Source organism: Burkholderia sp. APQ4-4ca, assembly GCF_057837105.1.
The window spans coordinates 1-41,897 of the sequence record NZ_JBYQCG010000242.1 but is presented as its reverse complement, the minus strand read 5'-3'; the positions used below and the strand labels follow the sequence as shown (position 1 = coordinate 41,897).

Sequence of the window (41,897 nt, the reverse complement as noted above, 5' to 3'; positions counted from 1 at the left end):
ATCTCGCCGGCTCGGTGACGGACCCCGTCGAATACGCGTGCGAACTGAAGTTCGACGGCCTCGCGATTTCGCTGCGCTACGAGCAAGGCGTGTTCGTGCAGGCCGCGACGCGCGGCGACGGGACGACGGGCGAGGACGTGACCGAGAACGTGCGCACGATCCGTTCGATTCCGCTGAAGCTGAAGGGCAAGCACGTGCCGGCGGTGCTCGACGTGCGCGGCGAGGTGCTGATGTTCAAGCGCGATTTCGCACGCCTGAACGAACGCCAGCGCGCGGCCGAGCAGCGCGAATTCGCGAACCCGCGCAACGCGGCGGCCGGCAGCCTGCGCCAGCTCGACTCGAAGATCACCGCGCAGCGGCCGCTGTCGTTCTTCGCGTACGGGATCGGCGTGCTCGACGGGATGCCGATGCCCGACACGCACAGCGCGCTGCTCGACTGGTACGAGGCGTTCGGCCTGCCCGTGAACCGCGAGCGTGCGGTCGTGCACGGCGCCGAAGGGCTGCTCGAGTTCTTCCGCAAGGTCGGCGAGAAGCGCGAGTCGCTGCCGTACGACATCGACGGCGTCGTCTACAAGGTCAACCGGCGTGACGAGCAGGAGCGCCTCGGCTTCGTGTCGCGTGCGCCGCGCTTCGCGCTCGCGCACAAGTTCCCCGCGCAGGAAGCGCTGACGAAGCTCGTCGCGATCGAGGTTCAGGTCGGCCGCACGGGCGCGATCACGCCGGTCGCGCGTCTCGAGCCGGTCTTCGTCGGCGGTGCGACCGTGACCAATGCGACGCTGCACAACGAGGACGAAGTGCGCCGCAAGGACATCCGGATCGGCGACACCGTGATCGTGCGCCGTGCCGGCGACGTGATTCCGGAAGTCGTCGGCGCGCTGCTCGACCGGCGCCCGGCGGACGCGGCCGAATTCGTGATGCCGACCGAATGCCCGGTGTGCGGCTCGAAGATCGAGCGCCTGCCGGACGAGGCGATCGCGCGCTGCACGGGCGGGCTGTTCTGCCCGGCGCAGCGCAAGCAGGCGCTGTGGCATTTCGCGCAGCGCCGCGCGCTCGACATCGACGGCCTCGGCGAGAAGATCATCGACCAGCTCGTCGAGCTGAATCTCGTGCGTACGCCGGCCGACCTGTTCAATCTCGGTTTCGCGACGCTCGCCGAGCTCGACCGGTTCGCCGAGAAGTCCGCGCAGAATCTGCTCGATTCGCTCGAGAAGGCGAAGCACACGACGCTCGCGCGTTTCATCTACGGGCTCGGCATCCGCCATGTCGGCGAATCGACCGCGAAGGATCTCGCGAAGCATTTCGGCTCGCTGACGCCGATCATGGATGCGTCGATCGAGGAACTGCTCGAAGTCAACGACGTCGGGCCGATCGTCGCCGAGTCGATTCACCAGTTCTTCGCGGAAGAGCACAACCGCACGGTGATCGAGCAGTTGCGCGCGCCCGGCAAGGTCACGTGGCCGGAAGGGCCGCCCGCGCCGAAGGCGCCGCAGGGCGTGCTGGCCGGCAAGACGATCGTGCTGACGGGCACGCTGCCGAATCTCACGCGCGACGCGGCGAAGGAGATGCTCGAAGCGGCCGGCGCCAAGGTGGCCGGTTCGGTATCGAAGAAGACGGATTACGTGGTCGCGGGCGCCGAAGCCGGCAGCAAGCTCGCGAAGGCCGAGGAACTCGGCATCCCCGTGCTGGACGAAGACGGCCTGCACCAACTCCTGGAGGGCAATACGCCATGATTCGCGAGATCCTGAAGATGGGCGATCCGCGCCTGCTCGAAATCGCCGAGCCGGTCGAGCGGTTCGATACACCCGAGCTGCACGAGATCGTCGCGGACATGTTCGAGACGATGCATCACGCGAACGGCGCCGGCTTGGCCGCGCCGCAGATCGGCATCGGGCTGCAGATCATCATCTTCGGCTTCGGCAACAACAACCGCTACCCGGATGCGCCGCCGGTGCCCGAGACCGTGCTGATCAACCCGAAGGTCGAGTACCTGCCGCCGGACATCGAAGAGGGCTGGGAAGGCTGCCTGTCGGTGCCGGGCATGCGCGGCGTCGTCAGCCGCTACGCGAAGGTGCGCTACAGCGGCTTCGACCAGTTCGGCCAGAAGATCGATCGCGTCGCCGAGGGGTTCCACGCACGCGTGGTCCAGCACGAATACGATCACCTGATCGGCAAGCTGTATCCGATGCGGATCACCGACTTCACGCGCTTCGGGTTCACCGAGGTGCTGTTCCCGGGGCTCGACCCGGCCGACGACGACTGATCGGCCGCCCTCGCGGGGAAAAGAAAAAGCCCGCTTGAAGCGGGCTCTTTTCATTGCGTGGCGTACGTGGTGCGCTTGCGGTCAGAACGTCTCGTCGGCGGACAGATAGCGCCATTGGCCCTGCGGCAGCGCGCCGAGCATCACGCGGCCCATCCGCACGCGCTTCAGGCCGATTACGTCGAGGCCGACCAGTTCGCACATGCGCCGGATCTGGCGCTTCTTGCCTTCGCGCAGCACGAAGCGCAACTGCTCGCCGTTCTGCCAGCTCACCAGCGCCGGCTTCAGCGCGACGCCGTCGAGCTCGAGGCCGTGGCGCAGCTTCGCGAGCGATTCCGCCGGGAAGTGCTGGTCGATGTCGATCAGGCGTTCGCCGAAGCGCACGCGCACCAGGTATTCCTTGTCGATGTCCGACTGTTCGCCGATCAGCTGCTTCGCGATCACGCCGTTTTGCGTGAGCACGAGCAGGCCGGTGGAGTCGATGTCGAGACGGCCGGCCGGTGCGAGCGCATGCAGGTGCTGCGGGGAGAAGCGCACCGGCGAATGATCGCCGCTCCAGCGGTTCGCGCGCGTGATCAGCACGGCCGCCGGCTCGTAGCCGTCTTCCGCTTGACCCGACACGTAGCCGACCGGCTTGTGCAGCAAGATCGTCACCTGCGCGGCCTGAGCGGCGCTCGCGCGCTCGTCGATCTCGATCTTCTGGTCGGCGCGCACCTTGGTGCCGAGCGTGTCGATGCGTTCGCCGTCGACGAGCACCCAGCCCTTTTCGATCCATTCGTCGGCTTCGCGGCGCGAGCACATGCCGAGTTCGGACATTCGCTTCGACAGGCGCATCAGGCCCGTTTCGTCGCCGTAGTCGACGTCGGCTGCTGCGCGCTTGACGGGTTGCGCGGTCTTCACCGTACCGAACGAACGGCGCTCGCCGTCGCGTGCGGGGCGGGCCGGGCGATCGCCGAAGCTGCGCTTCGCGCCTTCGCCAGAGGGCTTGTCGCGGTAGGACGGGCGCTTGCTGTCGTCGCCACCTGCTGCGCGGCGCGGACGTGCATCGTCATCGTTGCGACGAGCAGGGCGGTCGGACGACGTGCGGCGGTCGCCGAAGCTGCGTTTCGCACCTTCGCCGGCGGGCTTGTCGCGGTAGGACGGGCGCTTGCTGTCGTCACCGGCTGCTGCGCGGCGCGGACGGGCATCGTCATCGTTGCGGCGCGGTGGGCGATCCGACGACGGACGGCGATCGCCGAAGCTGCGCTTCCCGCCTTCGCCGGCGGGCTTGTCGCGGTAGGACGGGCGCTTGCTGTCATCGCCACCTGCTGCGCGGCGCGGAGGGGCATCGTCATCGCTGCGGCGCGGTGGGCGATCCGACGACGGACGGCGGTCGCCGAAGCTGCGCTTCGGGCCTTCGCCGGCGGGCTTGTCGCGGTAGGACGGGCGCTTGCTGTCGTCACCTGCTGCGCGACGCGGCCGTGCATCGTCATCGCTGCGTCGCGGCGGCCGATCCGACGACGTGCGTCGATCGCCGAAACTGCGCTTCGCACCTTCGCCGGCTGCATTGTCGCGATACGGGGCGCGCGTGCCGCGTTCGGCGCTACCGTCACGCGGCGCGCGCTTGGCCGGTGCGCGATCCGCGCCCGGGCGTTCTGCGCCGGCGGCGCCGCGCGGCTTGAACGAGCGCTCGCCGGTGGCGGCGGCCGCCGGCGCCTTCTTCGGACGGGCGGGCTTGTCCCCCGGGGGCGGCGCGGCGGGACGCACCGCCTTGCGGGCGACGAGGCTGCCGGAGCGGACAGGGGCGCGGGTCGGCGACGCCGGCTTCGGATTCTTGACGGTTAATTTGGTGCGCATAAACGCTGGGATTCATTCAGACTGCGATCGCACGCAGCAATTCGGTTTCGAGCTGGATCTGCAGGCGGTTGTCGGACAGGCCGGCGCCCGCGAGCAGGAAGATGTCTTCGACGCGCTCGCCGAGCGTATTGATCCGCGCCGCATGGACGCCGATCCGATGTTCGGCGAGTACGCGCGCGATCGAATAGAGAAGGCCCGGCCGGTCGTTGGCCGACACGGACAGGATGTAGTACTGACCGCGCTCGTCGGCCCGCAAGTCGACGCGCGGCGTGATCGGAAACGTCCGGGACAGCCTCGACAGGCGGCCCTTCGACGGCTCCGGCAGCGTGGCGGTTTCGGCGAGCCGCGTCGCGAGCTGCTGCTCGACGAGATTCGCGATGTCGCGGTAGCGCACGTCGCGTTCGGTCTGCGTGACGATGAAGTTGTCGAGTGCATAGCCGTGCCGCGTCGTGCTGACGCGCGCATCGAGCACCGACAGCCCGTTGCGGTCGAAATACGCGCAGATGCCCGCGAACAGATCGGGGCGGTCCTTCACGTACACGAGCACTTGCAGCGCGTCGCCGATCGGCGACGGCCGCGCGCGGACGATCGCGGTTTCGGCGTTCACGTGCCGGTACAGCACGCGTGTCTGCCACGCGATGTCGGCCGCGTCGTGACGCAGGAAGAAGCCGACGTCGAGCTGATCCCACAACGCGCGGTGCGCATCGTCGGGCACGGTTTCCAGGCGCAGCAGCGCGAGCGCCTGCTCCTGCCGCGACTTCAGTTCCGAATGCGCGTCGGGATTCGCGCCGCCGAGCACCGCGAGCGTGATGCGGTAGAGATCCTCGAGCAGCTTGCCCTTCCACGTGTTCCACACCTTCGGGCTGGTGCCGCGGATATCGGCGACGGTCAGCAGGTAGAGCGCGGTCAGGTACCGTTCGTTACCGACGACTTCGGCGAAACGCTTGATGACTTCGGGGTCGCTCGTATCCTGCTTCTGCGCGACCTGGCTCATCGTCAGGTGATGCTGAACGAGCCATACGATCAGCGCGGCGTCCTCGGCGGCGATCCCGTGCTCGCGGCAGAAGCGCCGCGCGTCGGCCATCCCGAGCGTCGAGTGATCGCCGCCGCGGCCCTTCGCGATGTCGTGGAACAGCGCCGCGACATACAGCACCCACGGGCGCTCGAAATTGCCGATCAGCTGGCTGCAGAACGGATACTCGTGCGCATGCTCGGCCACCGCGAAGCGGCGGATATTGCGCAACACCATCAGGATGTGCTGATCGACCGTATACACGTGGTACAGGTCGTGCTGCATCTGGCCGACGATGCGGCGGAAGTTCAGCAGGTAGCGGCCGAGCACGCTCGTCTGGTTCATCAGCCGGAACGCGTGCGTGATGCCTTCGGGCTGCTGCAGGATCCGCATGAACGTGGCGCGGTTCTGCGGATCGCGGCGCCACGCGTTGTTCATGATTTCGCGCGAGTTGTACAGCGCACGCAGCGTCCGGGCGGACAGGCCCTTCACGCCGCGCGTCGTTTCGTACAGCAGGAACGCTTCGAGGATCGCGTCGGGATGGCGCTCGAACACGCCGTCGTCGACGATCTCGAGCATCCCCTGTTTCTCGACGAAGCGATCGGCCGACAGCACGCGCGTGATGCCGCTCGTCGCGGGGAAGAGCTGCGCCTCGATGTTCTGGATCAGGATCGTCGCGAGCTGCGTGACGGCTTTCGCGGCCCAGTAGTAGCGGCGCATCAGCTGTTCGCTCGCGCGCTTGGCCTGCGTGGGCTGGTAGCCGAAGCTCTCGGCGGCCTGCGTCTGCAGGTCGAACACGAGCATGTCCTGGCGGCGCCCGGCGATCACGTGCAGCCGCGCGCGCAGCGTCTTCAGGAAGCCTTCGTTGCGGCGCAGCTCGCGCGCTTCGCGGTCGGTGATGAGGCCGCGCGTGTCGAGTTCGCGCCAGCTGCTGCCGAAGCCGGCCGCGCGCGCGATCCACAGGATCGTCTGCAGGTCGCGCAGCCCGCCGGGGCTTTCCTTCACGTTCGGTTCGAGGCTGTACGGCGTGTCCTGGCACTTCGCGTGGCGCTGGCGCATCTCGAGCACCTTCGCGGTGAAGAACGCGCGGGCGTCGAGCGCTTCGTGGTAGCGCACGGTGAAGCGCTCGAACAGCGCGGTGCTGCCGACGATGCGGCGCGCTTCCAGCAGTGAGGTCTGCACCGTGACGTCCTGCGACGCCTCCTCGATGCACTGCGCGACCGTCCGCACGCTGCTGCCGATCTCGAGGCCGAGGTCCCACGCCATGCCAATGAAGCGCTCGATGCGCGCGTCGAGCGCCGCGTCGTGCGCATCGGGCAGCAGCACGAGGATGTCGACGTCCGAATAGGGCGCGAGCTCGCCGCGCCCGTAGCCGCCGACGGCGACGAGCGCGAGCGTCGCGGGCAGCCCGCAATCGTCCCACACGCGCTTCAACGCGTCGTCGGTGAGTTTCGACAGCGCGTGCATCAGCGGCGCGACGTTCGCCGCGCGGCGAAAGCGCTCGAGCATCGCCGTCTTGGCGGCCTTGAATTCGGCGCGCCGGGACAGCGCTTCGGGCGAGGGGGCAGCGTGAGCGCTCATGGGCGACCGTTCGGGGGCGGGGTGGGGCGGGCTGGCGCGGCGGCGCTCAGACGGCGGCGGCCGGCTGCGCGAACACGGGGCGCGCCGGCGTGCCGGCCGACACGGTCAGCACTTCGTAGCCGGTTTCGGTGACGAGCACCGTGTGCTCCCACTGCGCGGACAGGCTGCGGTCGCGCGTCTTGACCGTCCACTGGTCGGGCATCGTGCGGATGTCGCGCTTGCCGGCATTGATCATTGGCTCGATCGTGAAGATCATCCCGGCCTTCAGTTCGATGCCGGTGCCCGGGCGGCCGTAGTGGACGACCTGCGGATCCTCGTGGAACACCGTGCCGATGCCGTGGCCGCAGTATTCGCGCACGACGCTGTAGCCCTGCGCTTCCGCGTGCTTCTGGATCGCGTAGCCGATGTCGCCGAGGTGCGCGCCGGGCTTGACCTGGTCGATGCCGAGCCACATGCATTCGTAGGTGGTCTGCACGAGGCGCTTCGCGAGGATCGAACCCTCGCCGACGATGAACATCCGGCTGGTGTCGCCGAAATAGCCGTTCTTGATCACGGTGATGTCGATGTTCAGCGCGTCGCCGTTCTTGATCACCTTCTCGCCGGGAATGCCGTGGCAGATCACGTCGTTGACCGAAATGCAGGTGGCCTTCGGGTACGGCGGATAGCCGGGCGGCTGATAGTTCAGCGGCGCGGGGATCGTGCCTTGCTCGTTGAGCATGAACTCGTGGCAGAGGCGGTCCAGTTCGGCGGTCGTGACGCCGGCGACGACGTGCGGCGTGATGAAGTCGAGCACTTCGCTCGCGAGACGGCAGGCGACGCGCATCTGGGCGATATCGTGTTCGTTTTTGAGCGTAATAGCCATCGAGGTATGCCTGGAATGCGGTGAATTGACGGATTATCGCACCTTATGGCGGGCGTCGCAGCCCCTGCGGGCCGCGCGGATGCGGGTTTTCGAGGATTGTCCGGCCCGCTGCCGCGCGGCAAGCGGAAGTGCCGCGCGACTTGAGAGCCGACAAATCCGCGTGCTATACTCTTTGGCTAAGTCGACATCCAAATTTGCCGTCGTGCCCCATTTTGGGGTGGCATCGCGGTGAAAGGCTTACGGCACGGGCGTTTTGCACGTGCCGAATCGCAAGCCGGCGCAACCAGGGTGCCGTCCGTGCGGAATTCCCGCCTTTCGGGGCAGGTTCGCGCGGCGGTACGGCAGCCGGCTTAAGACCCAACCCTCGTGGAGAATTTACATGGCAGTCACGATGCGCCAAATGCTGGAAGCAGGTGTCCACTTCGGTCACCAGACGCGCTTCTGGAACCCGAAGATGGCTCCGTTCATTTTCGGTCACCGCAACAAGATTCACATCATCAACCTCGAAAAGACGCTGCCGATGTTCACGGACGCACAGAAGTACGTGCGCCAGCTGGCAGCGAACCGCGGCACGATCCTGTTCGTCGGCACGAAGCGCCAGTCGCGTGACACGATCGCCCAGGAAGCGCAACGTGCGGGCATGCCGTACGTCAACGCACGCTGGCTCGGCGGCATGATGACCAACTTCAAGACGCTGAAGGTATCGATCAAGCGCCTGAAGGACATGGAAGCGGCCGTCGAAGCGGGTGAAACCGAGAAGATGAGCAAGAAGGAAGCGCTGCTGTTCGAACGCGAAATCGCCAAGCTGCAGAAGTCGATCGGCGGCGTGAAGGACATGGGCGGCATTCCGGACGCGATCTTCGTCATCGACGTCGGCTACCACAAGATCGCCGTCACGGAAGCGAACAAGCTGGGCGTGCCGGTCATCGCCGTGGTCGACACGAACCACTCGCCGGAAGGTGTGGATTACGTGATCCCGGGTAACGACGACTCGAGCAAGGCAGTCGCGCTGTACGCCGAAGGCGTGGCCGACGCGATCCTCGAAGGCCGTGCGAACGCGGTCAACGAAGTGGTCCAGGCCGCACGCGGCGACGACGAATACGTCGAGGAAAACGCGTAACTGGCCCCGAGCCGGCGCAAAAAGGGGGCTCTCAACAGGCCCCCTTTTTTTAAGCTTGTGCGCCGGACCTGATCGCGCCGAATCGGCGCGGGTCCGGAAACGAATCTCGGCCGTTCGCGTCCAAGCGGGCGGCGTTGTGAATACAGACTCAAGGAGCGAATGATGGCGGCAATTACCGCAAGCATGGTGGCAGAACTGCGCGCGAAGACCGACGCACCGATGATGGAATGCAAGAAGGCGCTGACGGAAGCCGACGGCGATCTGGCCAAGGCTGAAGAACTGCTGCGCGTCAAGCTCGGCAACAAGGCGAGCAAGGCCGCATCGCGCGTGACGGCGGAAGGCGTCGTCGCATCGTTCGTCGGCGGCAACGCAGGCGCGCTGGTCGAGCTGAACTGCGAAACCGACTTCGTCGCGAAGAACGACGACTTCCTCGCGTTCTCGAAGACGGTCGCGGAACTCGTCGCGACGCAGAACCCGGCCGACGTGGCCGCGCTGTCGGCGCTGCCGCTCGAAGGCTCGACCGTCGACGCAGTGCGTCTGGCGCTGATCGGCAAGATCGGCGAGAACGTGTCGATCCGCCGTTTCGTCCGTTTCGAAACCGCGAACAAGATCGCGACGTACCTGCACGGCGCGCGTATCGGCGTGATCGTCGAGTACACGGGCGCGGAAGAGCAGGTCGGCAAGGACGTCGCGATGCACATCGCCGCGATGAAGCCGGTCGCGCTGTCGTCGGCCGACGTGCCGGCGGAACTGATCGAGACGGAACGCCGCGTGGCCGAGCAGAAGGCTGCCGAATCGGGCAAGCCGGCTGAAATCGTCGCGAAGATGGTCGACGGCAGCGTCCAGAAGTACCTGAAGGAAGTGTCGCTGCTGAACCAGACGTTCGTGAAGAACGACAAGCAGACGATCGAGCAGATGCTGAAGGCAGCGAATGCGGCAGTGCAGAAGTTCGCGCTGTTCGTCGTCGGCGAAGGCATCGAGAAGCGCCAGGACGACTTCGCCGCCGAAGTGGCCGCGCAAGTCGCAGCAGCCAAGCAGCAGTAAGCAGTCGGCAGTATCCGCGGCGGGCGTCCGTTCCGCCGCGGCCGGCGGCGCCGCCGGCCGGCCGGGAACCCCGGTCCGGTCGTCGGCGCTTGCCCGAATCAGTATTTCGCCCCTACAGTTCGTGGTTGTCATCCTCTCGTCGCTCGGAAGCCCCTATGTCCAATGCCTATAAACGCGTCCTCCTCAAACTCTCCGGCGAAGCGCTGATGGGCGACGATGCCTTCGGCATCAATCGCGCGACGATCGAACGGATGGTGGCCGATATCGCCGAAGTCGTGCGTCTCGGGACGCAGCTTGCGGTCGTGATCGGTGGCGGTAATATTTTCCGCGGCGTCGCGGGCGGCGCGGCCGGCATGGACCGCGCCACGGCCGACTACATGGGGATGCTCGCGACGATGATGAACGCGCTGGCGCTGCAGGACGCGATGCGCCACGCCGGCATCGAGGCGCGCGTGCAGTCCGCGCTGCGCATGGACCAGGTCGTCGAGCCGTACATCCGGCCCCGTGCGATCCGTCAGCTCGAGGAAGGCCGTGTCGTGATCTTCGCGGCCGGCACCGGCAACCCGTTCTTCACGACGGATACGGCCGCCGCGCTGCGCGGCTCGGAAGTGGGCGCGGAAGTCGTGCTGAAGGCGACCAAGGTCGATGGCGTATATTCTGCCGATCCGAAGAAGGATCCGTCGGCCACGCGCTACACGACGATCAGCTTCGACGAGGCGATCAGCCGCAACCTGCAGGTGATGGACGCAACGGCGTTTGCGCTGTGCCGCGACCAGAAGCTGCCGATTCGCGTGTTTTCGATCAACAAGCCGGGCGCGCTCAAGCGCATCGTGCTGGGCGAGGACGAAGGTACGCTCGTCCACGTGTAAACTCCCGCGGATGCGGGCGAACGGCGCGGGTTGCCGGCCGCGGCGCGCGACATGCGCCGGGCGGGGCTCGCGTTCTTTGAAGGTTTGAAGGTTCGGAGGTTGAAATGAGTGTCGCTGATGTGAAGAAGGGCGTCGAGCAAAAGATGCAGCGCTCGATCGAAGCGTTCAAGAACGATCTGGCCAAGATCCGTACAGGCCGTGCACACACCGGTCTGCTCGATCACGTGCAGGTCGACTACTACGGCTCGATGGTGCCGATCTCGCAGGTCGCGAACCTGACGCTCGTCGACGCGCGCACGATCGGCGTGCAGCCGTGGGAAAAGAACATGGTCGCGAAGGTCGAGAAGGCCATTCGCGAAGCCGATCTGGGCCTGAACCCGGCGACGGCCGGCGACCTGATCCGCGTGCCGATGCCCGCGCTGACGGAAGAGCGCCGCCGCGAGCTGACCAAGGTCGTGAAGAGCGAAGGCGAAACGGCCAAGGTCGCGATTCGCAACCTGCGCCGCGACGCGAACGAAGCGCTCAAGAAGCTCGTGAAGGACAAGGAAATCTCGGAAGACGACGAGCGCCGCGCGAGCGACGACGTGCAGAAGCTGACCGACAAGCACGTTGCCGAAATCGACAAGCTCGTGCAGACCAAGGAAGCCGAGATCATGACGGTCTGACGACCGTCCTCGCGCGCCGCCTTCTTCCCGCAACTGTCTCAACGGCCATGACCTATACCAGCTCTACCGTTCGCGTGCCTGACGTCGGCGTCGTGCCGCGTCACATCGCGATCATCATGGACGGCAACGGCCGTTGGGCGACCGAACGCCGCTTGCCGCGCGTCGCGGGGCACACCCGCGGCGTCGATGCCGTGCGGGCGGTGGTCGAAGGCTGTGCGCGCGCCGGCGTCGAATACCTGACGCTGTTCGCGTTCAGTTCGGAAAACTGGCGCCGGCCGAACGACGAAGTGTCGTTCCTGATGCGGCTGTTCATCACCGCGCTCGAGCGCGAAGTGGGCAAGCTGCACGCGAACGGGATCCGCCTGCGCGTCGTCGGCGATCTCGACCGCTTCGAGCCGCGCATCCGCGAGCTGATTCGCCGCGCCGAAACCAAGACGGCGCGCAATACCCGTCTGACGCTCACCATCGCGGCCAACTACGGCGGCCGGTGGGACATCCTGCAGGCGACGAAGAAACTCGTCGAGCAGGCGGTGCGCGAAGGTCGCGAGGTCGAAGTGACCGAGGACGCCTTCGCGCCGCACCTGGCGATGGCCTACGCGCCGGAACCCGATCTCTTCATCCGCACCGGCGGCGAGCAGCGCGTCAGCAACTTCCTGCTGTGGCAGCTCGCGTACGCCGAATTCTATTTCACCGACAAGTACTGGCCGGATTTCGACGGCGCGGCACTGGCCGACGCCCTGGCGTCGTATACCGAGCGCGAGCGCCGTTTCGGGCGCACGAGTGCGCAGCTCGAACCGCAATCGCAGAACGCTGACTCCCTTTCATGCTGAAAACCCGTGTGATCACGGCGATCGTGATGCTGGCGGTGCTGTTGCCGGTGACGCTGTTCGCGCCGCTCGCCGGATTCGGCGCGCTGATCGGCGTCGTCCTTGTGTTCGCCGCGTGGGAGTGGGCGCGCCTGTTGAAGCTCGGCGGCGCCGCTCCGATCGTCTATGCGGGCGTCGCGGCGCTCGCGCTCGCGGCCACCGCGCCGCTCGGCGTCGATGCGGCTTCGTCCCGTCCCCTTTTTATGGCGGCCGGCGTGTTCTGGCTGCTGGTCGGCCCATTCGCGCTGCGGCGCAAGCCCACGCTGGCGGGCGGCGTCTGGCGGCCGTTCCTGCTGGCCGCCGGCCTCGTCGTGTTCGCCGCCTGCTGGCACGCGCTCGTCGCCGCCCGCGCGCAGGGCGTGCCGTTCGTGCTGTCGCTGCTTCTGGTCGTCTGGCTGGCCGATATCGGCGCATACTTCGCGGGCAAGGCCTTCGGAAAGCGTAAACTGGCCATCACGATCAGCCCCGGCAAGAGCTGGGAAGGCGCGATCGGCGGCTGGTTCGCGGTGATGGTCGTCGGCGGTGTCGCGATGGCCGTGCACGTATTCGAACCGACCCTGTTTTCTGCATTCGCCGCGCGCTACGGGATGCCCGGCGCGTGGGCCGCGCTGACGCTGCTGGTCGCGTACAGCGTGATTGGCGACCTGTTCGAGTCGCTGCTGAAGCGGCAGGCGGGCGTAAAGGATTCGAGCGGATTGCTGCCGGGCCACGGCGGCGTGCTCGATCGTGTCGACGCGCTGCTGCCGGTGCTGCCGCTCGCGATGCTGCTGCTTGGTTAAACCATTATTTCTGTTATGCAAAAACGTCTGACATTGCTCGGTTCCACGGGCTCGATCGGAGACAGCACGCTCGACGTGGTCGCGCGCCATCCCGAGCGCTTCTCCGTCTACGCGCTCACCGCGCACCGCAACGGCGACAAGCTCGTCGAGCAGTGTCTGCGCTTCGCGCCTGAAGTGGCGGTGGTCGGCGATGCCGCGACGGCCGCGCAGGTCGACGCGAAACTGCGCGCGGCGGGCAGCAAGACGGTCGTGCTGCACGGGCCGCAGGCGCTCGTCGACGTGTCGAAGAGCGACGGCTGCGACACGGTGGTCGCGGCGATCGTCGGCGCGGCCGGCCTTGCGCCGAGCCTGGCGGCTGCACGCGCCGGCAAGCGGATCCTGCTCGCGAACAAGGAAGCGCTCGTGATGTCGGGCGCGATCTTCATGGACGCCGTGCGCGACCATGGCGCGATCCTGCTGCCGGTCGACAGCGAACACAACGCGATCTTCCAGTGCATGCCGCGCGACGCGGCCGAGCACGGCGGGATCTCGAAGATCATCCTGACCGCGTCGGGCGGCCCGTTCCGCACGCGTGAACCTGCCACGCTCGTCGACGTGACGCCGGACGAGGCGTGCAAGCATCCGAACTGGGTGATGGGCCGCAAGATCTCGGTCGATTCCGCGACGATGATGAACAAGGGCCTCGAAGTGATCGAGGCGCACTGGATCTTCGGGCTGCCGGGCGACCGGATCGACGTCCTGATCCATCCGCAGAGCGTGATTCATTCGCTCGTGTCGTACCGTGACGGCTCGGTGCTCGCGCAGCTCGGCAACCCCGACATGCGCACGCCGATCGCACACGCACTCGCGTTCCCCGAGCGCGTCGACGCCGGCGTCGACCCGCTCGATCTCGCGCAGATCGCCCAGCTGTCGTTCGAGAAGCCCGATTACGCGCGCTTCCCGTGCCTCGCGCTCGCGCTGAAGGCGCTCGAGGAAGGCGGTATCGCGAGCGCCGCATTGAACGCGGCGAACGAAGTGGCGGTCGAAGCCTTTCTCGAGCGCCGGATCGGCTTCATGGCGATCGCGGCGACGGTCGACGCGGTGCTCGACGCGCTGCCGAACCGCGCGCCCGACGGGCTCGACGACGTCCTTGCGGCCGATGCCGAGGCTCGCCGCCTCGCCGCCGCGATCATTGCGAAAGCGCCTGCGCCCCGCGTGGAGCGTACGGTCTGAATGGGGTGCTCATGAACGTGCTGGTCGAACTGGTCGCGTTTGCGGTGGCGATCGGGGTACTGGTCGTCGTGCATGAGTACGGACACTATCGCGTCGCGCGCTGGTGCGGCGTGAAGGTGCTGCGTTTCTCGATCGGCTTCGGCCAGCCCGTCGCACGCTGGGTCAGCCGCAAGACGGGCACCGAGTGGACGCTGTCCGCGCTGCCGCTCGGCGGCTACGTGAAGATGCTCGACGAGCGCGATCCAGGCCCCGGCGGCATTCCGGCCGACGAGCTCGGCCAGGCATTCAACCGCCAGTCGGTCTACAAGCGCATCGCGATCGTCGCGGCCGGCCCGATTGCGAACTTCCTGCTGGCAATCGCACTGTTTTCCTTCGTATTCGCCACTGGCGTGACCGAGCCGGCCGCGATCGTCGCGTCGCCGGCCGCCGGCACGGCGGCGGCCCGGGCGGGTTTCGACGGCAGCGAGACGGTGGTGTCGATCCGAAACGCGCAGGGCGGCGAGTCCGAGCCGGTGCGGTCGTGGTCGGACCTGCGCTGGAAGCTGCTGGCGGCCGCGTTCGACCATCGCGAGGTCGTGCTCGGCGCGCGCGACGGCAATGCGACGTTCGATTTTCGCGTCGATCTCCGCAACGTTCCCGACAGCCAACTCGACGACGACTTCATGGCCCATCTGGGCTTCGAGGCCGGCGGCGGCACGTTGTCGGTCGCGTCGGTGCAGCCGGGCAGCGCGGCGGAGCAGGCCGGCCTGAAGGTCGGCGACAAGCTGGTCGCGCTCGACGGCAAGCCGATCGGCGGCGCGTCGCGCTTCATCGACGCGGTGAAGCACCATGCGGGCCAGCCGCTCGAGTTGCGGATCGAGCGCAACGGCGCCGCGCAGACGGTGCCGATCGTGCCGCAGAGGCAGCGCGACGACGAATCGGGGCAACAGGTCGGCCGGATCGGCGCGGCGCTGTCGATGCACGCGCCGTCGGTGGACGTGCGCTACGGGCCGATCGAGAGCCTGCGGCTCGGCGCGCACCGCACGTGGGACATTTCCGTGTATTCGCTGAAGATGTTCGGGCGGATGATCACGGGCAACGCGTCGCTGAAGAACCTGTCCGGCCCGGTGACGATCGCCGACTACGCAGGCAAGAGCGCGCGGCTCGGTCCGTCGGCGTTCCTGTCGTTCCTCGCCCTTGTCAGCATTAGCCTTGGCGTCCTGAACTTGTTGCCGATTCCCGTTTTGGACGGGGGGCATCTGTTATATTATGCGGTTGAAGCCGCGACCGGGAAAGCCGTCTCGGAGCGCTGGCAGCTGATTCTGCAAAGAGCCGGGTTGATCTGCATCGTCGCGTTGTCGGCGATCGCGCTGTTCAACGATCTGGCTCGGTTAATCCATTTCTGAAGCGTCAGGCGGCGGCCGCTGGTCAGCCGCCTGATTTGATGCAGCTAAATATTGGGGATGCATGTTGTTCAAACCTCATCGCTTTGTACCTAAGACAGTTGCAGCGGCCGCGCTCGCCGCGCACGGCCTCGCGGCGCATGCAGCGGCACCGTTCGTGGTGCAAGACATCAAGATCGAGGGGCTGCAGCGCGTCGAAGCGGGTTCGGTGTTCGCCTATCTGCCGATCAAGCAGGGCGATACCTTCACGGACGACAAGGCATCCGAAGCAATCCGCGCGTTGTACGCGACGGGCTTTTTCAACGACGTGCGCATCGCCACGCAGGGCAACGTCGTCATCGTGCAGGTGCAGGAGCGTCCGGCCATCGCGTCGATCGACTTCACCGGCACGAAGGAATTCGACAAGGACAACCTGACGAAGGCGCTGCGCGCGGTCGGCTTGGCCGATGGCCGCTACTACGACAAGGCGCTCGTCGACAAGGCGGAGCAGGAGCTCAAGCGCCAGTACCTGACGCGCGGCTTCTATGCGGCCGAGGTCAAGACGACGATCACGCCGGTCGACGCGAACCGCGTGTCGATCCTGTTCGCGGTGGCCGAAGGCCCGAGCGCGAAGATCCGCCAGATCAACTTCATCGGCAACAAGGCGTTCAGCACCAGCACGCTGCGCGACGAGATGCAGCTGTCGACGCCGAACTGGTTCTCCTGGTACACGAAGAACGACCTGTACTCGAAGGAAAAGCTCACGGGCGACCTCGAGGCCGTGCGCTCGTACTACCTGAACCGCGGCTACCTCGAGTTCAACATCGAGTCGACCCAGGTGTCGATCTCGCCGGACAAGAAGGACATGTACCTGACGGTCACGCTGCACGAAGGCGAACCGTACACGGTGTCGGGCATCAAGCTGTCGGGCAACCTGCTCGATCGCGAGGCCGAGCTCAACAAGCTGATCAAGATCAAGCCGGGCGACCGCTTCTCGGCGGAAAAGCTGCAGCAGACCACCAAGTCGATCGTCGACAAGCTCGGCGAATACGGCTACGCATTCGCGACCGTCAACGCGCAGCCGGACATCGACCAGGCGAACCACAAGGTTAACCTGAACCTCGTCGTCGATCCGAGCCGCCGCGTGTACGTGCGCCGCATCAACGTGGTCGGCAACACGCGCACGCGCGACGAAGTGGTGCGCCGCGAAATGCGCCAGCTCGAAAGCTCGTGGTTCGACTCGAACCGCCTCGCGCTGTCGAAGGACCGCGTGAACCGCCTCGGCTACTTCACCAACGTCGACGTGACGACGGTGCCGGTGGAAGGCACGAACGACCAGGTCGACGTGAACGTGAAGGTCGACGAAAAGCCGACCGGCGCGATCACGCTGGGCGCCGGCTTCTCGTCGACGGACAAGGTCGTGCTGTCGGCCGGCGTGTCGCAGGACAACGTGTTCGGTTCGGGCACGAGCCTGTCGGTGAACGTCAACACCGCGAAGAGCTACCGCACGCTGACCGTCACGCAGGTCGACCCGTACTTCACGGTCGACGGCATCAAGCGGATCACCGACGTCTTCTATCGCACGTACCAGCCGCTCTACTATTCGACGAGCTCGAGCTTCCGGATCATCAGCGCGGGCGGCAACCTGAAGTTCGGCATTCCGTTCTCGGAAGTCGACACCGTCTACTTCGGCGCGGGCTTCGAGCAGAACCGCCTCGACGTCGATTCGAACACGCCGCAGAGCTACCAGGATTACGTGAACGAGTTCGGCCGCGTGTCGAACACGGTGCCGCTGACGGTCGCATGGTCGCGCGACGCGCGTGACAGCGCGCTGATTCCGAGCCGCGGCTACTTCACGCAGGCGAACATGGAGTACGGCGTGCCGGTCGGCAAGATCCAGTACTACAAGGCCGACCTGCAGGCGCAGTACTACTATTCGTTCTCGCGCGGCTTCATCCTGGGCCTGAACCTGCAAGGCGGCTACGGTAACGGTATCGGCAACCCGTACCCGATCTTCAAGAACTACTACGCGGGCGGTATCGGCTCGGTGCGAGGCTACGAGCCGAGCTCGCTGGGCCCGCGCGACACGAAGACGAACGACCCGATCGGCGGTTCGAAGATGCTGGTCGGCAACATCGAGCTGACGTTCCCGCTGCCGGGCACCGGCTACGACCGCACGCTGCGCGTGTTCACGTTCCTCGACGGCGGTAACGTGTGGGGCAACGCGCCGGGCGGCACGAGTACGGGCGCCAACGGCCTGCGCTACGGCTACGGCGTGGGTCTCGCGTGGATCTCGCCGATCGGCCCGCTGAAGCTGAGCCTCGGCTTCCCGCTGCAGAAGCACGAAGGCGACCAGTACCAGAAATTCCAGTTCCAGATCGGGACGGCGTTCTGACCGAACGCATGACAACAGCAACGAGAGGGTAATTTTGCTAACCGGTAAGTTTTCGAAACGAGTGATGTGCGCGCTAACCGTTGCGCTGGCCTTGGGCGCGGCAACGGTGCACGCACAGGACGTCGCCCGCATCGCGGCGGTCAATTCGGATCGGATCCTGCGCGAGTCGGCACCCGCGAAGGCGGCGCAGACGAAGCTCGAAGCCGAGTTCGCGAAGCGTGACAAGGATCTGCAGGACCTGGCGGCACGCCTGAAGTCGATGTCCGATTCGCTGGACAAGAACGGCACGTCGCTGTCGGCGGCCGATCGCGCGCAAAAGCAGCGCGATCTCGCGCAGCTCGACACCGACTTCCAGCGCAAGCAGCGCGAGTTCCGCGAAGACCTGAACCAGCGTCGCAACGAAGAGCTGGCAGCCGTGCTGGAAAAGGCGAACAAGGTCATCAAGCAGATCGCCGAGCAGCAGAATTACGACCTGATCGTGCAGGAAGCCGTGTACGTCAGCCCGCGCATCGACATCACCGACAAGGTGCTCAAGGCGCTCGCGTCCGGCTCGACGAACTGAACGGAGCAGACGACGAATGGCATTGACGCTTGAGGCACTCGTAACGCGGTTCGGCGGCGAGATCGCCGGCGATGCACAGTGCACGGTCGGCGGCCTCGCGCCGCTCGACCAGGCAGGCCCTCAGCAACTCGCGTTTCTCGCGAACCCGAAGTACCTGTCGCAGGTCGAGACGACCCGCGCCGGCGCGGTGCTGATCGCGCCGAAGGATCTGGAAAAGCTGGGCGCGGCCGCGAAAGGTCGCAATTTCATCGTGACGCCGAATCCGTACGCGTACTTCGCGCGCGTCGCGCAGATGTTCATCGATCTCGCCACGCCGCCGCGCGCGGCCGGCGTGCATCCGAGCGCGACGATCGATCCGGCCGCGCAGGTCGCCGCGACCGCGGTGATCGGCCCGCACGTGACGATCGAGGCCGGCGCGGTGATCGAAGACGGCGTGCAGCTCGACCCGAACGTATTCGTCGGCCGCGGCACGACGATCGGCGCCGGCTCGCATTTCTATCCGAACGCATCGGTGTACCACGGCTGCAAGATCGGCCCGCGCGCGATCGTCCATTCGGGCGCCGTGATCGGCTCCGACGGCTTCGGCTTCGCACCGGATTTCGTCGGCGACGGCGACGCGCGCACCGGCAGCTGGGTCAAGATCCCGCAGGTCGGCGGCGTGACGATCGGCCCGGACGTCGAAATCGGCGCGAACACGACGATCGACCGCGGCGCGATGGCGGATACCGTCATCGAGGAGTGCGTGAAGATCGACAACCAGGTGCAGATCGGTCACAACTGCCGGATCGGCGCGTACACGGTGATCGCCGGCAGCGCCGGCATCGCGGGCAGCACGACGATCGGCCGCCATTGCATGATCGGCGGCGCGGCAGGGATCGCCGGCCACGTGACGCTCGGCGACTATGTGATCATCACCGCGAAGTCGGGCGTATCGAAGTCGCTGCCGAAGGCCGGCATCTATACCAGCGCGTTCCCGGCCGTCGACCACGGCGAATGGAACAAGAGCGCCGCGCTCGTGCGCAATCTCGACAAGCTGCGCGAGCGCATCAAGGCGCTCGAAGCCGCGCTCGCCGCCCAGGGCGGCGCGGGCGCCTGAGCCCATCATGCGAGACCACGAACCGGGCACGGCCAGCGCAACCGGCCCGGTTTGCCAGACTGGGCCGCGCGGCGGCCCGCTTCAGCCTTTGCATCACCACCGCGCAGCCTCTGCGTGAGACGAACCATCATGAGCACTGAAAAAATCAATCTCGACATCCACAAGATCCTCACGCTGCTGCCGCATCGCTACCCGATTCTGCTCGTCGACCGCGTGCTCGAACTCGAACCGCACAAAGGGATCAAAGCGCTGAAGAACGTGTCGATCAACGAGCCGTTCTTCCAGGGGCACTTCCCGAAGCGGCCGGTGATGCCGGGCGTGCTGATTCTCGAGGCGCTCGCGCAGGCCGCGGCGCTGCTGACGTTCGCGGAAGAGCAGCCGAAGGATCCGGAGAACACGCTGTATTACTTCGTCGGGATCGACGGCGCGCGCTTCAAGCGTGTGGTCGAACCGGGCGACCAGCTGATCCTGAACGTGACGTTCGAGCGCTACATCCGCGGCATCTGGAAGTTCAAGGCGGTGGCCGAAGTGGACGGCAAGGTGGCGGCGGAAGCCGAGCTGATGTGCACGGTCAAGACGGCCGACGCGGCGCCCTGAGCGACGCGGCACGCATGGGTAACATCACGCGAACAACGCGACACATCATATCGAGAGGCAACGGCGCATGACCAGGATTCATCCTACCGCGATCGTCGAGCCGGGCGCGCAGATCGACGAATCGGTCGAGATCGGCCCGTACGCGATCGTCGGCCCGCACGTCACGATCGGCGCGCGCACGACGATCGGCTCGCACAGCGTGATCGAAGGCCATACGACGCTCGGCGAGGACAATCGCATCGGCCATTACGCATCGGTCGGCGGCCGTCCGCAGGACATGAAGTACAAGGACGAGCCGACGAAGCTCGTGATCGGCAACCGCAACACGATCCGCGAATTCACGACGATCCACACGGGCACCGTGCAGGACGTCGGCGTGACGACGCTCGGCGACGACAACTGGATCATGGCCTACGTGCACATCGGCCACGACTGCCGCGTCGGCAACAACGTGATCCTGTCGAGCAACGCGCAGATGGCCGGCCACGTCGAGATCGGCGATTTCGCGATCGTCGGCGGCATGTCGGGCGTGCACCAGTTCGTGCGCATCGGCGCGCATTCGATGCTGGGCGGCGCGTCGGCGCTCGTGCAGGACATCCCGCCGTTCGTGATCGCTGCCGGCAACAAGGCCGAACCGCACGGGATCAACGTCGAAGGGCTGCGCCGGCGCGGCTTCTCGCCCGACGCGATCTCCGCGCTGCGCAGCGCGTACCGCCTGCTGTACAAGAACGGCCTGTCGCTGGAGGAAGCGAAGGTGCAGTTGCGCGAGCTCGCGGAAGCGGGCGGCGACGGCGACGCACCGGTGAAGGCGCTCGTCGAGTTCATCGACGCGTCGCAACGCGGCATCATCCGCTAAGCGATGCCGCTCACCACCCATCAGCTCCGGCTCGCGATGGTGGCCGGCGAGCCGTCGGGCGACCTGCTCGCGGCGTCGCTGCTCGGCGGGCTGCGCGAGCGGCTGCCCGAAGCGGCCCAGTATTACGGGATCGGCGGGCCGCGCATGATCGCGCAGGGCTTCGACTCGCACTGGCAGATGGACAAGCTGACCGTGCGCGGCTATGTCGAGGCGCTGGGCCAGATTCCCGAGATCCTGCGGATTCGCGGCGAACTGAAGCGCCAGCTGCTCGCCGAGCGGCCGGACGCGTTCATCGGCGTCGACGCGCCCGATTTCAACTTCAGCGTCGAACAGGCGGCGCGCGACGCGGGCATCCCGTCGATCCACTTCGTGTGCCCGTCGATTTGGGCATGGCGCGGCGGCCGGATCAAGAAGATCGCGAAATCCGTCGATCACATGCTGTGCCTGTTCCCGTTCGAGCCGGCGATCCTCGACAAGGCCGGCGTCGCATCGACGTACGTCGGTCATCCGCTGGCCGACGACATTCCGCTCGAACCCGACACGCATGGCGCGCGCATCGCACTGGGCCTGCCGGCCGACGGCCCCGTGATCGCAGTGCTGCCGGGCAGCCGGCGCTCGGAGATCGCGCTGATCGGCCCGACGTTCTTCGCGGCGATGGCGCTGATGCAGCAACGCGAACCCGGCGTGCGGTTCGTGATGCCGGCCGCGACGCCCGCGCTGCGCGAACTGCTGCAGCCGCTCGTCGATGCCCATCCGCAACTCGCGTTGACGATCACCGACGGCCGTTCGCAGGTCGCGATGACGGCCGCCGACGCGATCCTCGTGAAGAGCGGCACCGTCACGCTGGAAGCCGCGCTGCTGAAGAAGCCGATGGTGATCTCGTACAAGGTGCCCTGGCTGACCGGGCAGATCATGCGCCGGCAGGGCTACCTGCCGTACGTCGGCCTGCCGAACATCCTGGCGGGGCGCTTCGTCGTGCCCGAGCTGCTGCAGCATTTCGCGACGCCCGAGGCGCTCGCCGATGCGACGCTCACGCAGCTGCGCGACGACGCGAACCGCCGCACGCTGACCGAAGTGTTTACCGAAATGCATCTCTCGCTGCGGCAGAACACGGCCGCGAAGGCGGCCGAGGCCGTCGTGCGCGTGCTCGAACAACGCAAGGGGCGCGCATGACCGCAGTTCGTGCACCGCGCCGCCGCGCGCCGGGCGACGTGCAGGGCGGTTTCGACTTCAGCCGCCCGGACGAGATCGTCTGCGGCGTCGACGAGGCCGGCCGCGGCCCGCTTGCGGGGCCGGTCGTGGCAGCGGCGGTGATCCTCGATCCGGCGCAGCCGATCGACGGGCTCGACGATTCGAAAGTGCTGTCCGCGAAGAAGCGCGACATGCTGTACGAGCTGATCGTCGCGCGTTCGCACGCGTATTGCGTCGCGTCGGCGAGCGTCGACGAGATCGATACGCTGAACATCCTGCACGCGACGATGCTCGCGATGAAGCGGGCCGTCGAAGGCCTGTCGGTGCTGCCGACGCTCGCGCAGATCGACGGCAACCGCTGCCCGACGCTGAGCGTGCGCGCCGAGGCGATCGTCAGCGGCGACGCGCTCGTGCCGAGCATCTCCGCCGCGTCGATCCTCGCGAAGGTCACGCGCGACCGGATGCTGGTCGACCTGCACGAACGCTTCCCGGTGTACGGTTTCAACGTACATGCGGGCTACGGCACCGCGAAACACCTCGCCGCATTGCGCGAACACGGCCCGTGCGAAGCGCACCGGCGCTCGTTCGCGCCGGTTCGTGCGGCGCTTGACCTGATTCGATGAAAAGCATCACTTCCCGCGACAACCCGCTGTACAAGCGCCTGAAGGCGCTCGCGGGTTCGACGCCCCATCAGCGCCGCAGCGGCCAGGCGCTGCTCGAAGGTTTCCATCTCGCGAGCGCGTACCTCGAGACGGGCGCGACGCCCGAGCTGTGCGTGACGACCGAAGGCGCGCTCGGCCACGCGGAAGCGCAGGAGATCGTCGCGCGGATCGACGCACAGCGGATCGCCACGCTGCCGGACGCGTTGTTCGGGCAGTTGTCGAACGTCGTCAGCGGCGTCGGCTTCCTGCTGCTGGTCGACCGGCCGGCGCAACCGCTGCCGGAGCGCGTGACGCATACGTCGGTCGTGCTCGACGGCGTGCAGGATGCCGGCAACGTCGGCTCGATCCTGCGCAGCGCGGCGGCGGCCGGCGTGCGTCACGTATTCTGCGCGCCGGGGACGGCCTATGCGTGGTCGTCGAAGGTGCTGCGTTCGGGCATGGGCGCGCATTTCCTGTTGTCGATCCATGAGGACGTCGAAGCGGCGGCGCTGGCCGAACGCCTCGACGTACCGGTCGCGCTGACCGACTCGCACGGCGCGCAGGCGCTCTACGACTGCGACCTGTCGCGGCCCGTCGCGTGGGTGTTCGGCAACGAAGGCGCCGGCGTGTCGGCATTCTGGCGCGATGCGGCCACGCATCGGGTGACGATTCCGCAGCCGGGCGGGATGGAGTCGCTGAACGTGGCGGCCGCCGCCGCGGTGTGCCTGTTCGAACAGGTGCGTCAGCAGCGGCCGGCGTGACGCCGCACGCGCGCATGCGCCGCAAAAACGAGAAAAGGCCGCGTTCGACGCGGCCTTTTTTGCTTGGGGCGGCGGCCAGACGGTCGCGCTGGCGCGCCGACGCTCAGTACGACTGCCGGTCGAGGCGGATTTCCTGCAGGATCGTCGTCGCGATTTCCTCGATCGACTTGTGCGTCGACGACAGCCACTTGATCCCTTCGCGGCGCATCATCGCCTCGGCCTCGTTGATCTCGTAGCGGCAGTTCTCCGGCGCCGCGTACTTGCTGCCCGGCCGGCGCTCGTTGCGGATCTCCGACAGGCGCTGCGGGTCGATCGAGAGCCCAAACAGCTTGTCGCTGTACGGCGACAGCGCCGACGGCAGCTTGCCGCGTTCGAAGTCTTCCGGAATCAGCGGATAGTTGGCCGCCTTCACGCCGTACTGCATCGCGAGGTACAGGCTCGTCGGCGTCTTGCCGCTGCGCGACACGCCGACGAGGATCACGTCGGCCTCCGACAGGTTGCGGTTCGACTGGCCGTCGTCGTGCGCGAGCGAGAAGTTGATCGCCTCGATCCGCGTCTTGTATTCCTCGGTGTCCGCATTCTGGTGGCCGCGGCCCATCGCGTGGCTCGACTTGAGCTCCAGTTCCTGCTCGAGCGGTTCGACGAAGCGCTGGAACATGTCGAGCACGAGCGCGTTCGAGCGCTTGACGATGTCGTTCGACTCGCTGTCGACAAGCGTCGTGAACACGATCGCACGGCGGCCGTCGTGCACGGCGGCTTCGTTGATCTTCTCGACGGTCGCATAGGCCTTGTCGAGCGAGTCGACGAACGGCACGCGCACGAGGCGGAATTTCTGGTCGAACTGGGAGAGGATCGAGTGCGCGAAGGTTTCGGCAGTGATCCCGGTGCCGTCGGAGACGATGAATACGGTAGGCAGCATGAATCTGGACGTCGAGCGTGAAGGGCAGTTGCGCGGGCGGCTGGAGGCGAGCCTCCAGACCCAGTGACAAGGTCGCGCCACATCCGGCAGCCGGCACGGTAGAATAGCGGCAACCTGTTGGATAAGCAATTGCGGGGGGCAGGGCGCGCACGGCGCCCGCGACTTGGCCGCGAGATTCAAGAACTCCCGGCAAGTCTGGCGATTTGTCTGCAAATATCGCCCTTCTGCCGGGATTTTTGTAAATCGGGTCGGAAGATTTTCGCCGCTGCGAATGTTTATCTAACAGGTTGCGCAAGACGCGCCGCGCCTTTTTGCAAGCGCCCGCATTCGAGCCCACTTGCGCGATCGAGCATTTTTTTCACACTTAGGGGCTTGTATGACTAACGCAGCAAACGTCGCAAAGGACCAGGCGTATGTAATTCCGTTCGAGCAGTTGCGGATGACCGATGTGGAGATCGTGGGCGGCAAGAATGCGTCGCTCGGCGAGATGATCAGCCAGCTTTCCGAAGCAGGCGTTCGCGTGCCCACCGGTTTCGCCACGACCGCGCTCGCATTCCGCGATTTCCTCAAGCACAACGACCTCACCGATCGCATCGCCAAGCGTCTCGAGTCCCTCGACATCGACGACGTGAAGGCGCTCGCCGAAGCCGGTGCCGAAATCCGCAAGTGGATCGTCGACGCACCGCTGCAGCCGCGCCTCGAGCAGGAAATCCGTGCGCAGTTCGAAGTGCTGAAGAACGGCTCGCCGAGTGAACTGTCGTTCGCCGTGCGCTCGTCCGCGACCGCGGAAGACCTGCCCGACGCATCGTTCGCCGGCCAGCAGGAGTCGTATCTGAACGTCGTCGGCATCGACGACGTGCTCGACCGCATGAAGCACGTGTTCGCGTCGCTGTACAACGACCGCGCGATCTCGTACCGCGTGCACAAGGGCTTCACGCACGCGGAAGTCGCGCTGTCGGCCGGTGTGCAGCGCATGGTCCGCTCGGACGTCGGCGCCGCCGGCGTGATGTTCACGATCGATACCGAATCCGGCTTCAAGGACGCCGTGTTCATCACGTCGAGCTACGGCCTGGGCGAAACCGTCGTGCAGGGCGCGGTGAACCCGGACGAGTTCTACGTGTTCAAGACGACGCTCGCACAGGACAAGTACCCGATCATCCGCCGCTCGATCGGCTCGAAGCTGATCAAGATGGAATTCACGCAGCCGGGCGAGCCGGGCCGCGTGAAGACGGTCGACGTGCCGCACGAGCAGCGCAACCGTTACTCGATCACCGATGAAGACGTGATCGAGCTGGCGAAGTACGCGGTCATCATCGAGAAGCACTACCAGCGTCCGATGGACATCGAGTGGGGCAAGGACGGCCGCGACGGCAAGATCTTCATCCTGCAGGCGCGTCCGGAAACGGTGAAGAGCCAGGCGAGCGGCAAGGCCGAGCAGCGCTTCAAGCTGAAGGGGCAGTCGCAGGTGCTCGCGACGGGGCGTGCGATCGGCCAGAAGATCGGCGCCGGCCCCGTGCGCGTGATCCAGGATCCGTCGGAAATGGAACGCGTGCAGCCGGGCGACGTGCTGGTGGCCGACATGACCGACCCGAACTGGGAGCCGGTGATGAAGCGTGCGGCGGCGATCGTCACGAACCGGGGCGGGCGCACCTGCCACGCGGCGATCATCGCGCGTGAGCTGGGCGTGCCGGCCGTCGTGGGCTGCGGCGATGCAACGGACGTGCTGAAGGACGGCGCGCTCGTCACCGTGTCGTGCGCGGAAGGCGACGAAGGCAAGATCTACGACGGCCTGCTCGAGACGGAAGTCACGGAAGTGCAGCGCGGCGAACTGCCGGAAATCCCGGTCAAGATCATGATGAACGTCGGCAACCCGCAGCTCGCGTTCGACTTCTCGCAACTGCCGAACGGCGGCGTGGGTCTCGCGCGTCTCGAGTTCATCATCAACAACAACATCGGCGTTCACCCGAAGGCGATTCTCGAGTACCCGAACATCGACCAGGACCTGAAGAAGGCGGTCGAGAGCGTCGCGCGCGGTCACGCGTCGCCGCGTCAGTTCTACGTCGACAAGCTGACGGAAGGCGTCGCGACGATCGCGGCGGCGTTCTATCCGAAGCCCGTGATCGTGCGTCTGTCCGACTTCAAGTCGAACGAGTACAAGAAGCTGATCGGCGGTTCGCGTTACGAGCCGGACGAGGAAAACCCGATGCTGGGCTTCCGTGGCGCATCGCGCTACATCGCCGAGGACTTCGCGCAGGCGTTCGAGATGGAATGCCGGGCACTGAAGCGCGTGCGTGACGAGATGGGCCTGACCAACGTCGAGATCATGGTGCCGTTCGTGCGGACCGTGAAGCAGGCGGAGCGCGTCGTCGGCCTGCTCGAGAAGTTCGGCCTGAAGCGCGGCGAAAACGGCCTGCGCCTCGTGATGATGTGCGAAGTCCCGACCAACGCGATCCTCGCCGAAGAGTTCCTGGAACACTTCGACGGTTTCTCGATCGGCTCGAACGACCTCACGCAGCTCACGCTCGGCCTCGACCGCGATTCGGGCATGGAACTGCTGGCCGTCGACTTCGACGAGCGCGACCCGGCCGTCAAGTTCCTGCTCAAGCGTGCGATCGATACCTGCCGCAAGATGGGCAAGTACGTCGGTATCTGCGGCCAGGGCCCGTCCGATCACCCGGACTTCGCGCAATGGCTGACGGACGAAGGCATCGTGTCGATCTCGCTGAACCCCGACACGATCATCGATACGTGGCAGGCGCTCGCCAACCGCAAGTAACGGTCGGTCATGCAGCTTCGGCGAAAGCGCGGTCCGCCGCGCTTTCGTTGAAGGCAAAATGCAAGGTTCGTGCTATAAACACCCCGGTAAGCACCGGGGTGTTTTTTTTCGTCGGTACGCGCGGCGATCTCCAGCGTGCCGACCGCTTCGCACAGTTGCGCACGCAGCGAATATAGTGAGCATCGGGGACGTTTTTCTGGAGACCACAATGATGTCGGGGCATCTGTTCTGGTGGGTCGGGGTGGGCATGCTGGTCGTCGCGGAGTTGCTGACGGGCACGTTCTATCTGCTGATGATCGCGCTCGGCTTTCTCGCGGGCGGGGTGTTGCAACTGGCCGGTTTCGCGCCGCACGTGCAGTTCGGCGCGGCGGCCGCGGTCGCGATCGTCGCGATGATCGTGCTGCGCCGTTCGGGGCTCGGCCGCAAGCAGAAGCGCGACACGTCGACGAATCCCGACGTCAATCTCGATATCGGCTCGACCGTCACGGTCGACGCGTGGCGTGACGGCCGCGCGCGCGTGCAGTATCGCGGGGCCGACTGGGACGTCGAGCTCGCGCACGGCGAGCGCGACGATGCGCACGTGTACCAGGTCAGCGCCGTGCGCGGCAATTGCCTCGTGGTCGTGGCGAAACCCGCGGGCTGATCGTCCGCTGATACAACAAGGAGAGAATATTTCATGGATTCGCTGATCATCTGGGTTGTCCTGCTCGTCATTGCGATCGTGATCGTGTCGAAGACGGTGAAGATCGTGCCGCAGCAGCATGCATGGGTGCTCGAGCGCTTCGGGCGCTACCACGCGACGCTGTCGCCCGGTCTCAATATCGTGCTGCCATTCGTCGATCGCATCGCATACCGGCACGTGCTGAAGGAAATTCCGCTCGACGTGCCGAGCCAGGTCTGTATCACGCGCGACAACACGCAATTGCAGGTCGACGGTGTGCTGTATTTCCAGGTGACCGATCCGATGAAGGCGTCCTACGGGTCGAGCAATTTCGTGCTGGCGATCACGCAGCTTGCGCAAACCACGCTGCGCTCGGTGGTCGGCAAGCTCGAACTCGACAAGACGTTCGAGGAACGCGATTTCATCAACCACAACATCGTGTCGGCACTCGATCAGGCGGCGGCGAACTGGGGCGTGAAAGTGCTGCGCTACGAGATCAAGGACCTGACGCCGCCGAAGGAGATCCTGCACGCGATGCAGGCGCAGATCACCGCCGAGCGCGAAAAGCGCGCGCTGATCGCCGCATCGGAAGGCCGCAAGCAGGAACAGATCAACCTCGCGTCGGGGGCGCGCGAAGCCGCGATCCAGAAGTCCGAAGGCGAGCGGCAGGCCGCGATCAACCAGGCGCAGGGCGAAGCCGCCGCGATTCTGGCGGTGGCCGAGGCGAACGCGCAGGCGATCCAGAAGATCGCGAGCGCGATCCAGTCGCAAGGCGGGATGGATGCAGTGAACCTGAAGGTCGCCGAGCAGTATGTCGGCGCGTTCGCGAATCTCGCGAAGCAGGGCAACACGCTGATCGTGCCGTCGAACCTGTCGGATCTCGGCACCGCGATCTCGTCGGCGCTGACGATCGTCAAGAACGCCGGGGCGGCGTCCGGCGCGAAGGGCTGAGCCCGATGTTCCGTCCGAGGCCCGTGCGGGCGCCCGGTGCGATCGTCGTGCGACGAATCGTCGCGCAGCCGGGCAAACGGCACGCGCGATTCAGGTAGTCCAAAGCAACACGGCCCGCTTCGAGCGCGCCGTGTCGTTTGCGATGAATGCGGTGGGCGTCAGGTGCCGGCGCGCATGATGCGCGCCTTCTCGCGTTCCCAGTCGCGTTTCTTCTCGGTTTCGCGCTTGTCGTGCAGCTTCTTGCCCTTCGCGAGCGCGATGTCGCATTTCACGCGGCCGCCCTTGTAGTGGAAGTTCAGCGGCACGAGCGTGTAGCCGCGCTGCTCGACCTTGCCGATCAGCTTCTTGATTTCCTCGCGGTGCAGCAGCAGCTTGCGCGTGCGAACCGGGTCGGGCTTGATGTGCGTCGAGGCTTCAGGCAGCGGGCTGATATGGGTCCCGATCAGGAAGATCTCGGCGTTCTTCACCACGACGTAGCCTTCCTTGATCTGGCCGCGTCCGGCGCGCAGCGCCTTGACTTCCCAGCCCTCCAGCACGAGCCCCGCTTCGTAGCGTTCCTCGATGTGATAATCGAAGTGCGCTTTCCTGTTGTCGATGATGCTCATGAAAGGATCGGGCCAACTCGTTTAAAATCACGATTTTAGCAAAGCGGGGCGGGAATCGCCCGGCTTGGCTTTCCCACTTTCAGCGATGCCGCGCGATTTATGGCAGATGTTCAGAAAACCGTATTGATCCGCCACTCGGCGGAACAGATGTTCGACCTCGTCACCGACGTGGCCGACTACCCCAATTTCCTGCCCTGGTGCGGCGGTGTCGAGATTCGCCGTCAGGACGAAAGCGGGATGGAAGCGCGCATCGACATCAACTTCAAGGGTATCAGGCAGCATTTCGCGACGCGCAACACGCAGCAGCGGCCGACGCGCATCGACATGGAGTTCGCGGACGGGCCGTTCAAGAAGTTCACGGGTTCGTGGCGCTTCATCCCGCTGCGCGCCGATGCGTGCAAGATCGAATTCGCGCTGCACTACGAGTTTTCGAGCATCCTGCTCGAGAAGATCATCGGGCCGGTGTTCAGCCACATCGCGAACACGTTCGTCGATTCGTTCGTGAAGCGCGCGGACCAGCGCTACGGCAAGGGGTGACGCGATGCTGTCGATCGAAGTCTGCTATGCCCTGCCGGACCGCCAGACGCTGATTCCGCTGTCGTTGCCCGAAGGCGCGACCGTGCGCTCGGCCATCGACGCGAGCGGCGTGCTCGCGCTGCACCCGGAGATCGATCTCGTGCACGCGAAGACGGGCGTCTACGGCAAGCTCGCGCCGCTCGATGCGCCGCTCGTCGATCACGATCGCGTCGAGATCTACCGTTCGCTGATCGTCGATCCGAAGCTCGCGCGCCAGCGGCGCGTCGACAAGTCCCGCCGCGACGGTTCGATCGAGGGCCGCAAGTGGATGCACAAGGACGCGCGCTGACGCGTCGTTCGCGCTGACGCGTCCGATCAAACGCCGCGGCGCTCAGTGGGCCGCGGCGTTTGCGTTTGTCGGTGCGCCGCCCGGCGTGTCGCCATGCTTGCGCACCGAGCCGTATACGCCGGCGAGCAGCAGCACGAGCGCGGCGATTTCGAGCGCATGCGGCATCCGCCGGTCGTACACGAACGCGTACAGCATCGCGAACACGGTTTCGAACACGATCAACTGGCCCGACAGCGTCAGCGGCAGCCGCTTCGACGCGGCGTTCCACAGCCCGTTGCCCAGCCACGACGCGCCGATCGCGAGCGCGAGGTTCAGCAGCCAGAACAATTGCCAGCGCGATGCCGGCACGGCCGCCTGCACGGTGCCGGCCGGCAGCGCGAGGATCGCGAGCCAGCAGAGCCCGCCGATCAGGCCCGTCACGACACCCCACAGCACCGACCATTCGTTGCCGCCGAAGCGGTGATGGCGCTGCAGGTAGCGCGTGTTCGCCACCGCATACCAGGTCCAGCTCGCGAGCGCGCCCGCCGCGCAGGCGATGCCCGCGAGCTTTTGGGCGAGCGTCGTCGCGTGCGCGGCTTCGGACGTAAACAGATCGACGTTGATGCAGACGATGCCCGCGATCACCAGCGCGAGCGGGGCGGCGAGCCGCCGCAGCGGCATCGCGCCGTGATCGCCGAGGCCCGCGAGCGTGACGGTCACGGGCAGCACGCCGACGATCAGCGAACTGGGCGCGATGCCGATCAGGCGCACGGCGCCGGACAGCAGCATGTAGTACGCGACGTTGCCGATGACGGCGAGCCTCACGAGGGCGACGAGATCCTCGCGGGTCAGCCGGGCAAGCAGCGAGCGGGCGGCCGGCAGGGCGGCCACGAGCGACACGAGGCCGTACATCGTGTAGCGGCCGGCGCTCAGCAGCAGCGGCGAGAAATCGGTCAGCAGCCGCGGAACCAGAAACACCATGCCCCACAGGGCGCCTGCCAGGACACCGTACACCACGCCGCGCTGCATCGACCGCTCCGAACACATAACCGAGGTGCGCGCATCTTAGCGATGCCGTCGCGGCGGCGTCTTGTTCATTCCTGCACTCGCGGCATGGCGCGGCGCATCGAGCGGGTTCGGCGCGCGGCGAATCAGTCCTCTGTCGAATCGGGTGTCGCCGCCGCGCCGTCGCTGGCCGCACGCTTGCGCGCGGGGCGTCGCACGGCACGCAGCTTGCCGCTGTTGCCGCCGCCGCAGTAGAAGCGGTCGTGACCGTCGGATTCGAGCCCCGAGACGCCGACGCCGGCCGGCATGTCGATCTGCTCGAGCACTTCGCCCGTGCGCGGATCGATGCGTCGCAGGTCGCTCCGGTCGGCTTCCCACGTGCCGTGCCACAGCTCGCCGTCGACCCACGTCACGCCGGTGACGAAGCGATTCGATTCGATCGTGCGCAACACGGCGCCCGACTGCGGATCCACCTGATGAATCTTGCGTGCGCTGTACTGGCCGACCCACAGCGTGCCTTCCGCCCACGCGAGCCCCGAATCGGCGCCGCCGCCGGGCGCGGGGATCGTCGCGAGCACGTGGCCCGATTCGGGATCGATCTTCTCGATGCGGTCGTCGACGATCTGGAACAGGTGGCGGCCGTCGAACGCGGTGCCCGCGTGCGCGGCGACGTCGAGCGAACGGACGATCGTGCCGCGCTCGGGGTCGAGCGCATTCAGCTTGTCGCCGGACGCGTACCACACGTGCTGCCCGTCGAACGTGACGCCGTGCACGCCGTCGACGCCCGGAAACGGGCCGTACTCGTGAAGGAGGTCTGCGGTGGAGCGTTTCATGTTCGTCACCTCGTCGTTCGATGAGGCCATCCTAATCGCCCGGCAGCGCAACCGGGAGTAACAACGTCGTCGCGAATCCGGGCAGCGGCGGCGTCATCCAGCGGCGCGCGCGTCCGCGGCCGAGCGCCTGCACCTTGCCGGCTTCCGCGAGCGCATCGAGCGCGCGCTGCACGGTGCGCTGGCTGGCGCCGAGCGCGAGCGCCAGCGCGGAGCTCGACCATGCTTCGCCATCCGCGAGCAGCGCGAGCACGGCCGCGTGCCGATCGTCGACCGGGCGCGCGAGGACGACGGTTTCGCGCACGCCGAGCGGTTCGAGCGCGAAACCGCGCGGCGTCGCGACGACGTTCGCGAGCGGGCGCAGCACCGCGCGCAGCCGCCCGATCTCGACACGCAGCCGCGCACGATGCGATTCGTCGGCCTGTTTCGCGCGGAATGCGGCGGCGACGAGCGCGTTTCTCGACACGTCGGCCGGCCACGCTTCGCCGAGCGCCCGGGCGAGCACGAACAGCACCGGACGCCGCGCGAGCGACACGGTCGTGCGCGCATCGCGCACCATGTGGCGGCATGCGTCGACGACCAGCGCATTCGACTCGAACAGCGTTTCGACTTCGTCGAGCGGCACGAGCCGCGACGTGCCGCGAGCGATGAGCCGCGCGGCCGGCGCGTCGAGCACACGCGCGGCGGTGTCGACCTCGGCCGTCAGCGCGGCGATGCCGGCGGCGCGGGCGGCTGTCCGCGCACGGGCAAGCGCCGCACGGGCCGCGTGCGTGCGGATGCGGCGCATCGCGATGCCGGCCGCGATCAGCTCGTGGGCGGCGCGCGACGCGGGCGGCAGCGGCGCGGGATCGAGGTGCGCGAGCAGCCGCTCGGCCTCGTCGAGATGGCCGATCAGCAGCAAGCGGCGCATGCCGAGATAGCGCGCATGCGCGGCGTTCGCGCGGTCGCCGTGCGCGTCGAGCGTCGTGCAGGCCGCATCGAGCGCGCGCGTCGGCCAGTGCAGGTCGCGCGACGCGAGTGCGATCTCGGCTTCCGCGACGACGCAGCGCGCCCGTGCGACCGCTTCCTTTGCGCCGAACGCGCGGGCGGCGGCGCGCACGAGCGAACGCGCGCGTTCGAAATCGCCGAGCTGCGCGAGCGCGATGCCGCGCAGCGCGAGCGCCGGCGCATCGTCGCGCAGCGCGACGCGGTTCAACGCGCCGAGCGCGTCACCGGCCGCGAGCGCGCGTGCGGCCGCCGTGATCAGCGAATCCATCCGAATCCCGCCACACTTGTCACTCCCTTCGGTCCGAAACCCGGCACTAATCTAGCACCACGCACACGGCCCCGTCCGCCGTGCCCGGATACCCATCGGAAGGAGGAACACGCAATGACGACCCATCTCACCGGAACCCGCGACGAATGGCTGGCCGAACGCCGCGCGCTGCTCGACGCGGAAAAGGCGCTGACGCGGCAAAGCGACGAACTCGCGCGGCGGCGCCAGGCGCTGCCGTGGGTGCGCGTCGACAAGACTTACCGGTTCGATACCGAGGAAGGGCGCGCGACGCTCGACGACCTGTTTCGCGGCCGTTCGCAACTGCTCGTCTATCACTTCATGTTCGGCCCCGACTACAAGGCAGGCTGTCCGTCGTGCTCGGCGCTCGCCGACGGCTTCGACGGCTTCGCCGTGCATCTGGCGCACCACGACGTGACGCTCGCGGCCGTGTCGCGCGCGCCGCTCGCGAAACTGCTCGCGTACCGGCAGCGGATGGGGTGGACGTTCCCGTGGGCGTCGTCGGTCGGCAGCGATTTCAACTTCGACTTCAACGTGTCGTTCACCGAAACGCAGCGGCGCGCGGGCGACGTCGAATACAACTATGCGCGGGCCGGCCATGCGATGGACATGGATCCTCCGCCGGCGCCCGTCGTGCAGTTCGCGGCCACGTGCGGTACCGATGCGGCCACGTATTCGCTCGACCGGCCGGGGATGAGCGCGTTCGTGCGCGAGGACGGCGCCGTCTATCACACGTATTCGACCTACGCGCGCGGCCTCGATGGGCTGTGGGGGATGTACCAGTGGCTCGATCGCGCGCCGCACGGTCGCAACGAGGCCGGGCCGTGGTGGCGTCGTCACGACGAGTACGCGCGCGGCTGAGCGGGCCGGCGACGGGCGAGAGCGCGCGATGGCACGAACGACGAGCGGGCTGGCAACCGGCGAGACGGCCCCCGATCCGCGGGCGTTCGGCGCGGCGGTCGCGGCCGTGTTCGCGGTCGCCGCGATGGCGTTGCTGGCGCAGCACGCGTCGATGGCGGCGATGGGCGGCGAACCGATGCCCGGCGGCTGGATGGCGTCGACCGCCTGGCTGCGGCCGTGCGGGCAGGGCGCCGGCCGCGCGTTCGTGGCGTTCGCCGAAATGTGGGGCGCGATGACGGTGACGATGATGCTGCCCGTGTTCGCGCCGCAGCTCTGGCATTACCGACAGCGCATCGGTGCGCGGACGGCGCGGTCGGCCTGGCTCGTCGTCGTCGCTGGGGTCGCATATTTCTCGGTCTGGATCGCGCTCGGCGCGCTCGTGTTTCCGGCCGGCGTCGCACTGACGACGGCCGCCGCCCGGCTGCCGGCGCTCGCCCGGGGGATCCCGTTCGCGGCCGGCGCCGTCGTGCTGGCCGCGGGCACGCTGCAATTCTCCGGGTGGAAGGCGCGCCGGCTCGCATGCTGCCGGCATGAGGCGGCGCACGGCGGGCACTGGCCGCGAGCGGCGGCCTTCACGGCATGGCGGTACGGCGTGCACGCCGCGATCCGATGCGGCGCGTGTTGCGCCAACCTGATGGTGGTCGCGCTGGCGGCCGGCATGATGGATCTGCGCGTGATGGCCGCGGTCGCGGTGGCAATCGCCGCCGAGCGCATGGCGCCGGCCGGCGGCCGCGTCGCGCGGATCATCGGTTGCGCAGTGGTAGTGGCCGGCATGGCGATGATCGCCGGCGCGGCCGGGCTGGCATGAGGCGGGCAGGCACGCCGCTTCGGCGGTGTGTCGCCGGCCGTGCGCGGCGGCTGTCGTCGCGCACGTGTGGCCTCGCCACGACACGTGCACGCGCCTCCCGGCTGCGGGTTGCGCGAATGGTTCGACGCGGCCGTGAAACGAAAAGCGATCGAAAACGAACCGAACGGCGATCCGAACGATTCGGCCCCCGAACGGCCGAAACCGGCTAAGCCGTTGTTCGTGTTGTGAAAATTCACGGCGCTTCGCGTATAATTCGCTTTTGCGCCCATAGGATTTGCCATGCGTCTGATCCAAAAAGCACTCACTTTCGATGACGTGCTCCTCGTTCCCGCCTTCTCCGACGTTCTCCCGCGCGACACCAGCCTCAAGACCAAGCTGACCCGCAACATCTCCCTGAACATGCCGCTCGTGTCCGCCGCGATGGACACGGTCACCGAAGGTCGCCTCGCGATCGCGATGGCGCAGCAGGGTGGCGTCGGTATCGTCCACAAGAACCTCACGCCGGCCGAACAGGCCCGCGAAGTCGCGAAGGTCAAGCGTTTCGAGTCGGGCGTCGTCCGCGACCCGATCACGGTGCCGCCGCAAATGAAGGTGCGCGACGTGATCGCGCTGTCGCGCCAGCATGGCATCTCGGGCTTTCCGGTCGTCGAAGGCCCGCAGCTCGTCGGCATCGTCACGAACCGCGACCTGCGTTTCGAAACGCGCCTCGACGAGCCGGTCAAGTCGATCATGACGCCGCGCGAGCGCCTCGTCACGGTCAAGGAAGGCACGCCGCTCGCCGAAGCGAAGGCGCTGATGCACAGCCACCGTCTCGAGCGCGTGCTGGTCGTCAACGATGCGTTCGAACTGCGCGGCCTGATGACCGTCAAGGACATCACGAAGCAGACCGAGCACCCGGACGCGTGCAAGGACGAACACGGCAAGCTGCGCGCAGGCGCGGCGGTCGGCGTCGGTCCCGACAACGAGGAACGCGTCGAACTGCTGGTGCAGGCCGGCGTCGACGTGATCGTCGTCGACACCGCGCACGGTCACAGCAAGGGCGTGCTCGAGCGCGTGCGCTGGGTCAAGCAGAACTTCCCGCACGTCGAGGTGATCGGCGGCAACATCGCGACGGCCGCCGCCGCGAAGGCGCTCGTCGAATACGGCGCGGACGCGGTCAAGGTCGGTATCGGCCCGGGCTCGATCTGCACGACGCGGATCGTCGCGGGTGTCGGCGTGCCGCAGATCAGCGCGATCGCGAACGTCGCGGAAGCGTTGAAGGGCACCGGCGTGCCGTGCATCGCCGACGGCGGCGTGCGCTTCTCGGGCGACGTGTCCAAGGCCCTCGCGGCCGGCGCGAATGCCGTGATGATGGGCAGCATGTTGGCGGGCACCGAAGAGGCGCCGGGCGACGTGTTCCTGTACCAGGGCCGCCAGTACAAGTCGTATCGCGGCATGGGTTCGGTCGGTGCGATGAAGGACGGCGCGGCAGACCGCTACTTCCAGGACAACTCGGCGAACATCGACAAGCTCGTGCCGGAAGGCATCGAAGGCCGCGTCGCGTACAAGGGTTCGGTCAACGCGATCCTGTTCCAGCTGGTCGGCGGCGTGCGCGCGAGCATGGGCTACTGCGGCTGCAAGACGATCGACGAGCTGCACGAGAAGGCCGAATTCGTCCAGATCACCGCGGCGGGCATGCGCGAGTCGCACGTGCACGACGTGCAGATCACGAAGGAAGCGCCGAACTACCACGTGGACTGATCGCCGATGAAACCGCTGCTGCGAGCCGTGCTGATCGTCGATGCCGTGCTGTTGCTGGCGTTCGGCGTGCTATTCGTGCTGACGCCCTGGCAGGCGCTGTTCAACGCGCTGCAACTGGCGAACATTCAGCCGGCGATGCTCGGTCAGGCGTTCGGTATCGCGCTGCTCGGGCTCGCGTGGCTCGCGTTTCATGCGGCGTTCAACGGCGACCTCACGGCGCCCGTCGCACGGGCCGTCGGCCATGTGAACTGGCTGACCGGCGTGCTGACGATCGTGTGGTCTCTCGGCACCGGCAGCGGGCCCGCGCTCGCGGCCGCGGGCCGGGTGTTGTCGGCGGTGGCCGGGGTCGCGTTGATCCTGCTCGGCCTCGGCGGCGTGCGGCTCGCATCGGCCGTACGGCGGCGCGAAAGGGCCGACAGGGCGCAGGCGCTCGAAAGCCGGGGCGCGCAGCGTCCGGTCGAACCGGCGCCGGCCTCCGCCGTGCAGCCGCGGGTCGAGCCGGTCGCCGGCCGTCCGGTGGCGCCTTCGGCGCCGGCCACGGCAGCCCCGTCGGCCGCTTCCGAGCGCGCGTCAGGCAGCGTCGCATTCGACGCGCGTCCGCCGTCGCAGAATTGACCGGCGATGCGTCGCGCGAGCCGCCTGCCGCCCGACGCCGCTGCCCATGCTTTTGACGCAGCGCCTCGTGCGCTGCTTTTCTTATTCTCTTCATCCCGTCCGCAGCCATGCACGACAAAATCCTGATTCTCGACTTCGGTTCGCAAGTCACCCAACTGATCGCGCGCCGCGTGCGTGAAGCGCACGTCTATTGCGAAATCCATCCGAACGATGTGTCCGACGACTTCGTCCGCGAGTTCGCGCCGAAGGCGGTGATCCTGTCGGGCAGCCACGCGAGCACGTACGAAGACCACCAGCTGCGCGCGCCGCAGGCCGTGTGGGATCTCGGCGTGCCGGTGCTCGGCATCTGCTACGGCATGCAGACGATGGCCGTGCAGCTTGGCGGCAAGGTCGAGTGGAGCGACCATCGCGAATTCGGCTACGCGGAAATGCGTGCGCACGGCCATACGCGCCTGCTCGACGGCATCGAGGATTTCACGACGGCCGAAGGCCACGGGATGCTGAAGGTCTGGATGAGCCACGGCGACAAGGTAGCCGAGCTGCCGCCGGGCTTCGCACTGATGGCGTCGACGCCGAGCTGCCCGATCGCCGGCATGGCCGACGAGGTGCGCGGCTACTACGCGGTGCAGTTCCATCCGGAAGTCACGCACACGGTGAAGGGCCGCCAGATCATCGAGCGCTTCGTGCTGCAGATCGCCGGCGCGAAGCCCGACTGGATCATGAAGAACCACATCGAGGAAGCCGTCGCGAAGATCCGCGAGCAGGTCGGTGACGAGGAAGTGATTCTCGGCCTGTCGGGCGGCGTCGATTCGAGCGTCGCCGCGGCGCTGATCCATCGCGCGATCGGTGATCAGCTGACGTGCGTGTTCGTCGATCACGGCCTGCTGCGCCTGAACGAAGGCAAGATGGTGCTCGACATGTTCGAGGGCCGCCTGCATGCGAAGGTCGTGCACGTCGACGCGTCCGACCAGTTCCTTGGCCATCTGGCCGGCGTGACCGATCCGGAAGCGAAGCGCAAGATCATCGGCCGTGAGTTCGTCGAGGTGTTCCAGGCCGAGGCGAAGAAGCTGTCGAAGGCGAAGTGGCTCGCGCAGGGCACGATCTACCCGGACGTGGTCGAATCGGGCGGCACGAAAACGAAGAAGGCGACGACGATCAAGAGCCACCACAACGTCGGCGGCTTGCCGGAAACGCTCGGCCTGAAGCTGCTCGAGCCGCTGCGCGACCTGTTCAAGGACGAAGTGCGCGAGCTGGGCGTCGCGCTCGGCCTGCCGCCGGAGATGGTTTACCGCCATCCGTTCCCGGGTCCGGGCCTCGGCGTGCGGATCCTCGGCGAAGTGAAGCGCGAGTACGCGGACCTGCTGCGTCGCGCGGATGCGATCTTCATCGAGGAACTGCGCAACACGACCGCGACCGCGCAAGATGCGGCTGCCGGCCTGTGCGGCGAGGCCGATGTCGGCAAGAGCTGGTACGACCTCACGAGCCAGGCGTTCGCGGTGTTCCTGCCCGTCAAGTCGGTCGGCGTGATGGGCGATGGACGGACGTACGACTACGTGACGTCGCTGCGCGCGGTGCAGACGACCGACTTCATGACTGCGCATTGGGCGCATCTTCCGTATGCGCTGCTCGGCCGTGCGTCGAATCGGATCATCAACGAGGTGCGCGGGATCAATCGCGTGGTGTACGACATCTCGGGGAAGCCGCCGGCGACAATCGAGTGGGAGTGAATTTGCGTCCTTCGAGGACTATCGCCAGCTATCGAAAAGCTGCCGTAACGTGTTGATTTGAAAGAAAATGCGTTGCAGCATCTATCGGTGACTATCGCCGGCCAGCAAAACAAGTTGGCGGTAAGGCTGACGGTAAAAATCGAGGCCGGATTAAGACATTCTCGTTCGCTATTCAGACTTTTACCGTCTTTGACGGTAAAAGTCTTCTCAGGAAAGCTTGTTCTATGCGGCTTTCCGAGCATCAACAGGTCTCCTGATCCCTGACGGTAAAGCCGTCAAAATACCGGAAGAAACCTCGGCGGCGTCCAGTCAGCCACGTAGGCCAATCCCAAACCCCGGCGTGCGAACGACAACAGCGTCGCCAGGCTGGCGCAGATCGCGCAACCCTGAAAGGGTATCCCCATTTCTTGCTGATTTGCCGCATCGATCAGGCACGTTGGAAGCGCTCCAGCAGCCACCTACCTGCCGGGCCTGGCAATCGATCAGCTAGATAGGCGGCCTGGAGCTTCTTCATGTCCGTCTTCTGCTCCGAAAACGAACGTTACCCGACTCCGGCCAGCCCTGTTTGCGGAGGCAGATCAATCTCATCTGCACCCGATCGCGCAGCGGCACGACGAGATCGCGTCGGGCGGTATTCTGGAAGTCGCAGTGTTCCATTCAGGCGCGGATGAATGGCGGCCTTTCGTTGCCGAGTTGCCGTTTGTTGTTGTCGCCGATCCGGGCAAAGCGCTACGCAGAATTCAGTGTGGAAGCCTCGCCACGCGCATTGCTGAACTCTTGCGCCCGGCTTTCCATTGTGCGGGGTGTGCAATTGCCTACCTGAAAGCACTCATCTTGCATGGCGCTTCAGTTCCGCCCGTCCTCGGGCGGCACAAGCTGCGCGAGCGCTGGCGCAATCACCCCTTCCAGCAGCGCTTTTTCCGGACGAACGCGCGCCAGGACGCGAACGCCCATCAGAACGCCGAGCAGATGCCGGGCGAGGACTGCGGCCGGCTGCGATGGCGTAATGGTCCCGTCGAGCTGACCTGTCCTGATGCACCCGAGAAAAAAGCCTTCGATACGGGTAAGAACGCCCGCGATGATCTTCTGGAACTCAGCATCGTGCGGTGCCATCTCCAGGGCCGAATTCACGAGCATGCAACCCTTATGCTGGCGATCGTTCAACGAGCGGCGCAGGATCTCGTCGAAGAACGCGTGGATCGCTTCAAGGGGAGGGAGCACTTCGCACCGTCGTATGCGGTTGCCTATGCTTTCGCTCACGTAGCGATCGAGCGCTGCCTGGAACAGGCCGCGCTTGTCTCCATACGCGTTGTAAAGGCTTGCGGCGGTGAGACCTGTTTCGCCGGTGAGATCTTTCACCGACGTCGCCTCGTAGCCGAACCTCCAGAAGCACTGGACCGTTGCGTCCAGCACTGCTTCTTCGTCAAATTCCCTTGGTCTCGCCATTTCTGTCACCTGAATCCATCATGGCGCAGCGAGCTTGCCAACTTCGCCGCGATGAGCGATTATAGAATGTACGTTCTAAAACGAAAAGGGCGGACCTGAATATAGCGCGTGGGCGCGTCGTGCCCCGTGGAAGCATCGCGTGGAGGAGCAGAGTCATGGGACTGCAGGAGCAACTGGACAGCTTCAGGGCGGAGTTTGCGCGCACTGCGCCATCCGGGCGTGTCGCGCTCTACGAGGCCAGGATCGACGAGCTGCGTGCCAGGTTCGCGCTGGACAAGGCAATCGGAACGGGCGATGAAGCGCCGGACTTTTCGCTACCGGACGTCCATGGCAATCGGATCTCGCTTTCCGGTCTGTCGCAGCACGGACCCGTCGTGGTTACGTTTTACCGCGGCGGATGGTGCCCCTACTGCAATATCCAGTTGCGGGCGTATCAGGCGATCCTTCCCGAGATGGCCGCGCTGGGCGCCCGGCTGGTCGCGATCTCGCCGCAACTGCCCGACGGTTCGCTGACCACTGCGCAAACAAACGCGCTCACCTTCGATGTCCTGAGCGATGCAGGTAATTCCGTCGCGCGCCGCTTCGGGCTCGTTTATGCGCTGCCGGAGGACCTGCGTGAGGCACTGCGCTCGAACAACAAGGCATTGCCTGCGATCAATGGCGACGGGAGCTGGGAGTTGCCCGTTCCCGCCACCTATGTGATTGCCCCGGGTCGGCGCGTTGTGCTCGCCGGTATCGACGTCGATTACCGCAGCCGTCTCGAACCGGATGCGATTCTCGCTGCCCTCAAAGCGCTTCTACCGGCCTGATCGATGACAAGCGGCAAGGTATCGGTCGCGGCGGCCGTCGACCCTGACCAGGCGCAGCGAAAAGCCTCACGCATACGACTGTCGGGGTTTGCCTGGGCAGCGCTCACGGTCATGATCTTCTCGGGCTGGTTTGTCGTGACACGGCTCGGTGTCACCCGCGAGCTTCGCATCTGGGACATTGCCGCGCTCAGGTTCGGCATTGGCGCCATCCTTCTCGCGCCAACTGTCGTGCGCCGGGGCTCTCGGCTGTCTGCCGCCGCCTGGGGCGAGGGGCTGATATTTGCAGTGTTGTGGGGCGTGCCTTTCGTACTGCTCGTCGCGCTCGGGTCGAAGTTGACTTCGGCGGCTCAGGCCGCGTCTGTCGCGCCGACGTTGATGCCGGTCTTCGCCGGCGTGTTCGGCTGGGGTTTCCTGCGTGAGCAGCA

General features: G+C 66.5%; 39 protein-coding genes. 30 read left to right on the top strand and 9 right to left on the bottom strand.

Annotated elements, in window-relative coordinates; translation table 11 throughout:
• Nucleotides 1-1,730: NAD-dependent DNA ligase LigA (ligA, locus tag AC3IFE_RS31660; RefSeq protein WP_489194233.1), on the top strand; the 1,730-nt coding region annotated here is incomplete at its 5' end.
• Nucleotides 1,727-2,260: a peptide deformylase gene (def, locus tag AC3IFE_RS31655; protein WP_089467734.1), complete on the top strand. Its 534-nt coding sequence runs from the start codon at nt 1,727-1,729 to the stop codon at nt 2,258-2,260. The genes ligA and def, both read left to right, overlap by 4 nt.
• 81 nt (nt 2,261-2,341) lie before the next feature.
• On the opposite strand, the gene AC3IFE_RS31650 is transcribed toward def, so the two are convergent.
• From AC3IFE_RS31650 to map, 3 genes are read right to left on the bottom strand one after another with little or no spacing between them, the layout of a single operon-like run.
• On the bottom strand, nt 2,342-4,093 hold the full coding sequence (locus AC3IFE_RS31650) for a pseudouridine synthase (RefSeq protein ID WP_489194231.1): 1,752 nt from the start codon (nt 4,091-4,093) through the stop codon (nt 2,342-2,344).
• A 16-nt stretch (nt 4,094-4,109) separates the two neighbouring features.
• A complete protein-coding gene (locus AC3IFE_RS31645) occupies nt 4,110-6,686 on the bottom strand; it encodes a [protein-PII] uridylyltransferase (protein WP_089467732.1) in 2,577 nt (858 codons plus the stop codon).
• A 46-nt stretch (nt 6,687-6,732) separates the two neighbouring features.
• Nucleotides 6,733-7,548, bottom strand: coding sequence for a type I methionyl aminopeptidase (gene map / locus AC3IFE_RS31640; protein WP_050012902.1), 816 nt, complete (start codon nt 7,546-7,548; stop codon nt 6,733-6,735).
• A gap of 379 nt (nt 7,549-7,927) precedes the next feature.
• Between map and rpsB the strand changes: the two genes are divergently transcribed.
• The 16 genes from rpsB to AC3IFE_RS31560 all read left to right on the top strand — a co-directional run bounded on the left by rpsB (nt 7,928) and on the right by AC3IFE_RS31560 (nt 23,563).
• Nucleotides 7,928-8,668, top strand: a complete 741-nt coding sequence (rpsB, locus tag AC3IFE_RS31635) for a 30S ribosomal protein S2 (RefSeq protein ID WP_069617666.1) — start codon at nt 7,928-7,930, stop codon at nt 8,666-8,668.
• A 162-nt stretch (nt 8,669-8,830) separates the two neighbouring features.
• Entirely contained in the window at nt 8,831-9,712 is an 882-nt protein-coding gene (tsf, locus tag AC3IFE_RS31630; protein WP_021159104.1) for a translation elongation factor Ts, read from the top strand.
• 155 nt (nt 9,713-9,867) lie between these two features.
• Nucleotides 9,868-10,581, top strand: a complete 714-nt coding sequence (pyrH, locus tag AC3IFE_RS31625) for a UMP kinase (protein ID WP_006402648.1) — start codon at nt 9,868-9,870, stop codon at nt 10,579-10,581.
• A gap of 104 nt (nt 10,582-10,685) precedes the next feature.
• Nucleotides 10,686-11,246: a ribosome recycling factor gene (frr, locus tag AC3IFE_RS31620; RefSeq protein WP_089467731.1), complete on the top strand. Its 561-nt coding sequence runs from the start codon at nt 10,686-10,688 to the stop codon at nt 11,244-11,246.
• 47 nt (nt 11,247-11,293) lie between these two features.
• Nucleotides 11,294-12,076 (top strand): polyprenyl diphosphate synthase, encoded by a 783-nt coding sequence (gene uppS / locus AC3IFE_RS31615; RefSeq protein WP_034188847.1) that lies wholly within the window; start codon nt 11,294-11,296, stop codon nt 12,074-12,076.
• Nucleotides 12,070-12,891 (top strand): phosphatidate cytidylyltransferase, encoded by an 822-nt coding sequence (locus AC3IFE_RS31610; RefSeq protein WP_489194224.1) that lies wholly within the window; start codon nt 12,070-12,072, stop codon nt 12,889-12,891. The genes uppS and AC3IFE_RS31610 overlap by 7 nt, the downstream gene beginning before the upstream one ends.
• A gap of 15 nt (nt 12,892-12,906) precedes the next feature.
• Nucleotides 12,907-14,103: a 1-deoxy-D-xylulose-5-phosphate reductoisomerase gene (locus AC3IFE_RS31605; RefSeq protein ID WP_089467728.1), complete on the top strand. Its 1,197-nt coding sequence runs from the start codon at nt 12,907-12,909 to the stop codon at nt 14,101-14,103.
• 11 nt (nt 14,104-14,114) lie between these two features.
• On the top strand, nt 14,115-15,488 hold the full coding sequence (rseP, locus tag AC3IFE_RS31600) for an RIP metalloprotease RseP (RefSeq protein ID WP_489194221.1): 1,374 nt from the start codon (nt 14,115-14,117) through the stop codon (nt 15,486-15,488).
• Between the two features lie 61 nt (nt 15,489-15,549).
• Nucleotides 15,550-17,859, top strand: a complete 2,310-nt coding sequence (gene bamA, locus AC3IFE_RS31595) for an outer membrane protein assembly factor BamA (protein ID WP_006478499.1) — start codon at nt 15,550-15,552, stop codon at nt 17,857-17,859.
• Between the two features lie 64 nt (nt 17,860-17,923).
• Nucleotides 17,924-18,421: an OmpH/Skp family outer membrane protein gene (locus AC3IFE_RS31590; RefSeq protein ID WP_069256978.1), complete on the top strand. Its 498-nt coding sequence runs from the start codon at nt 17,924-17,926 to the stop codon at nt 18,419-18,421.
• A 16-nt stretch (nt 18,422-18,437) separates the two neighbouring features.
• Nucleotides 18,438-19,517, top strand: a complete 1,080-nt coding sequence (gene lpxD, locus AC3IFE_RS31585; protein WP_489194218.1) for a UDP-3-O-(3-hydroxymyristoyl)glucosamine N-acyltransferase — start codon at nt 18,438-18,440, stop codon at nt 19,515-19,517.
• Between the two features lie 129 nt (nt 19,518-19,646).
• Nucleotides 19,647-20,114, top strand: coding sequence for a 3-hydroxyacyl-ACP dehydratase FabZ (gene fabZ / locus AC3IFE_RS31580; RefSeq protein WP_006495559.1), 468 nt, complete (start codon nt 19,647-19,649; stop codon nt 20,112-20,114).
• Nucleotides 20,115-20,181: 67 nt separating this feature from the next.
• Complete coding sequence (lpxA, locus tag AC3IFE_RS31575; protein WP_089467724.1) at nt 20,182-20,970, top strand: acyl-ACP--UDP-N-acetylglucosamine O-acyltransferase; 789 nt, start codon at nt 20,182-20,184, stop codon at nt 20,968-20,970.
• A gap of 3 nt (nt 20,971-20,973) precedes the next feature.
• Nucleotides 20,974-22,143 (top strand): lipid-A-disaccharide synthase, encoded by a 1,170-nt coding sequence (lpxB, locus tag AC3IFE_RS31570; RefSeq protein ID WP_089467723.1) that lies wholly within the window; start codon nt 20,974-20,976, stop codon nt 22,141-22,143.
• A complete protein-coding gene (gene rnhB, locus AC3IFE_RS31565; protein WP_089467722.1) occupies nt 22,140-22,784 on the top strand; it encodes a ribonuclease HII in 645 nt (214 codons plus the stop codon). The genes lpxB and rnhB overlap by 4 nt, the downstream gene beginning before the upstream one ends.
• On the top strand, nt 22,781-23,563 hold the full coding sequence (locus tag AC3IFE_RS31560) for a TrmH family RNA methyltransferase (RefSeq protein WP_489194212.1): 783 nt from the start codon (nt 22,781-22,783) through the stop codon (nt 23,561-23,563). The genes rnhB and AC3IFE_RS31560 overlap by 4 nt, the downstream gene beginning before the upstream one ends.
• Nucleotides 23,564-23,666: 103 nt before the next feature.
• Here the strand turns inward: AC3IFE_RS31560 and ppsR are convergent, their stop codons facing one another.
• Nucleotides 23,667-24,482 carry a posphoenolpyruvate synthetase regulatory kinase/phosphorylase PpsR gene (ppsR, locus tag AC3IFE_RS31555; RefSeq protein ID WP_034207652.1) on the bottom strand — a complete coding sequence of 272 codons (816 nt, stop codon included), beginning with the start codon at nt 24,480-24,482 and terminating at the stop codon, nt 23,667-23,669.
• 376 nt (nt 24,483-24,858) lie between these two features.
• On the opposite strand from ppsR, the gene ppsA reads away from it, so the two are divergent.
• From ppsA to AC3IFE_RS31540, 3 genes are all read left to right on the top strand, one after another.
• A complete protein-coding gene (gene ppsA / locus AC3IFE_RS31550; RefSeq protein ID WP_089467720.1) occupies nt 24,859-27,258 on the top strand; it encodes a phosphoenolpyruvate synthase in 2,400 nt (799 codons plus the stop codon).
• A gap of 208 nt (nt 27,259-27,466) precedes the next feature.
• Nucleotides 27,467-27,901: an NfeD family protein gene (locus AC3IFE_RS31545; RefSeq protein ID WP_301738653.1), complete on the top strand. Its 435-nt coding sequence runs from the start codon at nt 27,467-27,469 to the stop codon at nt 27,899-27,901.
• 33 nt (nt 27,902-27,934) lie between these two features.
• Nucleotides 27,935-28,870, top strand: a complete 936-nt coding sequence (locus AC3IFE_RS31540) for an SPFH domain-containing protein (RefSeq protein WP_050012889.1) — start codon at nt 27,935-27,937, stop codon at nt 28,868-28,870.
• A 158-nt stretch (nt 28,871-29,028) separates the two neighbouring features.
• Here AC3IFE_RS31540 and smpB read toward each other — a convergent pair whose 3' ends face one another.
• Nucleotides 29,029-29,475 carry an SsrA-binding protein SmpB gene (gene smpB, locus AC3IFE_RS31535; RefSeq protein ID WP_006478511.1) on the bottom strand — a complete coding sequence of 149 codons (447 nt, stop codon included), beginning with the start codon at nt 29,473-29,475 and terminating at the stop codon, nt 29,029-29,031.
• A 99-nt stretch (nt 29,476-29,574) separates the two neighbouring features.
• On the opposite strand from smpB, the gene AC3IFE_RS31530 reads away from it, so the two are divergent.
• Entirely contained in the window at nt 29,575-30,012 is a 438-nt protein-coding gene (locus tag AC3IFE_RS31530) for a type II toxin-antitoxin system RatA family toxin (RefSeq protein WP_089467718.1), read from the top strand.
• Nucleotides 30,013-30,016: 4 nt separating this feature from the next.
• On the top strand, nt 30,017-30,340 hold the full coding sequence (locus AC3IFE_RS31525) for an RnfH family protein (protein ID WP_089467717.1): 324 nt from the start codon (nt 30,017-30,019) through the stop codon (nt 30,338-30,340).
• Between the two features lie 42 nt (nt 30,341-30,382).
• Here AC3IFE_RS31525 and AC3IFE_RS31520 read toward each other — a convergent pair whose 3' ends face one another.
• The 3 genes from AC3IFE_RS31520 to AC3IFE_RS31510 form a co-directional block, all read right to left on the bottom strand.
• On the bottom strand, nt 30,383-31,348 hold the full coding sequence (locus tag AC3IFE_RS31520; RefSeq protein ID WP_089467981.1) for a DMT family transporter: 966 nt from the start codon (nt 31,346-31,348) through the stop codon (nt 30,383-30,385).
• 122 nt (nt 31,349-31,470) lie between these two features.
• Nucleotides 31,471-32,157, bottom strand: coding sequence for a Vgb family protein (locus tag AC3IFE_RS31515; protein ID WP_089467980.1), 687 nt, complete (start codon nt 32,155-32,157; stop codon nt 31,471-31,473).
• Nucleotides 32,158-32,188: 31 nt separating this feature from the next.
• Nucleotides 32,189-33,409: a helix-turn-helix domain-containing protein gene (locus tag AC3IFE_RS31510; RefSeq protein WP_489194206.1), complete on the bottom strand. Its 1,221-nt coding sequence runs from the start codon at nt 33,407-33,409 to the stop codon at nt 32,189-32,191.
• Between the two features lie 114 nt (nt 33,410-33,523).
• On the opposite strand from AC3IFE_RS31510, the gene AC3IFE_RS31505 reads away from it, so the two are divergent.
• From AC3IFE_RS31505 to guaA, 5 genes are all read left to right on the top strand, one after another.
• Nucleotides 33,524-34,288, top strand: a complete 765-nt coding sequence (locus tag AC3IFE_RS31505; RefSeq protein ID WP_089467715.1) for a DUF899 domain-containing protein — start codon at nt 33,524-33,526, stop codon at nt 34,286-34,288.
• A gap of 28 nt (nt 34,289-34,316) precedes the next feature.
• Nucleotides 34,317-35,135, top strand: coding sequence for a DUF2182 domain-containing protein (locus tag AC3IFE_RS31500; protein WP_089467714.1), 819 nt, complete (start codon nt 34,317-34,319; stop codon nt 35,133-35,135).
• Between the two features lie 279 nt (nt 35,136-35,414).
• On the top strand, nt 35,415-36,875 hold the full coding sequence (gene guaB, locus AC3IFE_RS31495; protein ID WP_050012882.1) for an IMP dehydrogenase: 1,461 nt from the start codon (nt 35,415-35,417) through the stop codon (nt 36,873-36,875).
• A 6-nt stretch (nt 36,876-36,881) separates the two neighbouring features.
• Nucleotides 36,882-37,490 carry a hypothetical protein gene (locus AC3IFE_RS31490; RefSeq protein WP_089467713.1) on the top strand — a complete coding sequence of 203 codons (609 nt, stop codon included), beginning with the start codon at nt 36,882-36,884 and terminating at the stop codon, nt 37,488-37,490.
• Between the two features lie 107 nt (nt 37,491-37,597).
• The gene (guaA, locus tag AC3IFE_RS31485; RefSeq protein ID WP_089467712.1) at nt 37,598-39,217 is read left to right on the top strand and encodes a glutamine-hydrolyzing GMP synthase; all 1,620 of its coding nucleotides are present in this window, start codon (nt 37,598-37,600) and stop codon (nt 39,215-39,217) included.
• An 846-nt stretch (nt 39,218-40,063) separates the two neighbouring features.
• Here the strand turns inward: guaA and AC3IFE_RS31480 are convergent.
• A complete protein-coding gene (locus AC3IFE_RS31480) occupies nt 40,064-40,663 on the bottom strand; it encodes a TetR/AcrR family transcriptional regulator (protein ID WP_301739037.1) in 600 nt (199 codons plus the stop codon).
• A gap of 155 nt (nt 40,664-40,818) precedes the next feature.
• Here AC3IFE_RS31480 and AC3IFE_RS31475 point away from each other — a divergent pair, with 155 nt between their 5' ends.
• Both AC3IFE_RS31475 and AC3IFE_RS31470 read left to right on the top strand, forming a co-directional pair.
• The gene (locus tag AC3IFE_RS31475; RefSeq protein WP_301739036.1) at nt 40,819-41,472 is read left to right on the top strand and encodes a peroxiredoxin-like family protein; all 654 of its coding nucleotides are present in this window, start codon (nt 40,819-40,821) and stop codon (nt 41,470-41,472) included.
• Nucleotides 41,473-41,475: 3 nt separating this feature from the next.
• A partial coding sequence (locus tag AC3IFE_RS31470; RefSeq protein ID WP_489194201.1) for an EamA family transporter occupies nt 41,476-41,897 on the top strand: 422 nt, incomplete at its 3' end.

What these genes read in the sequence shown, in the direction of transcription:
- guaB (WP_050012882.1), top strand. Translation starts at nt 35,415, where the DNA reads ATGCGTCTGATCCAAAAAGCACTCACTTTCGATGACGTGCTCCTCGTT.
- rnhB (WP_089467722.1), top strand. Translation starts at nt 22,140, where the DNA reads ATGACCGCAGTTCGTGCACCGCGCCGCCGCGCGCCGGGCGACGTGCAG.
- AC3IFE_RS31525 (WP_089467717.1), top strand. Translation starts at nt 30,017, where the DNA reads ATGCTGTCGATCGAAGTCTGCTATGCCCTGCCGGACCGCCAGACGCTG.
- ppsR (WP_034207652.1), bottom strand. Translation starts at nt 24,482, where the DNA reads ATGCTGCCTACCGTATTCATCGTCTCCGACGGCACCGGGATCACTGCC.
- AC3IFE_RS31505 (WP_089467715.1), top strand. Translation starts at nt 33,524, where the DNA reads ATGACGACCCATCTCACCGGAACCCGCGACGAATGGCTGGCCGAACGC.
- rpsB (WP_069617666.1), top strand. Translation starts at nt 7,928, where the DNA reads ATGGCAGTCACGATGCGCCAAATGCTGGAAGCAGGTGTCCACTTCGGT.
- tsf (WP_021159104.1), top strand. Translation starts at nt 8,831, where the DNA reads ATGGCGGCAATTACCGCAAGCATGGTGGCAGAACTGCGCGCGAAGACC.
- AC3IFE_RS31590 (WP_069256978.1), top strand. Translation starts at nt 17,924, where the DNA reads ATGTGCGCGCTAACCGTTGCGCTGGCCTTGGGCGCGGCAACGGTGCAC.
- ppsA (WP_089467720.1), top strand. Translation starts at nt 24,859, where the DNA reads ATGACTAACGCAGCAAACGTCGCAAAGGACCAGGCGTATGTAATTCCG.
- AC3IFE_RS31545 (WP_301738653.1), top strand. Translation starts at nt 27,467, where the DNA reads ATGATGTCGGGGCATCTGTTCTGGTGGGTCGGGGTGGGCATGCTGGTC.
- uppS (WP_034188847.1), top strand. Translation starts at nt 11,294, where the DNA reads ATGACCTATACCAGCTCTACCGTTCGCGTGCCTGACGTCGGCGTCGTG.
- lpxB (WP_089467723.1), top strand. Translation starts at nt 20,974, where the DNA reads ATGCCGCTCACCACCCATCAGCTCCGGCTCGCGATGGTGGCCGGCGAG.
- frr (WP_089467731.1), top strand. Translation starts at nt 10,686, where the DNA reads ATGAGTGTCGCTGATGTGAAGAAGGGCGTCGAGCAAAAGATGCAGCGC.
- AC3IFE_RS31530 (WP_089467718.1), top strand. Translation starts at nt 29,575, where the DNA reads ATGGCAGATGTTCAGAAAACCGTATTGATCCGCCACTCGGCGGAACAG.
- AC3IFE_RS31475 (WP_301739036.1), top strand. Translation starts at nt 40,819, where the DNA reads ATGGGACTGCAGGAGCAACTGGACAGCTTCAGGGCGGAGTTTGCGCGC.
- guaA (WP_089467712.1), top strand. Translation starts at nt 37,598, where the DNA reads ATGCACGACAAAATCCTGATTCTCGACTTCGGTTCGCAAGTCACCCAA.
- bamA (WP_006478499.1), top strand. Translation starts at nt 15,550, where the DNA reads ATGTTGTTCAAACCTCATCGCTTTGTACCTAAGACAGTTGCAGCGGCC.
- def (WP_089467734.1), top strand. Translation starts at nt 1,727, where the DNA reads ATGATTCGCGAGATCCTGAAGATGGGCGATCCGCGCCTGCTCGAAATC.
- AC3IFE_RS31510 (WP_489194206.1), bottom strand. Translation starts at nt 33,409, where the DNA reads ATGGATTCGCTGATCACGGCGGCCGCACGCGCGCTCGCGGCCGGTGAC.
- AC3IFE_RS31480 (WP_301739037.1), bottom strand. Translation starts at nt 40,663, where the DNA reads ATGGCGAGACCAAGGGAATTTGACGAAGAAGCAGTGCTGGACGCAACG.
- AC3IFE_RS31500 (WP_089467714.1), top strand. Translation starts at nt 34,317, where the DNA reads ATGGCACGAACGACGAGCGGGCTGGCAACCGGCGAGACGGCCCCCGAT.
- AC3IFE_RS31520 (WP_089467981.1), bottom strand. Translation starts at nt 31,348, where the DNA reads ATGCAGCGCGGCGTGGTGTACGGTGTCCTGGCAGGCGCCCTGTGGGGC.
- AC3IFE_RS31515 (WP_089467980.1), bottom strand. Translation starts at nt 32,157, where the DNA reads ATGAAACGCTCCACCGCAGACCTCCTTCACGAGTACGGCCCGTTTCCG.
- lpxA (WP_089467724.1), top strand. Translation starts at nt 20,182, where the DNA reads ATGACCAGGATTCATCCTACCGCGATCGTCGAGCCGGGCGCGCAGATC.
- lpxD (WP_489194218.1), top strand. Translation starts at nt 18,438, where the DNA reads ATGGCATTGACGCTTGAGGCACTCGTAACGCGGTTCGGCGGCGAGATC.
- AC3IFE_RS31540 (WP_050012889.1), top strand. Translation starts at nt 27,935, where the DNA reads ATGGATTCGCTGATCATCTGGGTTGTCCTGCTCGTCATTGCGATCGTG.
- AC3IFE_RS31490 (WP_089467713.1), top strand. Translation starts at nt 36,882, where the DNA reads ATGAAACCGCTGCTGCGAGCCGTGCTGATCGTCGATGCCGTGCTGTTG.
- AC3IFE_RS31645 (WP_089467732.1), bottom strand. Translation starts at nt 6,686, where the DNA reads ATGAGCGCTCACGCTGCCCCCTCGCCCGAAGCGCTGTCCCGGCGCGCC.
- fabZ (WP_006495559.1), top strand. Translation starts at nt 19,647, where the DNA reads ATGAGCACTGAAAAAATCAATCTCGACATCCACAAGATCCTCACGCTG.
- smpB (WP_006478511.1), bottom strand. Translation starts at nt 29,475, where the DNA reads ATGAGCATCATCGACAACAGGAAAGCGCACTTCGATTATCACATCGAG.
- AC3IFE_RS31610 (WP_489194224.1), top strand. Translation starts at nt 12,070, where the DNA reads ATGCTGAAAACCCGTGTGATCACGGCGATCGTGATGCTGGCGGTGCTG.
- AC3IFE_RS31560 (WP_489194212.1), top strand. Translation starts at nt 22,781, where the DNA reads ATGAAAAGCATCACTTCCCGCGACAACCCGCTGTACAAGCGCCTGAAG.
- AC3IFE_RS31605 (WP_089467728.1), top strand. Translation starts at nt 12,907, where the DNA reads ATGCAAAAACGTCTGACATTGCTCGGTTCCACGGGCTCGATCGGAGAC.
- rseP (WP_489194221.1), top strand. Translation starts at nt 14,115, where the DNA reads ATGAACGTGCTGGTCGAACTGGTCGCGTTTGCGGTGGCGATCGGGGTA.
- AC3IFE_RS31650 (WP_489194231.1), bottom strand. Translation starts at nt 4,093, where the DNA reads ATGCGCACCAAATTAACCGTCAAGAATCCGAAGCCGGCGTCGCCGACC.
- map (WP_050012902.1), bottom strand. Translation starts at nt 7,548, where the DNA reads ATGGCTATTACGCTCAAAAACGAACACGATATCGCCCAGATGCGCGTC.
- pyrH (WP_006402648.1), top strand. Translation starts at nt 9,868, where the DNA reads ATGTCCAATGCCTATAAACGCGTCCTCCTCAAACTCTCCGGCGAAGCG.